General features: G+C 60.4%; 56 protein-coding genes (1 of these 56 only partly in view). 27 read left to right on the top strand and 29 right to left on the bottom strand.

The genetic code is table 11. The features are described from left to right. Window positions 1–54: 54 nt before the first annotated feature. Entirely contained in the window at window positions 55–261 is a 207-nt protein-coding gene (locus tag OZ911_RS28680) for a co-regulatory protein PtrA N-terminal domain-containing protein (protein WP_012316926.1), read from the bottom strand. Window positions 262–426: 165 nt separating this feature from the next. Between OZ911_RS28680 and OZ911_RS28675 the strand changes: the two genes are divergently transcribed. From OZ911_RS28675 to OZ911_RS28635, 9 genes are all read left to right on the top strand, one after another. Further along, on the top strand, window positions 427–1,104 hold the full coding sequence (locus OZ911_RS28675; protein ID WP_012316925.1) for a heavy metal response regulator transcription factor: 678 nt from the start codon (window positions 427–429) through the stop codon (window positions 1,102–1,104). Beyond that, a complete protein-coding gene (locus OZ911_RS28670; RefSeq protein ID WP_023048570.1) occupies window positions 1,104–2,504 on the top strand; it encodes a heavy metal sensor histidine kinase in 1,401 nt (466 codons plus the stop codon). The genes OZ911_RS28675 and OZ911_RS28670 overlap by 1 nt, the downstream gene beginning before the upstream one ends. Before the next feature lie 36 nt (window positions 2,505–2,540). Continuing rightward, entirely contained in the window at window positions 2,541–2,888 is a 348-nt protein-coding gene (locus OZ911_RS28665; protein WP_023048569.1) for a hypothetical protein, read from the top strand. 86 nt (window positions 2,889–2,974) lie between these two features. Continuing rightward, on the top strand, window positions 2,975–4,225 hold the full coding sequence (locus tag OZ911_RS28660; protein ID WP_023048568.1) for a TolC family protein: 1,251 nt from the start codon (window positions 2,975–2,977) through the stop codon (window positions 4,223–4,225). After that, the gene (locus tag OZ911_RS28655) at window positions 4,222–5,682 is read left to right on the top strand and encodes an efflux RND transporter periplasmic adaptor subunit (RefSeq protein WP_023048567.1); all 1,461 of its coding nucleotides are present in this window, start codon (window positions 4,222–4,224) and stop codon (window positions 5,680–5,682) included. Before OZ911_RS28660 ends, OZ911_RS28655 begins: the two co-directional genes overlap by 4 nt. Then, a complete protein-coding gene (locus tag OZ911_RS28650; protein WP_023048566.1) occupies window positions 5,679–8,837 on the top strand; it encodes an efflux RND transporter permease subunit in 3,159 nt (1,052 codons plus the stop codon). Before OZ911_RS28655 ends, OZ911_RS28650 begins: the two co-directional genes overlap by 4 nt. After that, entirely contained in the window at window positions 8,834–9,187 is a 354-nt protein-coding gene (locus OZ911_RS28645) for a copper-binding protein (RefSeq protein WP_023048565.1), read from the top strand. Before OZ911_RS28650 ends, OZ911_RS28645 begins: the two co-directional genes overlap by 4 nt. Window positions 9,188–9,347: 160 nt before the next feature. Beyond that, window positions 9,348–9,674 (top strand): four-helix bundle copper-binding protein, encoded by a 327-nt coding sequence (locus OZ911_RS28640; protein WP_371263243.1) that lies wholly within the window; start codon window positions 9,348–9,350, stop codon window positions 9,672–9,674. Window positions 9,675–10,331: 657 nt separating this feature from the next. Then, the gene (locus tag OZ911_RS28635) at window positions 10,332–11,015 is read left to right on the top strand and encodes a hypothetical protein (protein ID WP_172439589.1); all 684 of its coding nucleotides are present in this window, start codon (window positions 10,332–10,334) and stop codon (window positions 11,013–11,015) included. A gap of 166 nt (window positions 11,016–11,181) precedes the next feature. On the opposite strand, the gene OZ911_RS28630 is transcribed toward OZ911_RS28635, so the two are convergent. From OZ911_RS28630 to OZ911_RS28600, 7 genes are read right to left on the bottom strand one after another with little or no spacing between them, the layout of a single operon-like run. Then, window positions 11,182–11,724 (bottom strand): arsinothricin resistance N-acetyltransferase ArsN1 family B, encoded by a 543-nt coding sequence (locus OZ911_RS28630; protein ID WP_023048562.1) that lies wholly within the window; start codon window positions 11,722–11,724, stop codon window positions 11,182–11,184. Continuing rightward, window positions 11,717–12,799 carry an ArsO family NAD(P)H-dependent flavin-containing monooxygenase gene (locus tag OZ911_RS28625; protein WP_023048561.1) on the bottom strand — a complete coding sequence of 361 codons (1,083 nt, stop codon included), beginning with the start codon at window positions 12,797–12,799 and terminating at the stop codon, window positions 11,717–11,719. The genes OZ911_RS28630 and OZ911_RS28625 overlap by 8 nt, the downstream gene beginning before the upstream one ends. A 25-nt stretch (window positions 12,800–12,824) precedes the next feature. Beyond that, the gene (locus OZ911_RS28620) at window positions 12,825–13,328 is read right to left on the bottom strand and encodes a cyclin-dependent kinase inhibitor 3 family protein (protein ID WP_080992800.1); all 504 of its coding nucleotides are present in this window, start codon (window positions 13,326–13,328) and stop codon (window positions 12,825–12,827) included. A gap of 4 nt (window positions 13,329–13,332) precedes the next feature. Continuing rightward, entirely contained in the window at window positions 13,333–14,046 is a 714-nt protein-coding gene (gene arsH / locus OZ911_RS28615) for an arsenical resistance protein ArsH (protein WP_023048559.1), read from the bottom strand. Between the two features lie 23 nt (window positions 14,047–14,069). Then, window positions 14,070–14,540 (bottom strand): arsenate reductase ArsC, encoded by a 471-nt coding sequence (locus OZ911_RS28610; protein WP_023048558.1) that lies wholly within the window; start codon window positions 14,538–14,540, stop codon window positions 14,070–14,072. A gap of 14 nt (window positions 14,541–14,554) precedes the next feature. Continuing rightward, complete coding sequence (locus tag OZ911_RS28605; protein ID WP_049695270.1) at window positions 14,555–15,838, bottom strand: arsenic transporter; 1,284 nt, start codon at window positions 15,836–15,838, stop codon at window positions 14,555–14,557. Between the two features lie 29 nt (window positions 15,839–15,867). Continuing rightward, complete coding sequence (locus OZ911_RS28600) at window positions 15,868–16,224, bottom strand: metalloregulator ArsR/SmtB family transcription factor (protein ID WP_049695271.1); 357 nt, start codon at window positions 16,222–16,224, stop codon at window positions 15,868–15,870. Between the two features lie 177 nt (window positions 16,225–16,401). Here OZ911_RS28600 and arsN2 point away from each other — a divergent pair, with 177 nt between their 5' ends. Next, a complete protein-coding gene (gene arsN2, locus OZ911_RS28595; RefSeq protein WP_023048556.1) occupies window positions 16,402–16,851 on the top strand; it encodes an arsenic resistance N-acetyltransferase ArsN2 in 450 nt (149 codons plus the stop codon). 617 nt (window positions 16,852–17,468) lie between these two features. Here the strand turns inward: arsN2 and lpdA are convergent. Beyond that, window positions 17,469–18,869, bottom strand: coding sequence for a dihydrolipoyl dehydrogenase (gene lpdA / locus OZ911_RS28590; protein WP_016489887.1), 1,401 nt, complete (start codon window positions 18,867–18,869; stop codon window positions 17,469–17,471). Window positions 18,870–19,077: 208 nt separating this feature from the next. Here lpdA and cfaB point away from each other — a divergent pair, with 208 nt between their 5' ends. Continuing rightward, window positions 19,078–20,262: a C17 cyclopropane fatty acid synthase CfaB gene (gene cfaB, locus OZ911_RS28585; RefSeq protein WP_023048555.1), complete on the top strand. Its 1,185-nt coding sequence runs from the start codon at window positions 19,078–19,080 to the stop codon at window positions 20,260–20,262. Window positions 20,263–20,343: 81 nt separating this feature from the next. On the opposite strand, the gene cls is transcribed toward cfaB, so the two are convergent. Then, a complete protein-coding gene (gene cls, locus OZ911_RS28580) occupies window positions 20,344–21,783 on the bottom strand; it encodes a cardiolipin synthase (RefSeq protein ID WP_016489885.1) in 1,440 nt (479 codons plus the stop codon). A gap of 131 nt (window positions 21,784–21,914) precedes the next feature. On the opposite strand from cls, the gene OZ911_RS28575 reads away from it, so the two are divergent. Continuing rightward, a complete protein-coding gene (locus tag OZ911_RS28575) occupies window positions 21,915–22,442 on the top strand; it encodes a DUF3617 domain-containing protein (protein WP_016489884.1) in 528 nt (175 codons plus the stop codon). On the opposite strand, the gene folE2 is transcribed toward OZ911_RS28575, so the two are convergent. Continuing rightward, window positions 22,426–23,331, bottom strand: coding sequence for a GTP cyclohydrolase FolE2 (folE2, locus tag OZ911_RS28570; RefSeq protein ID WP_023048554.1), 906 nt, complete (start codon window positions 23,329–23,331; stop codon window positions 22,426–22,428). The genes OZ911_RS28575 and folE2 overlap by 17 nt on opposite strands. Window positions 23,332–23,356: 25 nt before the next feature. Further along, window positions 23,357–23,737: a hypothetical protein gene (locus tag OZ911_RS28565; protein WP_023048553.1), complete on the bottom strand. Its 381-nt coding sequence runs from the start codon at window positions 23,735–23,737 to the stop codon at window positions 23,357–23,359. A gap of 115 nt (window positions 23,738–23,852) precedes the next feature. Between OZ911_RS28565 and zigA the strand changes: the two genes are divergently transcribed. The 3 genes from zigA to OZ911_RS28550 are packed head-to-tail and all read left to right on the top strand — an operon-like array spanning window position 23,853 to window position 26,695. Continuing rightward, window positions 23,853–25,061 (top strand): zinc metallochaperone GTPase ZigA, encoded by a 1,209-nt coding sequence (zigA, locus tag OZ911_RS28560; RefSeq protein WP_023048552.1) that lies wholly within the window; start codon window positions 23,853–23,855, stop codon window positions 25,059–25,061. Beyond that, window positions 25,058–25,684 (top strand): DUF1826 domain-containing protein, encoded by a 627-nt coding sequence (locus OZ911_RS28555; RefSeq protein WP_016489880.1) that lies wholly within the window; start codon window positions 25,058–25,060, stop codon window positions 25,682–25,684. Before zigA ends, OZ911_RS28555 begins: the two co-directional genes overlap by 4 nt. 39 nt (window positions 25,685–25,723) lie before the next feature. Further along, window positions 25,724–26,695, top strand: coding sequence for a CobW family GTP-binding protein (locus OZ911_RS28550; RefSeq protein ID WP_016489879.1), 972 nt, complete (start codon window positions 25,724–25,726; stop codon window positions 26,693–26,695). On the opposite strand, the gene OZ911_RS28545 is transcribed toward OZ911_RS28550, so the two are convergent. Next, on the bottom strand, window positions 26,696–27,088 hold the full coding sequence (locus OZ911_RS28545; protein WP_016489878.1) for a DUF3301 domain-containing protein: 393 nt from the start codon (window positions 27,086–27,088) through the stop codon (window positions 26,696–26,698). A gap of 120 nt (window positions 27,089–27,208) precedes the next feature. On the opposite strand from OZ911_RS28545, the gene pdxY reads away from it, so the two are divergent. Beyond that, entirely contained in the window at window positions 27,209–28,081 is an 873-nt protein-coding gene (gene pdxY, locus OZ911_RS28540) for a pyridoxal kinase PdxY (RefSeq protein WP_016489877.1), read from the top strand. On the opposite strand, the gene OZ911_RS28535 is transcribed toward pdxY, so the two are convergent. Next, on the bottom strand, window positions 28,078–28,563 hold the full coding sequence (locus tag OZ911_RS28535; RefSeq protein ID WP_003253263.1) for an acyl-CoA thioesterase: 486 nt from the start codon (window positions 28,561–28,563) through the stop codon (window positions 28,078–28,080). The two genes, pdxY and OZ911_RS28535, sit on opposite strands and share 4 nt — an antisense overlap. A 343-nt stretch (window positions 28,564–28,906) precedes the next feature. Between OZ911_RS28535 and OZ911_RS28530 the strand changes: the two genes are divergently transcribed. Next, a complete protein-coding gene (locus OZ911_RS28530; RefSeq protein WP_016489875.1) occupies window positions 28,907–30,667 on the top strand; it encodes a cation:proton antiporter in 1,761 nt (586 codons plus the stop codon). Between the two features lie 220 nt (window positions 30,668–30,887). Here the strand turns inward: OZ911_RS28530 and OZ911_RS28525 are convergent, their stop codons facing one another. The 5 genes from OZ911_RS28525 to zwf all read right to left on the bottom strand — a co-directional run bounded on the left by OZ911_RS28525 (window position 30,888) and on the right by zwf (window position 36,577). Next, on the bottom strand, window positions 30,888–31,295 hold the full coding sequence (locus tag OZ911_RS28525) for an SMI1/KNR4 family protein (RefSeq protein ID WP_016489874.1): 408 nt from the start codon (window positions 31,293–31,295) through the stop codon (window positions 30,888–30,890). Between the two features lie 114 nt (window positions 31,296–31,409). Next, complete coding sequence (locus tag OZ911_RS28520; RefSeq protein ID WP_016489873.1) at window positions 31,410–32,258, bottom strand: Tim44 domain-containing protein; 849 nt, start codon at window positions 32,256–32,258, stop codon at window positions 31,410–31,412. 132 nt (window positions 32,259–32,390) lie between these two features. Beyond that, window positions 32,391–34,577 (bottom strand): DNA helicase II, encoded by a 2,187-nt coding sequence (gene uvrD, locus OZ911_RS28515; protein WP_019470257.1) that lies wholly within the window; start codon window positions 34,575–34,577, stop codon window positions 32,391–32,393. A gap of 166 nt (window positions 34,578–34,743) precedes the next feature. Beyond that, on the bottom strand, window positions 34,744–35,046 hold the full coding sequence (locus OZ911_RS28510; RefSeq protein ID WP_016489871.1) for a hypothetical protein: 303 nt from the start codon (window positions 35,044–35,046) through the stop codon (window positions 34,744–34,746). An 88-nt stretch (window positions 35,047–35,134) separates the two neighbouring features. After that, the gene (zwf, locus tag OZ911_RS28505; RefSeq protein WP_016489870.1) at window positions 35,135–36,577 is read right to left on the bottom strand and encodes a glucose-6-phosphate dehydrogenase; all 1,443 of its coding nucleotides are present in this window, start codon (window positions 36,575–36,577) and stop codon (window positions 35,135–35,137) included. 103 nt (window positions 36,578–36,680) lie between these two features. Between zwf and hexR the strand changes: the two genes are divergently transcribed. Then, window positions 36,681–37,547 (top strand): transcriptional regulator HexR, encoded by an 867-nt coding sequence (gene hexR, locus OZ911_RS28500; protein WP_016489869.1) that lies wholly within the window; start codon window positions 36,681–36,683, stop codon window positions 37,545–37,547. Between the two features lie 210 nt (window positions 37,548–37,757). After that, window positions 37,758–37,976 carry a PA3496 family putative envelope integrity protein gene (locus OZ911_RS28495; protein WP_080641095.1) on the top strand — a complete coding sequence of 73 codons (219 nt, stop codon included), beginning with the start codon at window positions 37,758–37,760 and terminating at the stop codon, window positions 37,974–37,976. On the opposite strand, the gene OZ911_RS28490 is transcribed toward OZ911_RS28495, so the two are convergent. Continuing rightward, complete coding sequence (locus tag OZ911_RS28490) at window positions 37,918–38,880, bottom strand: LysR family transcriptional regulator (RefSeq protein WP_016489868.1); 963 nt, start codon at window positions 38,878–38,880, stop codon at window positions 37,918–37,920. The two genes, OZ911_RS28495 and OZ911_RS28490, sit on opposite strands and share 59 nt — an antisense overlap. Window positions 38,881–39,070: 190 nt before the next feature. Between OZ911_RS28490 and OZ911_RS28485 the strand changes: the two genes are divergently transcribed. Together OZ911_RS28485 and oadA are read left to right on the top strand one after the other, a co-directional pair. Beyond that, window positions 39,071–40,486 (top strand): acetyl-CoA carboxylase biotin carboxylase subunit, encoded by a 1,416-nt coding sequence (locus OZ911_RS28485; RefSeq protein WP_016489867.1) that lies wholly within the window; start codon window positions 39,071–39,073, stop codon window positions 40,484–40,486. Between the two features lie 11 nt (window positions 40,487–40,497). Further along, entirely contained in the window at window positions 40,498–42,306 is a 1,809-nt protein-coding gene (gene oadA / locus OZ911_RS28480; protein WP_016489866.1) for a sodium-extruding oxaloacetate decarboxylase subunit alpha, read from the top strand. Between the two features lie 186 nt (window positions 42,307–42,492). On the opposite strand, the gene OZ911_RS28475 is transcribed toward oadA, so the two are convergent. Genes OZ911_RS28475 through OZ911_RS28465 form a run of 3 tightly spaced genes read right to left on the bottom strand, consistent with a single transcriptional unit; the run spans window position 42,493 to window position 44,260 of the window. Continuing rightward, window positions 42,493–43,164: a GNAT family N-acetyltransferase gene (locus tag OZ911_RS28475; RefSeq protein WP_016489865.1), complete on the bottom strand. Its 672-nt coding sequence runs from the start codon at window positions 43,162–43,164 to the stop codon at window positions 42,493–42,495. A 7-nt stretch (window positions 43,165–43,171) separates the two neighbouring features. Continuing rightward, window positions 43,172–43,618 (bottom strand): GNAT family N-acetyltransferase, encoded by a 447-nt coding sequence (locus tag OZ911_RS28470; protein WP_016489864.1) that lies wholly within the window; start codon window positions 43,616–43,618, stop codon window positions 43,172–43,174. A gap of 12 nt (window positions 43,619–43,630) precedes the next feature. Beyond that, window positions 43,631–44,260 carry an FMN-binding negative transcriptional regulator gene (locus tag OZ911_RS28465; RefSeq protein ID WP_023047759.1) on the bottom strand — a complete coding sequence of 210 codons (630 nt, stop codon included), beginning with the start codon at window positions 44,258–44,260 and terminating at the stop codon, window positions 43,631–43,633. 90 nt (window positions 44,261–44,350) lie between these two features. Here OZ911_RS28465 and pdxR point away from each other — a divergent pair, with 90 nt between their 5' ends. After that, window positions 44,351–45,880, top strand: coding sequence for a MocR-like pyridoxine biosynthesis transcription factor PdxR (gene pdxR, locus OZ911_RS28460; RefSeq protein ID WP_070086518.1), 1,530 nt, complete (start codon window positions 44,351–44,353; stop codon window positions 45,878–45,880). A gap of 31 nt (window positions 45,881–45,911) precedes the next feature. Here the strand turns inward: pdxR and OZ911_RS28455 are convergent, their stop codons facing one another. From OZ911_RS28455 to aspA, 4 genes are all read right to left on the bottom strand, one after another. Then, window positions 45,912–47,015, bottom strand: coding sequence for a polyamine ABC transporter substrate-binding protein (locus OZ911_RS28455; protein ID WP_016489861.1), 1,104 nt, complete (start codon window positions 47,013–47,015; stop codon window positions 45,912–45,914). Continuing rightward, entirely contained in the window at window positions 47,015–48,058 is a 1,044-nt protein-coding gene (locus OZ911_RS28450) for a histone deacetylase family protein (protein ID WP_023047761.1), read from the bottom strand. The genes OZ911_RS28455 and OZ911_RS28450 overlap by 1 nt, the downstream gene beginning before the upstream one ends. A 163-nt stretch (window positions 48,059–48,221) precedes the next feature. After that, complete coding sequence (locus tag OZ911_RS28445; RefSeq protein ID WP_016489859.1) at window positions 48,222–49,214, bottom strand: AraC family transcriptional regulator; 993 nt, start codon at window positions 49,212–49,214, stop codon at window positions 48,222–48,224. 171 nt (window positions 49,215–49,385) lie between these two features. Continuing rightward, the gene (aspA, locus tag OZ911_RS28440) at window positions 49,386–50,810 is read right to left on the bottom strand and encodes an aspartate ammonia-lyase (protein ID WP_024717848.1); all 1,425 of its coding nucleotides are present in this window, start codon (window positions 50,808–50,810) and stop codon (window positions 49,386–49,388) included. A 182-nt stretch (window positions 50,811–50,992) separates the two neighbouring features. Here aspA and OZ911_RS28435 point away from each other — a divergent pair, with 182 nt between their 5' ends. The 5 genes from OZ911_RS28435 (at window position 50,993) to OZ911_RS28415 (ending at window position 54,617) form a co-directional block, all read left to right on the top strand. Further along, a complete protein-coding gene (locus tag OZ911_RS28435) occupies window positions 50,993–51,925 on the top strand; it encodes a LysR substrate-binding domain-containing protein (RefSeq protein WP_161775561.1) in 933 nt (310 codons plus the stop codon). Between the two features lie 171 nt (window positions 51,926–52,096). Beyond that, entirely contained in the window at window positions 52,097–52,588 is a 492-nt protein-coding gene (gene purE / locus OZ911_RS28430; RefSeq protein WP_016489856.1) for a 5-(carboxyamino)imidazole ribonucleotide mutase, read from the top strand. A 10-nt stretch (window positions 52,589–52,598) separates the two neighbouring features. Further along, window positions 52,599–53,681, top strand: a complete 1,083-nt coding sequence (locus OZ911_RS28425; protein WP_023047762.1) for a 5-(carboxyamino)imidazole ribonucleotide synthase — start codon at window positions 52,599–52,601, stop codon at window positions 53,679–53,681. Window positions 53,682–53,789: 108 nt separating this feature from the next. Further along, on the top strand, window positions 53,790–54,035 hold the full coding sequence (locus tag OZ911_RS28420) for a GlsB/YeaQ/YmgE family stress response membrane protein (protein ID WP_010955824.1): 246 nt from the start codon (window positions 53,790–53,792) through the stop codon (window positions 54,033–54,035). Window positions 54,036–54,083: 48 nt separating this feature from the next. After that, window positions 54,084–54,617, top strand: a complete 534-nt coding sequence (locus OZ911_RS28415; protein WP_161775560.1) for a DUF3299 domain-containing protein — start codon at window positions 54,084–54,086, stop codon at window positions 54,615–54,617. Window positions 54,618–54,678: 61 nt separating this feature from the next. Here the strand turns inward: OZ911_RS28415 and OZ911_RS28410 are convergent, their stop codons facing one another. After that, window positions 54,679–55,575, bottom strand: a complete 897-nt coding sequence (locus tag OZ911_RS28410; RefSeq protein WP_023047763.1) for a D-hexose-6-phosphate mutarotase — start codon at window positions 55,573–55,575, stop codon at window positions 54,679–54,681. A 71-nt stretch (window positions 55,576–55,646) separates the two neighbouring features. After that, a protein-coding gene (locus OZ911_RS28405; protein WP_016489852.1) for an acyl-CoA thioesterase crosses the window boundary here: on the bottom strand, window positions 55,647–55,798 show its 3' portion. It continues 247 nt past the right edge of the window; only the last 152 of its 399 coding nucleotides appear in the window; its start codon lies off the right edge, out of view — the gene reads right to left on this strand; its stop codon occupies window positions 55,647–55,649.

Below are 55,798 nucleotides of genomic sequence, written 5' to 3'. Positions count from 1 at the left end.
TCTGAAACTGCCATAGTTCAGATTCCGGAGTGATTACATTTCTGTAAGCTCGGATCAGCAGCTCTCGTGGCCGACATGCTTGCTGGACTGTGCGGCGACCGGCGGCTGCTCTTTCTCCTGCTGCGCAACCTGATAGGCCTGCATGGAGTTTTGGCGAGCCGCTTCCATCCGCGCAAAGGTCCGGTCCGCGCCGCCCTCTGCCAGGGCGATGCCTGCCATGCCGAAGGTAACGACCACCACAATTGCTTTGACCATGTTCATCTGGAGATCCTCAGTGGGTTCTGCGCCTCATGGCGTCAGGTACAGGGTCAAATTAGCCTCGCGGTGCTGTCAGAAAACTGATCGCGACATTACTTTTCCGTCAGCTTCTGGTTGGGCGTCTTTTTTCCTGCAAACTGGAGATGCACTCCGCGTGGATGAGAGCAGATGAAATTACTCGTAGCCGAAGATGAGCCGAAAACCGGTGTCTACCTCCAGCAAGGCCTAACAGAGGCTGGCTTCACTGTAGACCGGGTGATGACAGGCACTGACGCCCTGCAACAGGCGCAGAGCGAAGCGTATGACTTGCTGATCTTGGACGTAATGATGCCGGGGCTCGATGGCTGGGAGGTCCTGCGCAAGATCCGGGCAGCGGGGAAAGACGTGCCGGTCCTCTTTCTCACGGCCCGTGATGGCGTAGATGATCGCGTTAAAGGCTTGGAGCTGGGTGCTGATGACTACCTTGTGAAGCCCTTTGCGTTCTCTGAGCTGTTGGCTCGGGTCCGCACACTGCTGCGCAGAGGCAACGGTGGTTCTGCTCAAACCACCATGAAGATGGCGGACCTTGAGGTTGACCTGCTCAAGCGCCGGGCTACGCGAAACGGCAAGCGGATCGACCTTACTGCCAAGGAGTTTGCCCTTTTGGAGCTGCTCATGCGCCGACGCGGGGAGGTGCTCCCCAAGTCGCTGATCGCTTCTCAGGTCTGGGACATGAACTTCGACAGTGACACCAACGTGATCGAGGTCGCGATTCGCCGACTGCGGGCCAAGATTGATGACGACTTCGCGCCAAAGCTCATCCATACCGCCCGAGGCATGGGCTACATGATGGATGTGGCAGAGTGATGCGCCCGCAATCATCGCTCGTCAAGCGACTGACCCTGATGTTCATGTTCGCGGTGACTGCTGTCTTGGTCGTTGCCGGCGTGGCTTTCTACGGGCTCAGCCAGCACCATTTCCGGATGCTGGATGAGCAGGCGCTCTCCGAAAAGCTGGAGTCAACGCGTCATATTCTGTCCATTTCAGCAGCGCGAGGCGAGCTCGGCGATCAGGAGCAGCAGCTGCGGGCATTGCTCGGCGCACATCAGGATCTTTCGGCGAAAATCACCAAGGCTGACGGAACGACCCTTTTTTCAGACTCCAAAGCCTCCCAAATTCCTCAGCGGTTCGAGCAGGCGCGCCAGGGTGCGGTCTGGGAGTGGCAGGATGAATCGCAGAACTTCCGCGGTATCACCGCCCAGATGACCATCGCGGGCGAAACGGAACCGGTGACGGCCGTGCTGATGCTCGATGTCACCACTCACGCGCATTTCTTTGTCACCCTGCAATGGTGGTTCGGCATCGGCTTGGTGATCAGCGCGATTGTGAGCGCAGGCTTGGGCTGGGTCGTTGCCAAGAGTGGGCTTCGGCCTGTCGGGCAAATCACCAAAGTGGCCACCGGGATGTCGGCAAGATCGCTCCGCGAGCGCATTCCGCTGGAGCCCGTACCGCTAGAGCTTCAGGAGCTCATCCTGTCTTTCAACGGGATGCTGGGACGGTTGGAGGATGCATTCGTTCGGTTGTCCAACTTCTCTGCCGATATCGCTCATGAGTTGAGAACGCCGGTCAGCAACCTACTTACCCATACCGAAGTGGTGCTCACCAAGAAGCGTGACCTGGATGCCTATGAGGAAAACCTCTATTCGAACCTTGAAGACCTCAAGCGCATGTCGCGCATGATCGACGACATGCTTTTCCTCGCGAAGGCGGATAACGGTCTGATCGTGCCTGAGCAGATTGATGTGGAGCTCTCCGAACTCGTATCCAAGCTGTTCGAGTACTACCAGTTTCTGGCTGAGGATCAAGGCATCCAGCTGACCCTCCAAGGTCGTGGCAAGGTTCGTGGCGATCTCTTGATGATTGACCGAGCGCTTTCCAACCTTTTATCGAACGCGTTGCGCTACACCCCGGAAGGCAACGAGATATCAGTGCAGATCGAGCAAACACGTGAAAACGTGACGTTGTCCATACGTAACAGCGGAGTAACCATCGATCCTCAGCACATTGGCAAGATCTTCGACCGGTTCTATCGGGCTGATCCAGCCAGACGCGAAGGCGGACCAAGCAATGCAGGCCTGGGCCTGTCGATAACACGCTCCATCATCGAGGCTCACAGCGGACGAATTTGGTGTACTTCAGCGGAGGGATTCACAACTTTTTACATCAGCCTTCCAGCCTCCAAGCGGTTGTTTGGTGAAGCCTCTTAATGCTGAATTCATCCCGGTAACCTATATTCGCCCATCATGAAACGCTTCATTCGACTGCTCACCATCCTGATGCTTATCGTGGCGCTTCCGCTTAACGGGATGGCGGGCATCGATTCGGCGACTGAACCTTGCCCAATGCAGACCATGGGCATGGAAATGATGGCGGGCATGGACCATGACTGCTGCCAGGACCAAGAGCCGGGCAAGACTGGTGACCATGCCAAATCCTGCAAGGTAGGCCAGGAGTGCAGAACTGCCAGCACAGTGCAGCTCAGCTTCCTGACGCCTGGACTGACCTATGCCAAGCCACGACCTGCCGATACCTACGCTGTAGGCATAGCAACAGGTTCTCCCCCCGATCCATGGCGTCCTCCCCGCGTCTGACTCCCTCTTAATTTCACACCATCGTTCTGCCTAGCAGCGGGCCGATGGCACGCGCCTGGGCGCTGATCTTTCGAGGAATCATTCTCATGACTCCCCAACGTTTTCAGGGACGAACTCCCACTGCCGTCCTTTTCATACTGCTGCCGGCTGTCTCAGCACAGGCGACAACGCTGCCGCTGGATGAAGCGCTGCAACTGGCTGAACGCAACGCTCCCTCTCTACAAGCCCGCCAAGAGCAGGCATCAGCTGCGCGCAACTTGGTCATTCCAGCGGGCGAACTACCCGATCCGCGCCTGAATCTTGGAGTACAAAACCTGCCGATTGAAGGCGCTGATCGCTGGAGCTTGAACAGAGACTTCATGACCATGCAGGTGGTTGGCCTGTCCCAGGACGTACCGAACCGGGACAAACGTAAAGCTCGCGTAGAGACAGCTCAGGCCACGGTCGAGCGAGCCGATGCTGAGGCGGTCTTCGAGCGCCTGAAGATTCGAGCGGCAACCGCGCAGGCTTGGGTTAATGCGTACACCGTGCAGCGAAAACTTGAACAGTTCGACGCTTTCTACAAAGAAAACCAGCTGCTGGCTTCTACGGTGCGGGCGCGCCTGGCCGGTGGCGCAGGCTCGACGACCGATACGCTGGCTCCGAAACAGGAATTGGCGCAGCTGGACGAGCAGAAGGATGTTTTATTGAGTCAGGCAGCTCAAGCGCGATCCGCGCTGAAGCGCTGGATTGGGCAGGACGCCGAAGTAGGGGCGCCGACGTTCCCACTCTGGCCTGTAGACGCAGCTGAATACCTGCACTCCGTACATGCCCACCCGGAGCTCAATACCTACAACGCCATGACACGCGAGGCGCAAGCCCAGGTACACCAGGCCCAGGCAGAAAAGAAGTCGGATTGGTCTTGGGGGGTGGATTATCAGCGTCGTGGCCCGGACTTCAGCAACATGGTCAGCTTGCAAGTCAGCTTCCAGCTGCCGTTGTTCACCGGCTCCCGGCAAGACCCGATGATTGCGGCACGACGCGCGCAAGTTCGTCAGTTGGAGGATGAGCAGGATGCAGCCCTGCGCGAGCATCAAGCCCAGCTTGAAACAGACCTTGCCGAGTACCAACGTTTGCAGCGGGCGGTGCGGCGCAGTCGCGAGACGCTTCTACCTCTGGCCGAGGACCGGGTACGCCTCGCTCTGGCGGACTACCGCGCCGGTAAGTCGCCGTTGAGTGAAGTGCTGTCGGCACGTCGGCAACGCGTGGAAGCGCTGTTACAGGATGTGGATCTGCAAGGACAGTTGGCTGCAACAGCAGCGCGTCTGCATTTCGTATATGGAGAGGTGCGGGCATGAGGAATAGGTCGATTGGGTTGGTTGTGGCTGCTGCCCTTGCTATTGGAGCAGGCGCGGGCTTCTGGCTAGGTGGACGGGGCACGGTTACCCCATCGCAGCCAGTAGGTGAGCAAAAAGCGCTGTATTGGTACGACCCGATGTATCCCCAGCAGCATTTCCCGGCACCCGGAAAGTCGCCGTTCATGGACATGCCGCTCGTGCCCAAGTATTCAGGCGAGACGGATGACAAGGGGCAGCCTGCGGTTCAGGTCTCGGCTGGGCTCCAGCAAAATCTCGGGATGCGATTGGCAACGGTGATGGCTGGCAGGCTTGAACGATCCCTGAGCGTGAGCGGCGTTCTGGCGTTCGACGAACGCGACTTCAGCGTGTTGCAGGCCCGTACTGGCGGTTACGTCGAACGCGTATATGGCCGGGCGGCGGGGGATATAGTTGCTAAAGGGGCTCCCCTAGCCGATGTGCTGACCCCGGAGTGGGCTGGTTTGCAGGAGGAATATCTGGCGTTGCGGCATTCCGGCGACGCTCAACTGACAGCGGCGGCACGACAGCGGCTCCTGCTCTCCGGCATGCCGGTCTACCTGATCAACCGGGTCGCGAGCACTGGAAAGGTACAGCTCTCGGTCACACTTTCCGCGCCCACTGCCGGTGTCATCCAGGTTCTCGATCTGCGACCCGGCATGACGCTGACGCCGGGGACTACCTTGGCAAGGATCAACGGAGTGGCCAACGTCTGGCTGGAAGCCGCTGTGCCAGAAGCCCAGGCTCAAGGCCTGCGCGAAGGCCAGCCTGTGCAAGCGCAATTGCCAGCTTTCCCAGGCGATCCGGTACCGGGCAAGTTGACCGCGCTGTTGGCTGATGCCGATTTGCAAAGCCGCACGTTGCGCCTGCGTATCGAGTTGCCCAACCCGGATGGACGGCTTCGTCCTGGGATGACCGCTCAAGTGGCTCTCAATCCCGGCGTGTCTGCCGAGCAGAGCCTCTTGGTGCCTGCCGAGGCGGTCATACGTACCGGCAAGCGGGATCTGGTGATGCTGGCTGAAGAAGGTGGTCGCTTCCGACCGGTGGAAGTCGTGTTGGGTCAGGAGAGCAAGGGGCAAGTTGCGGTGTTGCAGGGCCTTCAGGCAGGTCAGCGCATCGTAGCGTCGGGGCAATTCCTACTGGACTCCGAAGCTAATTTGAAAGGCATCGAAGCGGCGACGGCGCAAGACGCTCAGCCAAAAGCGGGGCCCGCCTTACATGAAGCGAACGGCCGTATCGTGCAGATAGACGGAGCCCAGCTCACCGTTGACCATGGTCCCTTCCTCACCCTGGGTATGCCTGGGATGACCATGACCTTCCCGGTGGCTGATCAGTCGCTCCTTGATGGCCTCAAGGTCGGTGCACAGATTCGCTTTGGGATACGCGAACGCGACGAGGGCATGGTGGTTGAGCAGATCAAAGTGTTGGAGGGCCAACCATGATTGCCAAACTGATCCGCTGGTCGGTAGGCAACCGGGTACTGGTGCTGCTCGCTACGCTGTTTCTGGTGGCATGGGGCTTCGTCTCGGTGCGCAGTCTGCCAATCGACGCCTTGCCCGACCTGTCGGATGTACAGGTGATCATCCGCACGTCCTACCCAGGTCAGGCTCCTCAGATCGTTGAGAATCAGGTGACCTATCCGCTGACCACCACAATGCTCTCGGTTCCGGAGGCCAAAACGGTACGCGGCTTCTCCGCCTTCGGTGACAGCTTCGTCTACGTGCTGTTCGAGGACGGCACCGATCTGTATTGGGCGCGCTCTCGGGTTCTTGAGTACCTGAGCCAGGCACAATCGCGATTACCTGCGGCAGCCAAGCCGGTACTCGGACCGGACGCCACCGGAGTCGGGTGGATTTTTCAGTATGCGCTGGTCGATCGCAACGGTGGCCATGACCTGTCGCAACTGCGCAGCCTGCAGGACTGGTTCCTGCGCTATGAGCTCAAGACCCTGCCGGATGTCGCTGAGGTGGCCACCATCGGCGGTATGGTCAAGCAATACCAAGTCCTCCTCGATCCGCTTCGCATGGCCAGCCTCGGTATCACCCAAGCTGAGGTGATAGAGGCTATAGGTAAGGCCAACCAGGAGACCGGCGGTGGTGTGCTGGAGCAAGGCGAAGCAGAATTCATGGTTCGTGCGGCCGGCTACCTAGGATCGCTGGACGATTTCAGAGCGATCCCTCTGCGACTGGCTACCAAGGGCGTGCCGGTGAACTTAGGCGATGTCGCTACGGTGCAGATAGGTCCGGAAGCCCGCAGAGGCATAGGTGAACTGGACGGCCTCGGTGAAGCCGTAGGTGGAGTGGTTATCCTGCGCAGCGGCAAGAATGCTCGTGAGGCCATCGCGCACGTCAAGGCCAAGCTCGAAACCCTGAAGAAAGGCCTGCCTGCCGGGGTGGAGCTTGTCACCGTCTACGACCGCAGCCAGCTGATCGACCGTGCTGTGGAGAACCTCAGTCACAAACTGGTCGAGGAGTTTGTGGTAGTGGCGTTGGTATGCGCAGCGTTTCTCTGGCACCTGCGCTCGTCGCTGGTGGCCATCGTGTCGCTGCCCGTGGGAATCCTGATTGCGCTGATCGTCATGCGTCATCAGGGCATCAACGCCAACATCATGTCCCTTGGCGGAATCGCTATTGCCATCGGTGCAATGGTGGACGCTGCCGTGGTCATGATCGAGAACGCCCACAAACGTGTAGAGGCCTGGCATGCCCAGCATCCTGGTCAACCTTTGCGGGGCGAAGCGCATTGGAACGTAATGACGGAGGCGGCCGTCGAGGTTGGACCAGCGCTGTTCTTCAGCCTCATGATCATCACGCTCTCGTTCATCCCGGTGTTCACGCTGCAAGCCCAGGAGGGCCGCCTCTTTGCCCCCCTGGCCTTTACCAAGACCTACGCGATGGCAGCGGCGGCTGCGCTATCGGTGACCCTGATACCGGTGCTGATGGGGTACTGGATCAGAGGGCCACTGCCTGCGGAACAGCGCAACCCGCTCAACCGGGGCCTCATCCGGCTGTACCGTCCGGCATTGGAGGTCGTCCTGCGCCGGCCCTTGCTTACCCTCGCTGGAGCATTGCTCATCCTGCTCAGCAGTCTGTGGCCCTTGAACCATCTGGGTGGCGAGTTTCTTCCCCCACTTGATGAAGGTGATCTGCTCTACATGCCTTCAGCCTTGCCTGGACTCTCCGCGCAGAAAGCTTCAGAGCTGTTGCAGCGAACGGATCGCTTGATTCGTACAGTCCCCGAGGTAGCCAGCGTCTTTGGTAAGGCCGGCCGCGCCGAATCGGCCACTGACCCTGCACCGCTGGAGATGTTCGAGACCACCGTGCGGCTCAAGCCCAAGAGTGAATGGCGTCCAGGTATGACCACTGAGAAGCTAATCGAAGAGCTTGACCGTATCGTGCGTGTGCCTGGGCTCACCAATATCTGGATTCCGCCTATCCGCAATCGGATTGACATGCTGGCCACCGGCATCAAGAGTCCGATCGGCGTCAAGGTTGCCGGCAGCGATCTGAACCAGATAGACCGGGCTACCCTTGCTGTAGAGCGGGCAGCGATAAAGGTGCCTGGAGTGACTTCGGCCCTGGCAGAGCGTTTGACTGGCGGTCGCTACATTGATTTGGACATCGACCGCCATGCCGCTGCGCGTTATGGCCTGAACATTACCGACGTACAGGCTATTGTAGCCGGTGCCATAGGTGGCGAAACCATTGGGGAAACGGTTGAAGGGTTAGCTCGCTTTCCCATTAGCGTGCGCTATCCACGTGAATGGCGTGATTCCGTGGAGGCGTTGCGTCAGCTGCCGATCTACACGTCGCAGGGGGGCCAGCTGACGCTTGGCACCGTGGCCCGCATACGTATTGCCGATGGCCCGCCCATGCTCAAGAGCGAAAATGCTCGCCCCTCGGGCTGGGTGTACGTCGATGTGCGCGGCAGAGACCTATCGTCTGTTGTGGCAGACCTGCGGCAGGTGATCGACACCGAGGTAAAGCTAGATCCGGGCATGAGCTTGAGTTACTCCGGGCAGTTCGAATACTTGGAGCGCGCTAACGCACGCCTGGCCTGGGTGGTGCCGGCGACGCTGGCCATCATCTTCGTGCTGCTCTACCTGACTTTTGGGCGCCTCGGTGAGGCGCTACTCATCATGGGCACGCTACCGTTCGCGCTAACCGGAGGCGTTTGGCTGCTGTACTTGCTGGGCTACAACCTGTCGGTGGCCACAGGCGTTGGTTTCATTGCCTTGGCCGGCGTAGCGGCGGAGTTTGGCGTGATTATGCTCATTTACCTGAATAACGCTTGGGCTGAGCGTCAGGCCAGTGGCGAAACCACACGAGCAGCGCTGCTCGGCGCAATCCGTGAGGGTGCGGTGCAGCGCATCAGACCCAAGGCAATGACCGTGGCGGTCATCGTTGCAGGCCTGCTGCCCATCCTCTGGAGCAGCGGTACCGGCAGCGAGGTCATGAGTCGCATCGCGGTGCCCATGGTCGGCGGCATGCTAACCGCTCCGTTGCTCTCCCTGTTTGTAATACCTGCGGCATACTGGCTGATCCGTCGCCGCGAACTTACTGTCACTACCCCCAACCCCTCAGGAGAAAACCAATGAAAAAGCTAATCGTCATCGCAGCCCTGGTCACAGCTTTCGCCGCCAGTGTGCATGCCCAGGACATGGATGGTATGGACATGAAGAACATGCCAGCTTCCGCCGAAGGAGGCCAAGGCACCCAGGCGGCACCCACCGCGCATGCTGAAGGGGCAATAAAGGCGCTGGATCCTCAAAGCGGAAAAATCACATTGGCCCACGGCCCGGTAGCAGAGCTCAAATGGCCGGCGATGACCATGGGTTTCCATGCTGAGCCTGCACAGCTGAAGGGCTTGAACGTAGGAGACAAGGTGAAATTTGGGTTCCGTATGGAAGGAAGCGTCGCGAAGATCGTGAGCATTCATAAGCAGTGATGTTCCAGCCTTAAATGATCGGGCACGCCTTCACACCGAGAGGATTCGGACAAGCTTACAGAAATGTAATCAATCTTCAGGACCCCGTCAGGTCGAACGCTACATACCGTCATGAGACGGTGCACTGGCATCAAATCGACCCGATACCGGAGATATGACCATGAACAGTCGCTTTGAAGAATGCATCTCGGAATGCCTGCGCTGTGCGCTGGCCTGTGAAGGCTGTGCGTCAGCCTGCCTACAAGAACAAGATGTAAAAATGATGGCTGACTGCATCAAGCTGGACAGAGATTGCGCAGATATGTGCAACCTTGCGGCTACCTTGATGGCACGAGAAAGCATGCTGGCCAAAGAGCTTTGTGCCCTATGCGCCAAAATTTGCCGGGCCTGCGGGGAGGAGTGCGGTAAGCATAAGGCAGACCACTGTCAGCAATGCGCCCAGGCCTGCATGACCTGCGCAGAATCCTGCGAAGCAATGGCTGCGTAAGCGAATTTCGCCAAACCTCCGCCTGCTTTCCATGCGCCTGATTAAGGATTTGGGTACGTCGATAATCGTCGTGCTTAGGGAGGCGGGTAGACCGCTGATGGGCATGCGCCCTGGCAGAGCCTAGCTTGGGAAGCTAGCAAACCAAAGGCGCTGCGACCCGATAGCAAAGAAGCCCGCCTCAGCGGCGGGCTATCAGATGTCTCCAAGGGGAGGCTGTAGGCCAACAAGTCTCGGAGCAAGCACTTGTAGGATACGCCTGTTGGCTCACGCCCACCAGCCCGCTTCGGCGGAAGCGAATGGTCCTACGTTCTGACGGCCGGCATTGGGAGCGGCTTGGTGAAGGCCACGTCGATTTGTAGGGCAATCCACCAAGACAAAGCCGGCTGATTATCCCCAAGCGGTATACCCTCAGGAAGAGTCAAAGGCAAAGCTAGGGGTGAATCTAGCGGGTACCCACATTTGAGGGCAAAATCACCAGCTTCGCCTACAGTGCATTGGGTTGAGGGGAAAGGTGTGGGAGCAGAGCTAGATCGGGTAAAGGATCGCAAAAGGAGCAGAGCGTTAATCGAAGACCTCTACCTGGACGCGAACCGAGTTTACGTAATTCACTACTCCTGCGAATCGTTTTATGAAAATGATACGGGGGAGTCGAAACGTGTGACATCCATCGCCACACGGAACCTAAAAACCGGCCAAACCAAATCGTGGTCCATCCATAAAGAAGCAGAGCTCAGCAAACAGCTCTCCAGCATGCAAGCAGAGCTCAATAAATTCGAAAAGTCGATGCTGAAAGGTTTTTTCCAATGGCTTGATAAGCACAAGGATTGTCGGTTCCTGCATTGGAACATGCGAGACGAAAATTTCGGGTTCTTTGCGCTTGAGCATCGCTTTCGGGTGCTCGGGGGCAAACCCGTAGAGCTGCCGGATGACAAGAAGGTTGACCTTGCGCGTGAGCTGGTTGCGTTATATGGAAGAAACTATGCCCCGCATGCCGATAGTAGGGGAAGGAAAGGCAGGATCATGGCATTGGCTGAACTCAATAATGCCAGCGACCAAGACGCACTGCCCGGCGCTGATGAGGCTGCCGCCTTTGTGAACGCTGAGTACATAAAAATGCATCAATCGACCCTAAGGAAGCTCGATATGTTTGCGAACTTCTTCGAGCGTACACATGAAAAGTCCTTGAAGACAAAATCCAAATGGTACGAGCGGAACGGGGTGCATCCTGTTGTGTTAATTGAAATCGTCAAAGACCACCCGATCTACACGACAGTTATCGTACTGAGCGGCCTTGCCATTGCCGCTGTCAATTTCAGCCGTTTCTTGGCCCTTTTCAACTAGCCCCCTGTAGTGCAAGCACCATTTCACCAATCTTTGGGCATCATTATTAGGTTTGGAGGTGTCTACAAAACTGGGACGATTCAGGTTTACTCACATGTGTTGGAGGATTAGTGCTGTCGCAGCCAGCAACGGCGCGGGCTGGGACGCTCTAGCGTGGCATTCGGGTTTAGGATACGAAGCTCATTGGAGCCTCGGGTCGAAGGCCGTCGTCACCGAACTCAAACCGCCAATACCCCACATCATGCCAAGCATCGAGCTTGAATCCGACCTGCGGAAACGTACCGATGTGCTGAAAACCGAGTCGTTCGTGCAGCCCGACACTGCCTTCATTCGGCAAGGCGATACCGGCATACGCCGAGCGATATCCCAGACGCTTCAGAACCGGCAGCAGCACGTCATAGAGCTGCCGAGCAATTCCGCTGCGGCGCTGCCCCTCGGCGACATACACCGTCACATCCACCGCCCACCGGTACGCCGCACGCGCCCGGTGCTGACTGGCGTAGGCATAGCCGACTACCCGTCCTTCTCGCACAGCCACCAGATACGGATAGGTTTGCAGCGTCGTGGAGATACGCTCACACATTTGCTCCACGCTCGGCACTGCCTCTTCGAATGAGATGGCCGTGTTGAGTACGATGGGCGCGTAGATGATCTGGATCTCTTCTGCATCCTCTGGTCTGGCGACACGAATTTCGATTCCGCTATGCATCCGACTGCTCCAAGCTGTTCAGGTGTTCGACTACTTCGTTAACTGTGCTGCGCGCGGTACGGGTGACGCCAATCAACGTCGCCGAGGCCAAGCCGGTCCAGTCGCCATATCCGACCAGCCAGAGGCGCGGCTCGCGAATAGAACGCCCCCCATCAACCTCGACCCTTCCGTAGTCATCCAGCACGTCCAGTGCCTTAAGGTGATCCAGTGCCGGCCGGAATCCAGTACACCAGACCACCACATCGACCTGGGTTTTCTCACCGTTGGGCCAGACGACCCCATCCGACGTAAATGAGGTGAAAGGCCTTACAGCACGAAGGGCCCCGCGCTCGCGAGCCCGGACTACTGAGGGCACCATGACGATATCACCAAGCCCACCGACCTGTGCGTCGATAACACGGCCCTCCTGTTGAGCCTTGAGGCGCTCGGTAGCCCGTTCGAACAGCACCCGGCCATCCACGTCATCAGGCAGAAACGCCGGTTCCTTCGTGGTTACCCACGTTGCGTCGGCGATCTCGGACAGCTCCGCGTAGATTTGCGCCCCCGAGTTGCCACCACCAACGACCAGCACGCGTTTTCCTTGGAAAGCCTCTGGTAACTGGTACTGGGCGGAGTGAATCTGCTGCCCCTGGAACAGCTCTATCCCCGGATAGGCCGGAACATTGGGCTTGCTCCAGGTCCCCGTTGCGCTGATGACGGCACGGGCTTCCCAGTTGCGGTCCTTCGAGCGCACACGAAGACCACGTGCGGTCCGCTCCACCGCCGTGATGCTGACGGGGCGAACGATAGGAAACCCGTAGCGCGCCTCGTACTGCTCCAGGTAGCTGACCACGTGATCCCTATCAGGATTACCTTCGGTGACTGGCGGCATCGGCCAGCCCGCGATGGAGCTCCAAGCGGAGGGCGAGAACAGCGTCAGCGAGTGCCAGCCATGGCGCCACGCCCCGCCCGCAGCCTCTTCAGCGTCAAGCAGCAGGAACGAGAGCTTGGCCCGCTTGAGAAAATAGGCCACCGTCAGCGCGGACTGCCCGCCGCCAATCACGATGACATCGAGTAGCTCGCCTTCGGTGGCCATGGTTTCTCCTGTCTGGCTGGAGCGCTCAGCCTTCGCCGAACTGGTTGATGTAGTTGATGTGCGCAGGCTTCTGAATCGCCCGTGGGCGAAGATCCTGCACCCATGCAATCGCCTCGCGGCGCGGCATTCCGGACTCGATCAGCAGACGGGCAGCGAACAGCCCGGTGCGGCCGGAGCCGCCCTTGCAGTGGATGGCCAGGGCCTTGTTGGATGCGAGCAAAGCGTTCAACTGGTGGCGGATCTCTCCCAGCCCGACCTCGAAGTTTTTATCCGGAGCATGATCATCCTTGATCGGCAGTTGGTACCACTCCAACCCATGCTGCTTGGCCGCGACGCCAAGCTGGGCAACTCCGTTTTCCTGAAGCTCTGCGTCCGACATCAGCGTAACCAGCGCCACGGCACCGGCCTTCTTGAGCGTATCCAGGCTTTCAGCGAGACCGCTGGTCTGGGTGCCCGGACAAGGCGTAAAAATCAGCACACCCGGAGCATGGGGCAACGATTTCAATGAGTAAGGATGCGACATGCTCATGACCTCAGATAGACCGAATATTGACTCGCTTGGATAGTTCTTCCGCCGACTCTTTGCGCTCGGAGTAGCGGTCTACCAAATAATCCTGGCGATCACGCAGCAGGAGCGTGAACTTGGTCAGTTCCTCCATCACGTCGACCAGTCGATCGTAGAAAGAAGACGGCTTCATGCGCCCGGCTTCATCGAACTCCAGGAAGGCTTTCGGCACCGACGACTGGTTCGGGATGGTAAACATACGCATCCAGCGGCCAAGCACGCGCAGTTGGTTCACCACGTTAAAGGACTGCGAGCCTCCACATACCTGCATCACCGCGAGGGTCTTGCCCTGGGTTGGGCGAACCGCGCCCATGGCCAGCGGTACCCAATCGATCTGCGCCTTGAAGACAGCACTCATTGAGCCGTGACGCTCGGGCGAGCACCACACCTGGCCCTCGGACCATTGCATCAGCTCGCGGAGTTCCAGCACCTTCTCGTGAGAGTCCGGAGCGTCATCCGGCAGCGGTAGGCCGGAAGGATCAAAGATTCGGGTTTCGGCGCCGAACTCTTCCAGCAGGCGCGCAGCCTCCTGGACCATCAAGCGGCTGAATGAGCGTTCGCGGGTCGATCCGTACAGCAGCAGGATGCGCGGTTTGTGTGTGGAAGGATCCTTCGGCGCCAGCCGCTCCAGCGACGGCAGATCAATAAGTTCTGGTTGGACATTGGGCAGGTGGTCGTTCATTTCGGTCTCCATTGATCCAGGGCCTACAGCGCGCCGATGCGGGCAAGTTCGGCTTTCAGTTCGTCCTGGCTCAGTTGCGAGAAAGGCAGCGCAATGAAGGCGCGCACGCGCTCATCAATCTTCGCAAGTGTTGTCTGGAAGGCTTCTTCGATTTCTGCCTCACTCCCGGTGACCGCCGAAGGGTCGGCCAGGCCCCAGTGGGCTTTGAGCGATGGACCGAAGAAGATCGGGCAGGCTTCGCCGGCAGCGCGGTCGCACACGGTGACAACGATGTCGGGAGGAGAGCTCTCGAAGGCATCCGAGGCCTTGCTTGAAAGACCTGCGGTGGGGATACCGGCGGCTTCCAGGGTATTCAGTGCCCGCTCATTGACCTTGCCGCTTGGGAAGCTGCCCGAGCTCACAGCTTCCATACCCTCTGGGGCCAGGTGATTGAACAGCGCCTCGGACAGGATGCTGCGGCAGCTGTTGTGGGTGCACATGAACAAGACTTTCATCAGGTATCTCCGGTTCAAAAGCTCAGGCGGATGGCCAATGCGGCCAAGGTGGCAAGCAGGATCGGCAGCGTCAGGACGATGCCGGTGCGGAAGTAGTAACCCCAGGTGATGACGATGTTCTTGCGGGCCAGCACGTGTAGCCACAGCAAGGTGGCCAGGCTGCCGATGGGGGTGATTTTCGGACCGAGGTCACAGCCGATGACGTTGGCGTAGATCATGGCCTCGCGCACGATGCCGGTGGCCTCGGCGGAATGGATCGACAAGGCCCCTACCAACACAGTGGGCATGTTGTTCATGACCGACGACAGGCCAGCGGCGAGCAGCCCCGTCCCGAGGGATGCGCCCCAGATTCCGTAGCCAGCGAAGACATTGAGGATCTGCGTCAGGTAGTCGGTGAGGCCGGCGTTACGCAGGCCATACACCACAAGGTACATGCCAAGCGAGAACACCACGACCTGCCAAGGCGCGTCCTTGAGCACCTTGCGGGTTGAAATCACGTGCCCACGCGCGGCGATCAGGTAGAGGATCAGCGCACAGGCAGCAGCGATGGCGCTGATCGGAACGCCCAGCGGCTCGATGGCGAAGAAGCCAACCAGCAACAGCGCAAGCACCCACCAGCCGGCAACGAACGTCGCCTTGTCGCGGATAGCGGCTTCGGGAGCCTTCAGTTGGTCGAGTTCATAGGTACGCGGCAGGTCCTTGCGGAAGAACCACAGCAGCATTCCCAGGGTGGCGGCGATGCTGACCAGGTTCACCGGCACCATGACCGAGGCGTATTCGCTGAAGCCAATGCCAAAGTAGTCGGCGGAAACGATGTTCACCAGGTTGGACACCACCAGCGGCAAGCTCGCGGTATCGGCGATGAAGCCCGCCGCCATGACGAATGCCAGCGTCGCCGCCGGGGAGAAGCGCAGGGCCAGCAGCATGGCGATGACGATCGGGGTCAGGATCAGTGCCGCACCGTCGTTAGCGAACAGCGCCGAGACGGCGGCGCCCAGCAGGATGATGAAGGCGAACAGCTTGCGGCTGCTGCCATTGCCCCAGCGGGCCACGTGCAATGCCGCCCACTCGAAGAACCCCGCCTCATCCAGCAGCAGGCTGATGATGATGACGGCGATGAAAGTGGCGGTAGCGTTCCAGACGATCTGCCAGACCACGGGAATATCGGACAGGCTCACGACGCCCGCCAGCAGCGCCACGACGGCCCCCAGTGCGGCGCTCCAGCCCACGCCCAGGCCTTTGGGCTGCCAGATGACGAGAACGATCGTCACCAGGAAAATCAAAAATGCGATCAGCATGACTACAACTCAATCAGCGAAGGGAATTCTCAAGCACAAGCAACAGGGCTCTGCGGCCGCTCGCCCATTTCGGCAAGGCGCAATGCATCGGGGCTCAACCATTCCTGGTTGGCATCGACCACTCCCTTCAGCATCGCGTCCACCCACTGCGGCAGTTCGGGGTGCAGTCGGTAGTACACCCATTGACCCTTGCGGCGATCCATCAGGATTCCAGCCTCGCGCAACTGGGCAAGATGCCGGGAGATCTTCGGCTGGCTCAGCTCCAGCGCGTGGGTAAGTTCGCAGACACAGAGTTCGCCTTCACGGGCGATCAGCAGGGTCATCCGGGCCCGGGTGTCATCAGCCAGGCATTTGAAAACGATGGGGGGAGTCAGTGTTTCCCGCATGTGACCTCCTGGGGAATGCGTGTACGGCCAATATCTGGAAATCCGAATATATGCCAATTCGAATATACGGTAAAGCAGATATTTACACTCGCCTCGCCTTACGGGACGTCATAAAACTGGAAAAAGCCCTCGCTTTGGGCCCTATACTGGCCGTCGATACCATCCCCAGAGTCCCCAATGAACCAGTCTGATATCTCTGTCCGATTGCTTGGTACCGATCAAATCCAAGGCCTGGCTGCGCATCTGACTGCAGCGGGCTTGCCGACCCAAGACCTTTTGCAGCCCGACCGAATGTTCTATTCCTTTCATCGGGGAGAAACGGAGCTGGGATACGGGGGCATTGAAGGAACTGGTCGGACTCGTCTGATTCGCTCACTGGTTGTCGTACCGGCCCAGCGAAAGTCAGGGATCGGTACCCTGCTGCTCAGAGCACTTGAGCGAATAGCGGAAGCTGACGGAGCCCAGAGCCTTCATCTGCTGACCACAACAGCACCCGACTTCTTCGAGGCTCGGGGATATGAGCACAGAGACCGATCTCAAGCCCCAAAGGCAATTTCCAGTTCGGAGGAGTTCAAGAGCCTTTGTCCGACCTCTGCGGTCTATATGGTGAAGGATCTGGCGACATGAACTCGGTGTCACCTCAGGGAACTCGCCTCCACGAATTTCACTGAGTCCTGCGGCGCCCTGAAGATGGCGAGCCCTGGGCCCGGCATGATTGAGCGACTTCATGAGTGAGGATACAGGCGTATCCTTGGACGGTTTTAAACCTGCCTGGTAGCGGAAAACAGTCAGTCTGGTTGGCGCGTCTGCGCTCGGAAAAGCAGCAACCCCTCCAAGATGTATCTCAGAGAAATCCATGCCCAACCCAACGATTTGTAGGGGGCTCCCAGCCAGGAGCGCTCGCACCGGTTACCACGCCCCAAAAAGATACCATCATAATTTTTTTGGGGTTTTAGCACGGGGTCCTTCCTGTGATTTTTTCTGGCTGAACCTTTGCTGTGACAACCTTTATTAAACGAAAAAGCCCGAGAAATTTTGAAAAATTATGCTTTGTGACAACCTTTATTTTTGCTTCCCTAGAAGCAGCCTCCTCGCTAGGCCGCGAAATGCAAGAGACTTTGTGACAAAGTTTATTAATCGGCAACAAAAAAGCCCTCCATATGGAGGGCTTTTTGCTTAATGATGATCAGGCAATAGCGCCCCAGGACATATGATTCGAATGCCTTGGGGAGCGAGGGGTACTGTCAGATCTGCATCGCCATGCCGTCCACATTCATCGCTGCCTGGCGCAAGGCCTCGGAGCGGGTCGGGTGGGGGTGGCAGGTCAGGGCGATGTCTTCTGCCGAGGCCGAGAATTCCATGGCCACACAGAACTCACCGATCATCTCGCTGACGCTTGGGCCCACCAGGTGCACACCTAGCACTTCATCGGTTTGGGCATCGGCGATGACTTTGGCGAAGCCTTCGGTCTCGTGGTTGATCTTGGCGCGGCTGTTGGCGGTGAAGGGGAACTTGCCGACTTTATAAGCACGCCCTTCGGCTTTGAGCTGCTCTTCGGTCTTGCCCACGGTGGCCAACTCCGGGCGGGTGTAGATCACGCCAGGGATGAGGTTGTAGTTGACCTCGTGGGGCTTGCCGGCAATACGCTCGATGCAGGCTACGGCTTCGTCTTCGGCCTTGTGCGCCAGCATCGGGCCGGAAGTGACGTCACCAATCACCCACACACCGGGCACAGAAGTGCGGTGGTGTTCGTTACCGAGCATGCCGCGCTTGTCGGTTTCCAGGCCCACGCTCTCAAGGTTCAGCCCCTTGGTATAAGGGCGGCGGCCGATAGCCACCAGCACGTAATCGGCCTGCAGCGATTCTGCGGTGCCGCCGGCAGCAGGCTCCAGCGTCAGGCTCACACCCTCGGCACTTGCAGTGGCTTGAGTCACTTTGCTGCCCAGCTTGAACACCATGCCTTGCTTGGCGAGTGCCTTTTGCAGGGTCTTGGCGGTTTCCGTGTCGGTACCTGGGCAGATGCGATCAAGGTATTCGATGACGGTGACTTGGCTGCCCAGGCGGCGCCAGACGGAACCCAACTCAAGGCCGATCACGCCGGCACCGATGACGACCAGATGCTTGGGCACTTGCGGCAGCGACAGTGCGCCGGTCGAGTCGATGATGCGCTGGTTATCGATGGTCACCCCCGGCAGAGGGGTGGGCTCCGAGCCGGTGGCGATGACCACATCCTTGGCTTGCAGCGCAGTTTCGCTGCCGTCTTCAGCCTTTACTACAACCTTGCCGACGCCGTCCAGGCGGCCCCAACCTTTGATCCAGTCGACCTTGTTCTTGCGGAACAGGTATTCGATACCTTTGGTCAGGCCGGTCACGCTCTCGTCCTTCTGTTTCATCATCTGGGCGAGGTTAAGGGTGGGCTTTACTTCGATACCGAGGTGGGCGAACTCTTCACCGCTGGCGGCCTCGTACAGCTCGGACGCATGCAACAGTGCCTTGGAGGGCATGCAGCCCACGTTCAAACAAGTGCCGCCCAAGGTCGAGCGGCCTTCCACGCAGGCAACACTCAGGCCAAGCTGGCCAGCGCGGATGGCTGCGTTGTAGCCGCCAGGGCCACCGCCGATGATCACCACGTCATAGGATTTCATGGGTTCAACTCCAGGATGTAGAAGCGCGAGAGGGGCACAAGGTTAAGCTGAGATGCGAGAATTGTATACAATCTGCTGTATGGATAAGATCAGTTGGTTCTAGACCTTGGTCTCGTTTAGAGGAAACCTCCCACCAATGAACTACTCTGATCCGACGACGTTCGAAATATCAGGCGTTGTAGCCAGAAACGGATAGGGAGGGTTGTTCATGCTCGCGCAACTTCCACCTGCACTGCAGAGCCTGCATCTGCCGCTGCGGCTGAAATTGTGGGACGGTAACCAGTTCGATCTGGGGCCTAGCCCGCAGGTCACCATCCTGGTCAAAGAGCCACAGTTGATCAGCCAGTTGACGCACCCGAGCCTGGAGCAGTTGGGCACAGCGTTCGTCGAAGGCAAGCTGGAGCTGGAAGGCGACATCGGTGAAGCCATCCGGGTATGTGATGAGCTGAGCGAGGCGCTGTTGCCTGATTTTGAAGAGGCTTCGCCGGCGCGGCTTGCTCACGACAAAATCACTGACGCTGAAGCCATTTCCTATCACTACGATGTTTCCAACGCGTTCTATCGGCTGTGGCTGGATCAGGACATGGCCTATTCGTGCGCCTACTTTCGCGAGCCTGATAACACGCTCGATCAGGCACAGCAGGACAAGTTCGACCACCTGTGTCGCAAGTTGCGCCTCAATGCCGGCGACTACCTGCTGGACGTGGGCTGTGGTTGGGGTGGCCTTGCGCGCTTCGCTGCACGGGAATATGACGCCAAGGTATTCGGCATCACCTTGAGCAAGGAGCAGCTCAAGCTTGGCAGGCAGCGGGTCAAGGCCGAAGGGTTGGCCGACAAGGTCGACCTGCAGATTCTCGACTACCGTGACCTGCCTCAAGACGGTCGCTTCGACAAGGTTGTCAGCGTTGGTATGTTCGAGCATGTCGGGCATGCCAACCTGGCGCTGTATTGCCAGAAACTGTTCGGCGCCGTGAGGGAAGGGGGGCTGGTGATGAACCACGGGATCACCGCCAAGCATGTCGATGGCCGCCCGGTCGGACGTGGCGCAGGTGAGTTCATCGACCGCTACGTGTTCCCCCATGGCGAGCTGCCTCACCTGTCGATGATCAGCGCCAGCCTCTGCGAAGCGGGACTGGAGGTGGTAGACGTGGAAAGCCTGCGCCTGCACTACGCCAAGACCCTGCATCACTGGAGCGAAAACCTGGAGAATCAGCTGCACAAGGCGGCGGCGCTGGTGCCGGAAAAAACCCTGCGCATCTGGCGCCTGTACCTTGCAGGTTGTGCCTATGCCTTTGAGAAGGGCTGGATCAACCTGCACCAGATCTTGGCAGTGAAGCCATACGCCGACGGGCACCATGACCTGCCCTGGACGCGCGAAGATCTGTATCGCTAAGCATGTAGATGCGGATTTTGTGGGAGCGGCCTTGTGTCGCGAGAGGGCCGCAAGGCCGCTCCCACACTCATACTGCTTAGCTTAAAGGATTGGCGAAATCAGCCGTGCAATCCGCATCCCCAACTGCTGCAGTCGATGAGTGTCCAGGCTGTCCTCCGCAGTGATTTCCCGCGACTGTTCAAAGTCATTGATCAGCATCTTCTCCACCTGGTCGGCGAAGCTGCGGTCGACGGTGAGCAGGGTGATCTCGAAATTCAGACGGAACGAGCGGTTGTCCAGGTTGGCACTGCCGATCGCGCTGACATCATCGTCCACCAGCACCACCTTTTGATGCAGGAAGCCCGGCTGATAGCGGAACATGCGCACACCCGCGCGCACCGCTTCGAAGGCGAACAGGCTTGAGGCGGCATAGACCACACGATGGTCCGGTCGTGACGGGATCAGCACGCGTACATCGACCCCACGCAGCACCGCCAGGCGCAAGGCGGCGAACACCGCCTCGTCCGGGATGAAGTAGGGGCTGGTAATCCACACCCGGCGGGTAGCGGAGTGGATTGCTTCGAGGAAGAACAGCGAGCAGGTTTCCTGCGGGTCGGCCGGGCCGCTGGCCAAGGCCTGGCACAGCACGCCGTTGTCCGGGTAGGTATCCGGCAGGATCAGCGGCGGTAGCTGGCGCGTGGCCCAGTACCAGTCTTCGGCGAACGACTCCTGCAGGCAGGCCAGCACCGGCCCGCCGATTTGCACATGGGTGTCGCGCCAAGGGGAAAGCTTCGGGTGCTCACCGAGGTATTCATCGCCCACGTTGTGCCCGCCGATGAATCCAATCAGGCCATCCACTACCACGATCTTGCGGTGGTTGCGGAAGTTTACCTGAAAGCGGTTGAACCAACCGCGGCGGGTGGCGAAGGCATGAATCTGCACACCGCCGTCGCGCAGCTGCTGGCTGTAGCGGGCTGGCAAGGCATGGCTGCCGACGCGGTCATAGAGCACGAATACCTGCACCCCTTCGGCGGCCTTACGGAGCAGCAGTTGTTGCAGTGCCTTGCCGAGGTTGTCGTCATGGATGATGAAGAACTGCACCAGCACCACATCGCGGGCTTTGTCGATGGCGGCGAAGATGGCATCGAAGGTGGCCTTTCCATCGATCAGCAACTTCACCTGGTTGTTCGCCAGGCAGGGCATGCGGCCCAGCTTGGGCATGGCGCGCAGGGCTGTGTAGCTTTCTGATTCCCGGGCGGTGAGGGCTTCTTCCACCCAAGGCCGCCAGTTGAGATTGGCCATGGCCACGTGCATTTCCTGGTTGGCCTGGCGCCTGGCCTTGATGTAGGCATAGAACGAGCGGGCGCCGAAGATCAGGTAGGGGATCAAGGTAAGGTACGGGATGAAAAACAAGGGCATGGCCCAGGCGATGGCGCCTTGGGCGGTACGCACGGTAAAGATCGCGTGCAGCGCGGCGACGATACCCAGTAAGTGAATCAGTCCGAGTAGGTAACCAAAAAAGTAGGGGCTGTGGTAATCCATATGCATCCTGCTTGCCGAGTACACTTGAGGTAACAGAACACGTTCCCGGTCCGCCTTGCAACCTGAAGGTGGATTTGGCGTCCAAGTTTCAGCCCGGCCCGCTTGGCCGGTTTTTTCAGGAGCGATCGTCCATGAAGATTCGTCTGCCACTGTTGGCGTTGGCCCTGGCCATGAGCAGCCCACTGGTGCATGCCCAGATGCTGCAACCAGGTTTGTGGGAGCTGACCACCAGCAATATGCAGGTCGATGGCAAACCGTTACCCGACATGCAGTTCATGCTCGGTCAGTTGAAAAATCTGCCGCCAGAGCAACGCGCGATGATGGAGGGGGTATTGGCGAAACAGGGGGTAACTGTCGGTGGCAATGGTGTGCGTTCGTGCCTGACGCCAGAGCAGGTGGCCACCAACGATATCCCACTGCAGGATCCGAAATCGGGCTGCACTCAAAAGATTACCGACCGTACCGGTAATGTGTGGAAGTTCCAGTTCAGCTGCCCCAAGGCACAAGGTACTGGCCAGGCTACCTTCCTCAGCGACCGGGAGTTCACTACTCAGGTCAGTGGTACCTTCAACGCTTCGGGTGTGCAGCAGCAAGGCAGCATGAACACCCGTGCGGTGTGGCTAGGTAATGACTGTGGCACGGTCAAACCGCGCAGCTGACGTCCCATTGCCATTGGCTGGTAGCGACGGCGTCGTGGGCATGCAGGCTTTCTGCATGTTCCACGCGCAGCTTGAAGGCCGTGCTCCATTCCATTTGCCGCAGTGAGTGGTGCAGGCGTCGTGCGGCGTCTTCGCAGAACATCAGGTTCTGCCCGTTGGCCAAGGCGAAGGCTTGTTCGTCTGCACGTTTCACAGCAGTCTGCACAGCGGTCCCCAAGCTTCCCTCTACGCAGTTAATCAATTCGGTGATGGGTAGATCCTGCTGAGTGCCGCGCAGCCGTACCTGAATTTGCGCGGTACTGCGTTGGCTATGGGGCGTCGCCACAATGCCTTTGGCGCTACCCAGCCACTGCAATATGGCGGATTTTTCGACCTGCTGCTCGCTGAAATCGTCCAGGAACTGCTGCTGAATCAGTTGCCGTGCAAGTGCAGCCGAGCACGGGCAGGTGGAGGAGTACGGAACGGAAACAGATAGTTCCACGTGGAACATTTCATTTTCTATCCTTGCATCGACTGTTACCGCATAGCTTTTCCAGCCTGCCAATGGGCTGATCAAAGCCGGCCGTTTCAGCATGTGCTCGAAGCGCAGGCGCAGGTAGGCTGCCGAAGAAAGGCCCTCATGGCTGCTCAGGAAATCAGCCAGTAGCCGCCTGATTGCCAGCGGAGTGAGGGGCTGGTGCTCCAATGTCTCAAGGGCAAGGTAAAGCCGCGACATATGGATACCGCGTGAACTGCCGTCAATCAGGCTTACGCCTGCATCGATTTTGGCGGCTGCGGTGCGCCCTTCGAATTGCACAGGCAAGGCGATGCCGCACATGCCCACCCAGTCCAAAGGCAAGGTGTACTCCAGGGCTTGTGCTGCGATGTCGGGGAGCTTGAGCTGGGTCATCTGGCTTTCCAAACAAAAAGAGGCATCAGTGGCAAGCGCCGATCAGGCTGCAATGCAGCTTGAAGCGCTGCCCACTGGAGCTGGATACGCGGTTCAGAGTGGTCCAGCCAACGCGACGGCTGTAACCCACCCAGGCTTCGCCATCGCTGGCCAGGCCGGTAAAAAAGGTCAACGTGCCATAGCGGCTGTTGGTTTGTGCCCATAGGCGCCGGCTGGTGAAGTCGTAGCCGCGCAGGTAGAACATATTTCCTTCGTTGCGCACGCTGTAATAGCTGCCTTTGCCGTCCTGGCAGGCAAGCAGTGTCGCGCTGCGTGTACACATCGCCATCGGGCTGTTCTTTGGCATGGCGAACAGCGAAGTAGGCATGGCGAGCAACAGCAACACCATGGCGCGCAGCAGATTCATTTTTCATCCCCGGTGAATACTCGTCTGTCGAGAACGGCTTGGCGAAATTGTATTGTTACTTTATAACATTGTGCAATGCATCGTTTCGAATGCGCTCGCCTGAAGAGGTTTCGCCATGTCCAATCGTCTCCCTGTCACCGTGCTGTCTGGCTTCCTTGGCGCCGGCAAGAGCACTTTGCTCAACCATGTGCTGCGTAACCGCGACCACCTGCGGGTCGCGGTCATCGTCAACGACATGAGTGAAATCAACATCGACGCCAGCGAGGTGCAGCGCAACGTCAGCCTCAACCGCGCTGAAGAGAAACTGGTCGAGATGAGCAACGGCTGCATCTGCTGCACACTGCGTGAAGACCTGCTCGAAGAGGTTGCGCGGCTGGCCGAAGAAGGCCGCTTCGATTATTTGCTCATCGAGTCCACGGGTATCTCGGAGCCGCTGCCGGTTGCCGAGACGTTCACGTTTCGCGACGAGCAGGGCCGCAGCCTTTCCGACATGGCGCGGTTGGATACCATGGTCACTGTGGTCGATGGCCTGAATTTTTTACGCGATTACCAGGCAGCAGACAGCCTGGCCAGCCGTGGTGAAACCTTGGGCGAAGAGGACGAGCGGTCGATCAGTGATCTGCTGATCGAGCAGGTGGAGTTCGCCGATGTGTTGTTGCTGAGCAAGATCGACCTGATCAGCCAGCACGAGCGCGAAGAACTCATGGCCATTTTGCGCAGCCTCAACGCCCGGGCGCAGATCGTGCCCATGGTCATGGGCCAGGTGCCGCTGGCGCGCATTCTGGACACTGGCCTATTCGACTTCGACCAGGCTGCTCAAGCGCCTGGCTGGTTGCAAGAATTGCGCGGCGAGCATGTGCCGGAGACTGAAGAGTACGGCATCGCGGCCACGACCTGGCAGGGGCGGCGGCCACTTCATCCACAGCGCTTTTTTGATTTTATCCACAAGCCCTGGAGCAATGGTCGGCTGCTGCGTTCGAAGGGTTTTTTCTGGTTGGCCAGCAAGTACCAGGAAGCCGGTAGCTGGTCCCAGGCAGGTGGCATGATGCGCCATGGTCTGGCGGGCCGTTGGTGGCGTTTCGTGCCGCGCGAGCAGTGGCCCCAGGATGTGGATAACACTGCCGATATCTTGAAACACTGGCACGCCGAAACCGGTGACTGCCGGCAGGAATTAGTGTTCATTGGTCAGAATATCGACTTCAAAAAGTTATCCACAGAGCTTCAGGCCTGCTTGTTGACGGATGAAGAAATGGAGTTGGGGCCTATGGGCTGGTTGCGTCTGGCTGATCCATTTGGCCCTTGGCACGAGGAGGCAGCAGCATGAACCAGGCGCTCAAGCCTGTGGATATCTTCCAGGTGTTTGGCGAAACGCCGCTGGTGTTGACCGACGTGCTGCAGGACGGCGTGAACCTGGCGGTCTGGCGCCGGCGCTTGCCGCCACAGCTGGAGGATTTTGCCGAGCTGGTAGTCAGCCTTGGGCAACCCCTGTCAGATCAGTGGGTAATGGATGTGGACGAGCAGCAGATGCCGGTTATGTCGGATTTGCTACGCGAAGCGGCGGACCTGCAGGGTTACGAAGCGTTCGTGGCCGATGTAGCCTGGCTGGTGGCGGCATATACCTGCCTGGTTGGCGCGCGGCGGGTCGGTTTGCGCCTGCGGGTGCTGACCGGGCCCATGTGCCCGCGCTTTCATGTGGATAACGTGCCGTTGCGATTGCTCACCACCTATGCGGGCCCGGGTAGCGAGTGGTTGCGAGAGCAGGAGAGCCCACGCGGGGAGTTACACACAGCTCAAGTGCCTGTGAATAACATTCAGAAACTGCACGTCGGTGAAGTGGCTGTACTCAAGGGCGAGAAGTGGCAGGGCAACGAAGGTGCAGGGCTGGTGCACCGCTCGCCCTCGGGCCAGCAAGGGCGCCTGCTGCTCAGCCTTGACTGGCTAGCCTGACGGCGCATAGTGAGCCTTCACCCCGCCTGAAGCCATCCCATGCTGCAGAACATTCCCACCCATGTCATTGCCGGCCCCCTGGGCGCCGGCAAGACCACCCTGATCCGCCATCTGCTGGCCCAGCGCCCGCGCAACGAACGCTGGGCGGTCTTGATCAACGAATTCGGCCTGGTTGGCCTGGATGCGGCGTTGCTCAGCCGTGACGAAGATGGCATCGCCATCGGCGAGGTTGCAGGTGGCTGCCTGTGTTGTGTCAACGGCATGCCGTTTCAGGTGGGCCTGGGCCGGTTGTTGCGCAAATCCCGGCCTGACCGGCTGTTTATCGAGCCGTCTGGCCTGGGTCACCCGTTGCAGCTGCTTGCTCAGCTGAAACAGGCTCCGTGGGCTGGAGTGCTGACAATTCAGCCATTGTTGATGGTTGTCGATGCGCAATCCATGGCGCGAAACGAGCCGCTTCCGGACGCCCAACAGCAGGCTTTCAACGCCTCTGAATACGTGCTTTTCAACAAGTCGGAGGCTGTGGATGAAAAATCTAAGTTGTTGATAACTAATAAATTTAACGACAAGAATGTGATGTGGTCGGTACAGGGCCAGGTGCCGCTATCAAGCCTTCCTGGCGCCCTGGTAGAGATTGTCGACAGCCCATTTCAGGAAAACCAGATTGTCGACAATCTTGGGGGAGCCCCAACAATATTGTGGACAGACCCCAGCCAGCCGATCTGTCTTGCGCAGGAGGGGGAGGGAGGTTGGAGCATTGGCTGGCGCTGGCATCCCGCACAGCAGTTTTATCCACAGCGCCTACTGGCGTTCTTGCGGACCTTGCCATGGCGGCGTGCCAAAGGGGTTATCCACAGCGTGGAAGGTTGGCAATCATTTAATGGGCTCAAGGGTGACATGCCGATATGGCAGCCCAGTGAATGGCGCAGGGATAGCCGTATCGAGCTGATTTTTGATCAGCCGCAATCGCAACCCACGCTGCAAGCGGGGTTGAGCGAATGCCGCGTCAGCTGATCAGTTGCGCCAGCGATTGTGTTCCTGACGCCACTGCTGCATCTCGATGACATTGTCGGTGCGTGGTGGTGTCTTGATTTCAAACGGGTAGGGCGCCAGCTCGATCTGCACGCTGTGCGCGCCGAACTGGGTCACAGTACCCGGGTGGCGTTGCTCGCCGGTGACGGTGAACTCAAAGGCATAGATGCGTGCCAGGCGCTTGCGGCCATTGGCGTCACGGACAAAGGCGATGCGCTTGAGTGCGACGGCATCGTCGAGCAGCTCGAGGTCGAGCTTGGCACAGTGCTGTTTGACCCGTTCCAGGGCTTTTTCGCGCAACCCATGGTTGTGCCACAACCAGCCGCCTGCCGTGGCCAACAGCATCAGGACGAAGACGTTCTCCAGGGTCAACATTTGCATATGCTCCAAACAGGTAGATCCAGCTTAACTGCGTCCCTGGCCTGTCGTACAGGTGGCAATCGAGTTCATACTGCGCTGCGCACAATCCTTGAAACAGCTTTGGAAACCTCCCGCATGAAACGTACCCCGCACCTGCTCGCCATTCAGTCCCATGTGGTGTTCGGCCACGCCGGCAACAGCGCCGCGGTGTTTCCCATGCAGCGTATCGGGGTCAATGTCTGGCCGCTCAATACCGTGCAGTTCTCCAATCACACACAGTATGGCCAGTGGGCGGGTGAAGTGCTTGCCCCGGCGCAAATTCCTGCGTTGGTGGAAGGTATTTCCAATATTGGCGAGCTGGGTCACTGCGATGCTGTACTTTCCGGCTACCTGGGCAGTGCCGAGCAGGGGCGGGCGATCCTGGCTGGCGTCGAGCGGATCAAGGCGGTGAACCCAAAGGCTCTGTATCTGTGTGACCCGGTCATGGGGCACCCGGAGAAGGGCTGCATCGTGCCGCCGGAGGTGAGCGAGTTCCTGCTCGACGAGGCGGCGGCCCGGGCCGACATCCTGTGTCCCAACCAGCTGGAACTGGACAGCTTCTGTGGGCGCCGCGCACAGTCGCTGGAGGATTGCGTGAACATGGCGCGCAGCCTGCTGCAGCGTGGCCCGCAGGTGGTACTGGTCAAGCACCTGGTTTACCCCGGGCGGGCCGAAGACCAGTTCGAAATGCTGCTGGTGACTGCCGAGCACAGCTGGCACCTGCGCCGCCCGCTGCTGGCGTTCCCGCGGCAGCCGGTGGGGGTGGGTGACCTGACCTCAGGCCTGTTCCTGGCGCGTGTGCTGCTCGGCGACAGCTGGGTGCAAGCCTTCGAATTCACCGCTGCAGCCGTGCATGAGGTGCTGCTGGAAACCCAGGCCTGCGCCAGCTACGAACTACAACTGGTGCGGGCCCAGGACCGCATCGCCCATCCGCGGGTGCGCTTTGAGGCGCAGCCGCTGGCGCTTTAGATCGCGTCGGTTTTCAGGTCCTGGTAGCGCTTCTCCAGCTCTTGGCGGATCTGCCGACGCTGCTGGCCTTGCAGGAAGCGGCGCTTTTCTTCGCTGCTGTGCGGCTGGCGCGGCGGCACCGGCACCGGGCGGCGGTTGTCGTCGACCGCGACCATGGTGAAGAAGCAGCTGTTGGAGTGGCGCACCGAGCGCTCGCGGATGTTCTCGGTCACCACTTTGATGCCGACTTCCATCGATGTATTGCCGGTGTAGTTGACCGACGCCAGGAAGGTCACCAGTTCACCCACGTGCACGGGCTCGCGGAAGATCACCTGGTCGACCGACAGGGTCACCACATAGCTGCCGGCATAGCGGCTGGCGCACGCATAGGCCACTTCGTCGAGGTACTTGAGCAGGGTGCCGCCATGTACGTTGCCAGAAAAGTTGGCCATGTCCGGGGTCATCAGGACGGTCATGCTCAGCTGGGCGTTTCCAGGTTCCATAGTGTGCTCACGGTGAGGTTGCGCTGAATCGGGCGAATGGGGGGCGTTATCTGCTGACACTTCTGTTCCCCTCTTTTGAATTTGCCTTGTTGGTACGGGACGTTGGCTGACGCGCCATCGTCACGCTGATCATGCCATCAGCGGCGCTTTTCCAGCCGATCTGTTTCTGCATATTGCACCGGCTTTTTGCGGCGGGGTGCGATGTTAACCTGAGTACGCCCATGCAACATGGGCATTCCTGCATTCAATACAGTATGTACTTGCTGCTCGCTCAGGTTTGCCTTGGCAGAGGAGCGGTCTGCCCAGGCATTCAAAAAAAAGACGAGAAAAGGAGTATCACGCCATGCATGCCATCAGCTTTATCCAGGACCTGGCAGTCATCATGCTGGTCGCTGGCGTGGTCACCATTCTCTTTCACCGCCTCAAACAGCCCGTCGTACTGGGCTATATCGTCGCCGGCTTCATCATCGGCCCGCACACCCCGCCATTCGGCCTGATCCATGACGAAGAAACCATCAAGACCCTTGCTGAACTGGGAGTGATCTTCCTGATGTTCTGCCTGGGGCTCGAATTCAGTCTGCGCAAGCTTTTCAAGGTTGGTGCCACGGCGTTCATCGCGGCCTTCTTGGAAATCGTGCTGATGATCTGGATCGGCTTCGAGATTGGCCGCTGGTTCGGCTGGAACACCATGGATTCGCTATTCCTCGGCGCGATCCTGGCCATTTCCTCGACCACCATCATCGTCAAGGCACTGAATGACCTGAAGATGAAGAACGAGCGCTTTGCCCAGTTGATCTTCGGCGTGCTCATCGTGGAGGACATCCTTGGTATCGGTATTATTGCCCTGCTGTCAGGCATCGCTGTCAGCGGCACGGTCAGCTCGGGCGAAGTGTTCTCCACAGTGGGCAAGCTGTCGCTGTTCATGATCGTTGCCTTGGTTATCGGGATTCTGCTGGTGCCGCGGCTGCTGGCCTATGTGGCCAAATTTGAAAGCAACGAAATGCTGCTGATTACCGTGCTTGGCCTGTGCTTCGGCTTCTGCCTGTTGGTGGTAAAGCTGGAATACAGCATGGTGCTGGGCGCCTTCCTGATTGGCGCGATCATGGCCGAATCACGTCAGTTGCTGAAGATCGAACGCCTGATCGAGCCGGTACGCGACCTGTTCAGTGCCATCTTCTTTGTCGCCATCGGCCTTATGATCGACCCACAAGTGCTCGTCGATTACGCCTGGCCGATCGTGGTCATCACCCTGGCGGTGGTATTGGGCAAAATGCTCTCCTGCGGCATGGGGGCGTTCATTGCCGGTAATGACGGGCGCACATCGCTGCGGGTGGGCATGGGGCTTTCGCAGATTGGCGAGTTTTCCTTCATCATCGCCGCGCTGGGCATGACGCTGCAGGTGACCAGCGACTTCCTTTACCCGGTGGCGGTCGCGGTATCGGCAATTACCACGCTGCTGACGCCCTATCTGATCCGTGCGGCCGACCCGCTGTCGCAGAAACTTGGCAATGTGGTGCCCAGCCGCCTGGCGCGGGTGCTTTCGTTGTATGGCGAGTGGTTGCGCAATATACAGCCGCAGGGCGAGAGCGCCATGCTGGCGGCGATGATCCGGCGCATCCTGTTGCAGGTGGGGGTGAACCTGGCGCTGGTGATCGCCATTTTCTTCAGTGGTGGTTACTTTGCAGAGCGCATCGGCAACTGGCTCAGTGAGTGGGTCAGCGATGCCAGCCAGCAGAAGGCGGTTATCTGGGGCGCGGCGTTGTTGCTGTCGCTGCCCTTCCTGATCGCTGCCTATCGCAAGCTCAAGGCACTGTCGATGCTGCTGGCAGAAATGGGCGTGAAGCCGGAAATGGCCGGGCGCCATACCCAGCGAGTGCGCCGGGTGATCGCCGAGGTTATCCCGCTGTTGTCGCTGCTGGTGATTTTCCTGCTGCTGTCGGCATTGTCGGCGAGCATTCTGCCCACCAACGAGTTGCTGTTGGTCATTGCCGTGGTGGCGGCGGTGGTGGTGGCCTTGCTGTGGCGCTGGTTCATCCGCGTGCACACGCGCATGCAGATCGCCTTGCTGGAGACGCTGGAAAACAGTCGCGAGAATACGCACTGAAGGGCGCAATGCTCCCTGAGCAAGATTTCATCGTCGTTCGCGGGGACTGAGCGGTAGCAATGTCGCCAGGCGCAGAAAGCCTGGCGATTCTAGCCACATTGATGGCACCGGGCCGTAAACTTCCTGTGCCTGTACCGGCCTCTACCCGGGCTTGCCCGCTCCCACAGGTACCCCACAGGAGCTGGAGGCGATGGTGTTCCTGTGGGGGCAGAGATTGAAATCAGCTCTCCAGCCAGACATCCCGCGCCCAGTGCCACACTGATTCCCAACTGTCTTCACCGGCAATTTCCTCTTCGGCGTCCCACAGCACCACGGTGCCGTCTTCTTCGACGCAGTAGTAGTTGTCGCCGTCCTGGCACAGCGGAATCAGGTCACGCGGCACGCCGGCGTCCCAGGCGTTGGCGGCAACGTCAGGCAGGTAGGTGTGCGATTGTGGGTCGGTGACGGTTACCGGCTCCAGCGAGCCATACACCACGTCGCTGACGGTCAGTAGAAACTCTTTGAACACGAACGGTATGTTGATGAACAGCTCTTCTTCGATTTCGACCAGCTGGTCCTCGTCGGGAAGCTCAAGGGGCACCGGCACTGGCTGATTGGCTTCACGGAGTTGTTCGATCACTTCTTCCACGGTTCACTTCCTCTGACCTAGATGACAACGCTGCGCGTTATACCCTAGTAGGCCACTCTGGCAAAAGCAAAAACCCCGGGACAGGCCCGGGGTTTTTTATGTAGCACGCAGCGGTTAGCCGTTTTGACGGATACCGGCCACCAGCCAAGGCTGGTTCTCGCCTGGGGCGCGAACCATGTGCCAGCTTTCGCTGAACACTTCGCCCTGGTCGAAGCGCGAGGTTTTCGACACGCCGCGGAAGGTCAAGGTGGCGTCCGTGCGGTCGGCGCGGTCGTCGATACCGTCCAGCTGTACTTCGAGGTTGTCGATGTAGGTGGCCTGGAAGCCGTCACCCAGCTCAGCACGCTCACGCTTGAGGAACTCGAGCATTTGCGGGGTAACGAACTCGCTGATCTTGTCCATTTCGTTGGCATCCCAGTGCTGCTGCAGCGACTGGAAGTGGTTACGGGCGGCAGCCAGGAAGCTTTGCTCGTTGAACCAGGCCGGGGCGTTGATCACCGGAGCGGCGGCAGGTGCGGCCGAACCACCAAAGACCGATGGCTGTGCTGGCTGGTTGTGGGCTTCACGCTGCATCGGCGCATGGCCTGGCATAGCCATTTGCGGCTGCTGCTGGCGGCGGCGCGCTGCAATGAAGCGGAACACCAGGAAGGCGATGAGCGCCACGATCAGGAAGTCCATGATCTGGAAACCTTCGAAACCGTCGCCCATGAACATGGACGCCAGCAGTCCACCGGCGGCCAGGCCGGCCAGTGGGCCCAACCAGCGCGAAGCACCGCTGGCGGCAGCCGGGGCACGGCCAGGTGCGGTCGGTGCGGCTGCAGGCGTGGTTGGCGTGGCTTGGCGGGTCTGGTGGATAGGCGCGGAGCCCGAGCTCTTGCCGCCGCCGAAACGTTTGGCGTTGGCGTCCAGGCTCAGCGTCAGGCCGACGCAGAGCGCCAGTGCGATGCTAAGAAAACGTTGCATAAGTGGGATATCCCCTGTTGTGGATTGCACGCGCGTCATGTTGCACAGGTTCCCGTGCACATGACCAGTGACATAGTGTTTCGAGCTTTTGCCTGAATGTTACAAGGCCGCCCGGCAGAGCGGCCCAGTACATCAGATGGCTTCGAGCTTCGCATACCCCAGCATCAGCCACTTGCTGCCTTCGGCAAAATTCACTTGTACCCGTGCCTGGGCGCCCGAACCCTCGAAGTTGAGGATCACGCCTTCGCCAAACACCGCATGTTGCACGCGCTGGCCGAGGTTGAACGCCGTCTGTGGAATATTGGCATTGGCAAACAGGTTACTGTTGGTGGCCGTCTTGGCCCCACTGAACGGGCGACTGACGCTGTTGGACAGACGCACCTCCTGAATAAGGCCTGCGGGAATTTCACGTACGAAACGCGACACCTTATTGTAGGTTTCGCTGCCATACAGGCGACGTGTTTCGGCGTAGGTCATGACCAGCTGGCGCATAGCCCGTGTAATTCCCACATAGGCCAGGCGGCGCTCCTCTTCCAGACGGCCGGGTTCTTCCAGGCTCATCTTGTGCGGGAACAGGCCTTCTTCCATGCCCACCAGGAACACATACGGGAACTCCAGGCCTTTGGCGCTGTGCAAGGTCATCAGCTGGACGCTGTCTTCATGCTCATCGGCCTGGGTATCGCCGGCTTCCAGCGAGGCATGGCCGAGGAAGGCCGAAAGCGGCGAGAGATCGGCGTCTTCGTCGGTGGACTCGAAGTTGCGCGCCGCGCTGACCAGTTCCTCGAGGTTTTCTACCCGTGCCTGGCCCTTTTCACCCTTTTCTTCCTGGTGATAGGTGATCAGCCCGGACTGTTCGATGGTGGTCTGGGTCATGGTATGCAGCGGCATGTCCGTGACCTTCGTGGCCAACCCCTCGATCAGCTCGATGAAGGCACCCAGAGCGCTGGCGGCGCGGCCTTTCAGCGCCTTGGCAGCCAGCAGCTGGCACATGGCTTCCCACATCGACACCTGGCTGTGGCGGGCATGCTCGCGGATGGCTTCGACGGTTTTCTCGCCAATGCCGCGTGGCGGCACGTTGATCACCCGCTCCAGGGCCGCATCGTTGCCACGCCCTTCGATCAGCCGCAGGTAAGCCATGGCGTTCTTGATTTCGGCGCGCTCGAAGAAGCGCTGGCCACCATAGATACGGTACGGGATACGCTCGCGCAGCAGGGCCTCTTCCAGCACCCGCGATTGGGCGTTGGAACGGTAGAGAATGGCGATTTCGTTACGCGCATTGCCCTGCTTGACCAGGCTTTCGATGGTTTCCACCACGTAGCGCGCTTCGTCGTGCTCGTTGTAGGCCGCGTACAGCGTCAGCGGTTCGCCTTCACCCATGTCAGTCCACAGTTCCTTGCCCAGGCGCCCGCTGTTGTTGACGATCAGGGCGTTGGCAGCCTTGAGGATGCCGCCGGTGGAGCGGTAGTTCTGCTCCAGGCGGATCATTTCGGCGTCGGGGAAGTCGGCGGTGTACTGGTGAATGTTCTCGATTTTGGCGCCGCGCCAGCCGTAGATCGACTGGTCGTCGTCGCCCACCGCCATCAGGCTGGCACCACCGCGCGCCAGCAGGCGCAGCCAGGCGTACTGCACGGCGTTGGTGTCCTGGAACTCGTCTACCAGTACATGCTGGAAGCGCCGCTGGTAGTGCTCAAGCAGGCCCGGGTGGTCGCGCCACAGGTCCAGTGCACGCAGCAATAGTTCGGAGAAGTCGATGACCCCCGCGCGCTCACAGGCCTGTTCGTAGGCGGTATACACCTCGCGCATGGTCGCCAGGAACAGGTCGCCCCCCGCCTGTATATGCTGCGGGCGCAGGCCTTCATCCTTCTGCCCGTTGATGAACCACTGGGCCTGGCGTGCCGGCCACTTCTGCTCGTCCAGCCCCAGTTCGCGCATGACCCGCTTGATCAGGCGCTGCTGGTCATCGCTGTCGAGGATCTGGAAGTTCTGCACCAGCCGTGCTTCCTGCCAGTGGGCCCGCAGCAGGCGATGGGCCAGCCCGTGGAAGGTACCGACCCACATGCCTGCCGGGTTGATCCCCAGCAGTTGCTCGATCCGATGGCGCATTTCTGCCGCAGCCTTGTTGGTGAACGTCACCGACAGGATTGAGTGCGGCGATGCTTGTTCCACCTGGATCAGCCAGGCGATGCGATGCACCAGCACGCGGGTTTTACCGGAGCCGGCGCCAGCAAGCACCAGTTGACGCCCGAGCTTGGCCGCGACGGCCTGGCGTTGAGCATCGTTGAGGGAGTTCAGCAGGAGGGAGAGGTCATCTGTGTGCATCGGGCCATTCTAGGGCGGGGCAAGTGCCGGGTAAATGGTACTGTATAAATAATCACCCTCTTACGCTGCCGTTCATCAGTGCAGCCCGTTTGCAGCAGTGGGCCGGCCGAACCTGATCACGTCCTCGTTCTGCCGGCCAGGTGCTTAAGATGCTGCTCAGGGTGTCTCAGTCGATGGTCACGATTTTCAGCCTGCCCTCGCAGCCCTGGATTTCCAGGTCGGTCCAGGGGCTGATGCCCGCTTGCTCGTAGGCAACCGGCTTGGTCGTCATCACGGCCATGGAGGGGGAGTCAGGCTCAATCAGATCAAGACGAAGCACTTCCCAACCGCCGCGGTGGCGGGGGGATGGGGTGCTCAGTACCGGTTCGATTCCTGGATTGGCGACCGTTACGGTGCCGAACACGCGAAACGCCTCCTTGCCGGGGCGCTTGTCGTTGATTGCTACGAAGTTGTCGATGTCGATTGTCATGATTTGAGCCTCTGATGAAAGATGGGGTGCCTCGCGGGGCACGCACCACTTTCATCTCGCGCAGGCCAGACTGAAATCGGGAACGGCTTCAGCTATGCCAGGCTCTTCCGCGGTGGGCCAGCAGGCTGTTGGCCTGCTCCGGACCGTTGTTGCCAGCCGGATAGTGGCGTGGCGCCTGGAAGTGTTCTTCCCAGCCCTTGAGGATCGGGTCGATCCAGGCCCAGGCTGCTTCCACTTCGTCACGCCGCATGAACAGCGTGGAATCGCCCTCCAGGATATCCAGCAGCAGGCGTTCGTAAGCGTCCCAGCGGCGGGTCTGGCCGAACACCTGCGCCAGGTTGAGGTTCAGGTCCACCGGCTCCAGCCGCATACCTTTGCCTGGGCTCTTGGTCATCATGCGCAGGCTGATGCGCTCATCTGGTTGCAACTGGATCAACAGTTGGTTGACCTGACCACCGCTGAACAGCTCGTGGGGTACAGGCTTGAACTGAATGACGATCTGCGACGAACGCCGTGCCATGCGTTTGCCCGTGCGCAGGTAGAAGGGCACACCTGCCCAGCGCCAGTTGTCGATGTGCGCTTCGATGGCCACGAAGGTTTCTGTATCACTGTCGTTGTCGACGTCCTTTTCGAAGTAATAGGCAGGCACCTCCTGGCCGCCGATGTGTCCGGCACCGTACTGACCGCGCACGGTCTTGTCCTGCACGTCCTGGCCGGTGATCGGTTTGAGGGCCCGCAGTATCTTCACTTTTTCGTCGCGCACCGCTTCAGCCTCGAACTGCGCAGGCGGCTCCATGGCCACCAGGCACAACAGCTGCAGCAGGTGGTTCTGCAGCATGTCGCGGGTTGCCCCGGCACGGTCGTAATAGGCGCCGCGGTTCTCTACCCCGAGGGTCTCGCAAACGCTGATCTGGACGTGGTCGACCTGATTGTTGCGCCACACCGGCTCCAGCAGGGCATTGGCGAAGCGCAGGGCCATCAGGTTCTGCACGGTTTCCTTGCCCAGGTAGTGGTCGATGCGAAAGACCTGGTTTTCGTCGAACACTGCGCCAATCGCTTGGTTGATGGCGGTGGCCGAGGCCAGCGAGTGGCCAATCGGTTTTTCCAGCACGATACGCGCTTCGGGGTCGGCCAGGCCGGCGTTGCGCAGGTGGTTGGCAATTGGCACGAACAGGTTGGGAGCGGTGGCCAGGTAGAAGATGCGCGTCAGCCCGCCGGGCTCGCCCAGGTAGCGTGCCAGGCGGCCGAAGTCGGCACTTTGCGAAGCATCCATGGCGAAATAGTCCAACCGGGCGGAAAACCGCTGCCAGACCTCTTCGTCGAAGTCGCTGCGGGCAATTTGTGCCCGGCAGTGGCGTTCGGCGAGCTTGAGGTAGTCGTTACGTGGCAGGTTGCGCCGCGCCAGCGCGATGATGCGCACAGCATTGTTCAGGCGGGCCTCGCGGAACAGGTGGTAGAGCGCGGGAAGCAACTTGTGCAGCGCCAGATCGCCGGTGCCACCGAACACCAGAATGTCGCAAGGAATAGTCAAACCGCCACTCTCCACGTTCGTTTAACTGGGCGGGTTGGCGTCCATGTAGTATAACTACAAGAAAGCTACAACCCGGCCAGCCGATCATAACCGAGTCCAGCCCGTGAATCTGTTGCAACACATTGCCCAATCGCGCCACTTGCTGCGCAAATCGGAACTCAAAGTGGCCGACCACGTGCTGCTCGACCCGGCTGCGGTCATGCACAGCTCCATGGCCGACCTGGCGCACAGCGTGGGTATCAGTGAACCGACCATCGTGCGTTTCTGCCGGGCAATCGGTTGCTCGGGGTTCCAGGACCTGAAATTGAAGCTGGCGCAGAGCCTGGCCGCCGGGGCCAGTTTTGGCCAGTTCGCGATCCATGAAGATGACTCGGTTGCCGACTACAGCCTGAAGATTTTCGACACCACCCTGCACACGCTGATGGAAGTGCGCGAGCACCTCGACCCGCATGCGCTGCAACAGGCCGTGAGCGCCATGGCCCAGGCGCAACGCGTGGAGTTCTATGGCTTTGGCGCATCCGGCGCGGTAGCGGCGGATGCCCAGCACAAGTTCTTCCGCCTGCTGCTCAGTGCGGCCGCGTATTCCGACCCGCACATGCAGGCGATGTCCGCGGTTACCTTGAGGCCTGGGGATGTGGCGGTGTGCATTTCCCAGTCGGGCCGTTCCAAGGACCTGCTGATTACCGCCAATCTGGTGCGTGAGAGCGGTGCCAACCTTATTACCTTGTGCCCAAGCCAGACGCCGTTGGCCGAGCTGTCGACCGTGAACCTGGCAATCGACGTGCATGAGGACACCGAAATCTACACCCCGCTGACCTCGCGTATCGCCCACCTGGTGGTGATCGATGTGCTGGCCATGGGCGTGGCCATGGCGCGCGGCCCGAGCCTGGTCAACCACCTGAAGAGCGTAAAGCGCAGCTTGCGCAGCCTGCGTTTGTCGCCGAAGTCGATCAAGGCTACAGACGACTGAATCCAACCTGTAGCGGCCTCTTCGCCGGCTTGCCCGCTCCCACAGCAATTGCACCGATTAAAAAGGTGCACAGTACCTGTGGGAGCGGGCGAGCCCGCGAAGAGGCCGCTACAGGCAGTAAAAATTCACGATTCTGTCACCATCCCACAGCCAAACCGTAAACCTTCAAGGCCAGTCTGAAAGTCCCGCATCCTATCTGGGAGACAGGCAATGGCACGTGACCACGACGGTATCTACCAACCCAACGCCAAGGCTCGCAAGCAGCAGGAAAAGGATCAGCGCCGCATGGAATACCGCCGCGCGATCGAGACCTATTGCGACCAACGTCAACTGCTGCGCGAGCTGGTGGACTACCCCGAGTTGCAAGCACTTACAGTGTGGCAGTCTTCAGTGGCAACTTCCCCGAAAAACGCTCAACAAGCGCACTGATCAACGCACGTTCGCTGCGGATGAACGCCAGAAACGCCAAGGCCACCGGCGACTGCCGCTTGGCCTTGGCCTGCACCACGCACCAACTGCGGTACAGCGGCAGCTCTTCTACCGGTAACTCTTTCAGTGCGCCTGTGGCCAGTTCCAGATTGACCGCATGGCGAGTCAGTAGGGCAATCCCCAGGCCGGCGATCACACACTCGCACTGGGCATCGGCCGAGGCCACTTCCAGGGTCTGGGTGAAATGCACGCGCTTGTCCTTGAAGTACTCCTCGCAGGCCTTGCGTGTGCCTGAACCCTGCTCGCGTACCAGCAAGGTATGAGGCTCCAGGTCTTGCAGGCGCAATTGCTCCAGCTTGCACAGCGGATGCTCAGGCGGCGCCACTGCGATGATCGGGTTGTTGAGGAACGGCAGAAATTCCAAGCCCATGTCCTGCGGCACCATCGACATGATGATCAGGTCGTCGCGGTTGTCCGAAAGGCGGCGGATGGCTTGGGCGCGATTGACCACCGTCAGGGTCAGATTGACCTCCGGGTGACGTTGCTTGAAGGCGGCGAACAGGTGTGGCACGAAGTACTTGGCGCTGGACTCGATCGCCAGTTTCAGCTGCCCTTGCAGTGAGCCCTGCATGTCCGACAGCTGCATGTCCAGGCTCTCGAGGCGGCCGAATATATCGCGGCTGGCACGTTGCAGGGCCTCGGCCGCTTCGGTCAGGTACAGCTTCTTGCCCACGTACTCGAACAACGGCTGCCCAATCAGCTCTTCGAGCTGACGAATCTGTAGACTAACGGCGGGTTGCGTCAGGGACATTTCTTCCGCTGCACGGCTGTACGAGCGCAAATCACACACCTCATTGAAGATCTGCAATTGACGCAAAGTCATACGCATCAAGGACTTACGCATTTATAACCCGCCCTTCGGCAATACCTTGTTACCGCACTATAAGCTTTTGCTAATACTGCATCTAACAAATATTGATTTTTGTTTATCGACCTACAGCGCTAGGGTGAATACGCGACTGGCCAGCAACGCCTGGTCACGCGCCGACCGGTAGAACCGGCTCGACTGTTCCTACGGCTTTGGGAAGACTCCAGTGATAAAAAAAATCCTGATCGCCAACCGAGGTGAAATCGCAGTTCGGATCGTGCGTGCCTGCGCCGAGATGGGCATACGCTCGGTAGCGATCTATTCCGACGCCGACCGGCATGCCTTGCACGTCAAGCGCGCCGACGAAGCACACAGCATTGGCGCCGAGCCGCTGGCCGGGTACCTGAACCCGCGCAAGCTGGTGAACCTGGCTGTGGAAACCGGCTGTGATGCCCTGCACCCGGGCTATGGTTTCCTATCGGAAAACGCTGAACTGGCAGAGATCTGCGCTGAACGCGGGATCAAGTTCATCGGCCCGGCCGCCGACGTCATTCGCCGCATGGGCGACAAGACCGAAGCGCGCCGCACCATGATCGCCGCTGGTGTGCCGGTAACCCCGGGCACCGAAGGCAACGTTGCCGATATTCATGAAGCCCTGAGCGAAGGTGAGCGCATCGGTTACCCGGTGATGCTCAAGGCTACCTCCGGTGGTGGCGGCCGCGGTATTCGCCGTTGCAACAGCCGCGAAGAGCTGGAGCAGAACTTCCCGCGAGTGATTTCCGAAGCCACCAAAGCCTTTGGTTCGGCCGAAGTGTTCCTGGAAAAGTGCATCGTCAACCCCAAGCACATCGAGGCACAGATCCTCGGTGACAGCTTCGGCAACGTGGTGCACCTGTTCGAGCGTGACTGCTCTATCCAGCGCCGTAACCAGAAGCTCATCGAAATTGCCCCAAGCCCACAGCTCACGCCCGAGCAGCGCGCCTACATCGGCGACCTGGCGGTGCGTGCGGCCAAGGCGGTGAACTACGAGAACGCCGGTACCGTGGAGTTCCTGCTCGCCGATGGCGAGGTGTACTTCATGGAAATGAACACCCGGGTGCAGGTGGAACACACCATCACCGAGGAAATCACCGGTATCGACATTGTCCGTGAGCAGATTCGCATCGCCTCGGGCTTGCCGCTGTCGGTCAAGCAAGAAGACATCCAGCACCGCGGTTACGCGCTGCAGTTCCGCATCAACGCCGAAGACCCGAAGAACAACTTCCTGCCCAGCTTCGGCAAGATCACTCGTTACTACGCCCCCGGTGGCCCGGGCGTGCGTACCGATACAGCGATCTACACCGGCTACACCATTCCGCCGTTCTACGACTCCATGTGCCTGAAACTGGTGGTGTGGGCGTTGACCTGGGAAGAGGCCATGGACCGCGGCCTGCGAGCCTTGGACGACATGCGTGTGCAAGGGGTGAAGACCACTGCCGCCTATTACCAGGAAATTCTGCGCAACCCGGAATTCCGTAGCGGGCAGTTCAATACCAGCTTCGTCGAAAGCCACCCTGAACTGACCAACTACTCGATCAAGCGCAAACCCGAAGAGCTGGCCTTGGCCATCGCCGCCGCCATCGCCGCCCACGCAGGCCTGTGAGGAAACCTATAATGTCCAAGAAAATTCACGTAACCGACACGATCCTGCGCGACGCCCACCAGTCCCTGCTGGCCACCCGCATGCGTACCGAAGACATGCTGCCGATCTGTGACAAGCTCGACAAAGTCGGCTACTGGTCGCTGGAAGTCTGGGGTGGCGCCACCTTCGACGCGTGCGTGCGCTTCCTCAAGGAAGACCCGTGGGAGCGCCTGCGCAAGTTGCGCGCAGCCCTGCCCAACACCCGCCTGCAAATGCTGCTGCGCGGCCAGAACCTGCTGGGTTACCGCCACTACAGCGACGACGTGGTCAAAGCCTTCGTCGCCAAGGCAGCGGTCAATGGCATTGATGTGTTCCGTATCTTCGACGCCATGAACGACGTGCGTAACCTGCGCGTGGCCATCGAAGCGGTCAAGGCTGCCGGCAAGCATGCCCAGGGCACCATCGCCTATACCACCAGCCCGGTGCACACCATCGAGGCCTTCGTGAACCAGGCCAAGCAGATGGAAGCCATGGGTTGCGACTCGGTGGCGATCAAGGACATGGCCGGCCTGCTGACCCCGTTCGCCACGGGTGAACTGGTCAAGGCGCTGAAGGCTGAGCAGTCGCTGCCGGTGTTCATCCACTCCCACGATACCGCCGGCCTGGCCGCCATGTGCCAGCTCAAGGCTGTGGAAAACGGCGCCGATCATATCGACACCGCCATCTCCAGCTTCGCCTGGGGCACCAGCCACCCGGGTACCGAGTCGATGGTTGCTGCGCTCAAGGGCAGCGAATTCGACACCGGCCTGGACCTGGAGCTGCTGCAGGAAATCGGCTTGTACTTCTACGCCGTGCGCAAGAAGTACCACCAGTTCGAAAGCGAATTCACCGCCGTGGACACCCGCGTGCAGGTCAACCAGGTGCCCGGTGGCATGATTTCCAACCTGGCCAACCAGCTCAAGGAACAGGGCGCGCTCAACCGCATGAACGAAGTGCTGGCCGAAATTCCGCGTGTGCGTGAAGACCTCGGCTTCCCGCCGCTGGTGACGCCGACCTCGCAGATCGTCGGCACCCAGGCGTTCTTCAACGTGCTGGCTGGCGAGCGCTACAAGACCATCACCAACGAGGTGAAGCTGTACCTGCAAGGCGGTTACGGCAAGGCCCCGGGTGTGGTCAACGAGCAGCTGCGCCGCCAGGCGATCGGCAGCGAGGAAGTGATCGATGTGCGCCCGGCCGACCTGCTGAAGCCAGAGATGACCAAGCTGCGTAACGACATCGGCGCCTTGGCCCGCTGTGAAGAAGACGTGCTTACCTTCGCCATGTTCCCGGATATTGGCCGCAAGTTCCTCGAAGAACGCGAAGCCGGCACCCTCACTCCGGAAGCCCTGTTGCCAATTCCAGAAGCTGGCGCCGTTTCTGCTCCAGGCGGTGAAGGGGTACCGACCGAGTTCGTCATCGACGTGCACGGCGAAACCTACCGCGTCGACATCACCGGGGTGGGTGTTAAGGCCGAAGGCAAGCGCCACTTCTACCTGTCTATCGACGGCATGCCGGAAGAAGTGGTGTTCGAGCCACTCAACGAGTTCGTCGGTGGCGGCGGTAGCAAGCGCAAGCAAGCCACCGATCCAGGTCACGTCACCACCACTATGCCGGGCAACATCGTTGATGTACTGGTCAAGGAAGGGGACGTGGTCAAGGCTGGCCAGGCCGTGCTGATCACCGAAGCCATGAAGATGGAAACCGAAGTGCAGGCGGCCATTGCTGGGAAGGTCGTGGCCATCCACGTGGCCAAGGGCGATCGCGTGACGCCGGGTGAGATCCTGATCGAGATCGAGGGCTGAGATAAGCCCTCATCTACAAGCGGTTAACCTCTGGGGAGCGGATGCTCCCCTTTTTTTGTGCTGTATTTGCCGGCCTCATCGCGGGACAAGCCCGCTCCCGCAGGTACTGCACTGCCCTCAAGTGCAGTGGTAAACCTGTGGGAGCGGGCTTGTCCCGCGAAGAGGCCAGTGAGACCCATACAGCTATCAGCCGTTGCGGCATGCCTCAAGTGTATTCACCTGCCCCTCGGGCCGCTGGTTTTCCTGGCCCAACCACCGCTCGAAGCCGGCAGCCACCGCTGGCCATTCATCATCGGTAATCGAATACCACGCCGTATCGCGGTTATGGTCCTTCACCACCAGGTGCTTGCGGAATACGCCTTCGTAGACGAAGCCAAACCGCTCCGCTGCGCGCTTGGAGCGGGCATTGGCGTTGTTGCACTTCCACTCCAGCCGACGGTTGCCCAGTTCGAAGCCCAGCTTGCCCAGCAGGTACACCGCCTCGGTGCCCTTGGGGGTGCGCTGCATGGCGGCGCCGAAGGCGATGTGGCCGATTTCAATGCGCCCGTGGTCGGGCACGATCGACATCAGGCTGAGAATACCCTGGGCCTGGCCGCTCGCGCGGTCGATTACGGTGTAGAACAGCGGGTCGCGCCCTGCGGCGTTGCCCTGCAGCCAACGGTCGAATTCGGCCCGCTCGGTGAACGGGCCATAGGGCAGGTAGTCCCACAGCACTGGGTCGGACGTTGGGCCTTGCAGCACTTGCCAGAGGTCGTCGCCATGGCGCGCCGGGTCGAGCTTTTCCAGGCGGATGAAGCGGCCTTCAATTGGCTCGGCCTGGGGCGTTGCGGCGGGTTTCCAGTTCAATGCGTCTGTCATGTTCGGCCTACAAGCCTTTGCGGAATTGGATGAAGCCCGACCGCTCGGCAACCTGCTGATACAGGCTGATGGCGGTGGCATTGGTTTCGTGGGTCAGCCAGTGCACCTTGATGCAGTTGTCGGCCTTGGCTGTGGTGTAGACGTGCTCGATCAGCTGGCGACCAATGCCCAGGCCGCGCTGCGAGCTGTCCACGTACAGGTCCTGCAGGTAACAAGAGTTTTCGATGCTCCAGTTGGAACGATGGTAGATGAAGTTGACCATCCCCACCGCCTTGCCATCGACCCAGGCCAATGCCGCATGGGTTGGCTCGCTCGGGTCGAGCAGGCGCTGCCAGGTGCTGAGGCTGACTTCATCGGCCAACTCGGTTTCATAGAAGTGCAGGTAGGCCTGCCACAGGGCGAGCCAGGCGGCATGGTCTTGGGCGCCGACAGGGCGCAGGGTAACGCTGGGCATGGGGCTATTCCTTCAGGGTTGGCGCATGTGCGCTGCGAGTTGGTTGTCCAGTTGATCGGGGCTGGCGGCCAGCCCGTCACGCACGCCGGCGATATCTTGCGCGGAGCGGTTCTGGCTGAGCTTGCGCGCACCTTGCAGGCGGGCGATGGGCAGGCGGATACCGACGATGGCGCGCAGCATGCCCTCGATGTAGTCGGCAGGGGCGTCGGTGACTTTCCACGGTTCGCTGCGACCGTGTTCGTGGCGATCGGTCAGGCGGCTCACGATGGCGAGCAGGGGCTCGGCTTCATGGATGACTTCGGCCGGGCCATACGCGTGGACGGCCAGGTAGTTCCAGGTCGGCACCACTTTGGGGTTATCGGCTTTGCTCGGGTAGTAGCTGGGGCTTACATAGGCGTCGGCACCGGGGAAGACCAGCAGGGCTTCGCTACCTTGTGCCAGGTCCTGCCATTGGCGGTTGGCCCGTGCCAGGTGGGCATAGACGGTGCCGAACTCGCCCTCGGTGATATCGACCAGTACCGGCAGGTGTGTGGCCAACAGGCCTTGGTCACCTTGGCTGACCAGCACGGCCAGGCGGGTGTCGAGCATGTGCTGGTGGAGGCGGCCGAGTTCGAGTTCCTGATGGGGTTTGCTGTTGTACATGCTCGGTTTCCTTGTGCAGTGGAGCCATCCTAGGCAGGCTATTGGTTCTGGGTAAGAGCCATTAATGCCTGTTTTCATAGGTCCAATGCCATGAATGATAGCCCCCTCGTTTTGCCTTTCGACCCTTCCGGGATCGCCCTGGACCGCCGCCGCGGGCTCAGCCAGCAGCTGTACCAGGCGCTGCGCGCGCGGGTGCTGGACGGGCGCTTGAGCAGCGGCACCCGGCTGCCGGCCACCCGCGAGTTGGCCACCATGCTGGTGTTGTCACGCAACAGCGTGGTGCGGGCTTACGACCAGTTGTACGCCGAGGGTTACATCGAAAGCCGTGTCGGCGATGGCACCTATGTAAGCCGGCTACCAAAACTATCCACACAAGTATCCACAGGGTTATCCCATGGGTTATCAACAGATTTATCCACAATTTCAGAAGAATATACTGAGGATTTATCCAGCCACCGACGTTCAAGCGAAGCTTTGCGGCGTCTGAAAACCCATCACTTGTCGCCACCAAGGAGCGGTCAGCCGCGTGCTTTTCGCGTTGGCATTCCAGCATTCGACCTGTTCCCGTTTGACGTCTGGGCCAAGCTGCAGGCGGGTTTCTGGCGTAACCCGACCCCCGCTCAACTCGGTTATGGCAACCCGGCTGGCGAGCCGATGCTGCGCGAACTGATCGCTGCCTACTTGCGTCGCTCGCGCGGGCTGAATTGCATGGCTGAACAAATTGTGATCACCAGTGGCGCGCAGCAGGCCATTAGTCTTTGTGCACAGTTGCTATTAGAGCCGGGCGACGGCGTAGCTGTGGAAAACCCGGGCTATCGGGCGGCCGGTCACGCCTTTGCAATGGCGGGTGGCCAGTTGTGCGGCGTACCGGTGGATGGGGAGGGGATGGATTGCAGCCGGCTTGGGCAACTGAAGGATTGTCGGATGGCCTATGTGACGCCTGCCCACCAGTACCCGACCGGGGTGACCATGAGCTTGGCGCGCCGCCTGGAATTGCTGGCCTGGGCTGACCGAAACGATGGCTGGATCATCGAGGACGACTACGACGGTGAGTACCGATACAGCGGCGCGCCCTTGGCCCCGTTGGCGGCCCTCGACCGGCACGGGCGCGTGCTGTACGTCGGCACCTTCGGCAAGATTGCCTTCCCGGCGCTGCGCCTGGGCTACCTGGTACTCCCGCCGCAGTTGGCGCAAGCGTTCAGCCAGGGCAAGGCGCTGGCGGTGCGGCATTCAGAGGTCAGCAGCCAATGTGTGATGGCCGAGTTCATGGCCCGCGGGCACTTTCAGCGGCACATCCGGCGCATGCGCAAGGCGGCGCTAAGCCGGCGCAATGTACTCAAGGCAGGCTGGCCTGAGGATATTCCCGGTTTGGGCGCCATGCCGGCAGTGGCGGCCGGGCTGCATGTGAAGGTTGATGTGGATAACTTTGCGCGGGAACAGGAACTGGTGGCCAAGGCGGAAGCGGTGGGAGTGGAGGTTACGCCGCTGAGTAATTTCTGGTTGACGGACAGCGAGGTGCCTGTGGATAAGCGAGCGGGGCTGGTGCTGGGGTTTGCGGCGGTGCCGGAGGGAGAGATTGCCGAGGCACTGATGAAACTGCGAAAGGCCTGGAGAAGGTGAATGGGGCCGCTGTGCGGCCCGCGGCGCTATATCAGGTGCCGGACTTGATCCGCGTCCAGGCCCTGGTCCTGGCCCGTTCGGCATCCCGCGCAAGTGGCTTGAGGGTATACAGCTTGGCCATCGCCTCCGCAGTCGGGTACAGGTTGGGGTTGTTGCGAATCGCCGGGCTTACCTTGTCGGTCGCATCCTTGTTCGGGTTGGGGTACCCGACAAAGTCGCTGATCGGCGCAATCACCTCCGGCCGCAGCAGGTAGTTGATGAACGTATGGGCGTCTTCCGGGTTGGCCGCGTTTTTCGGAATCGCCAGCATGTCGAACCAGATCGGCGCGCCTTCCTTGGGCAGGCGCATGTCCACCACCACGTCGTTCTTCGCCTCGCGGGCGCGGTTTGCGGCCTGCGAGAAGCTGCCGCTGTAGCCCACTGCCACGCAGATGTCGCCATTGGCGATGTCTGCCATGTACTTCGAGGAATGGAAGTAGGTGATGTAGGGGCGAATCTTCAGCATCAGCGCCTCAGCCTTCTTGTAGTCGGCCGGTTTGTCACTGTTCGGTGGCAAGCCCAGGTACTGCAGGGCCAGTGGCAGAATCTCCGAAGGCGAGTCGAGCAGGGCCACGCCGCACTGCTTGAGCTTGGCGATGTTCTCTTCCTTGAAGATCAGGTCCCAGCTGTCGACCGGCGCGTTGTCGCCGAGTGCAGCCTTGACCTTGGCCGGGTTGAAGCCGATCAGCACGGTGCCGTACATGTACGGCACGGCAAACTTGTTACCCGGGTCGTTGGCCTCGATCAGTTTCATCAGCGCCGGGTCCAGGTGTTGCCAGTTCGGCAGCTTGCTGCGGTCTAGCGGCTGGAATACCCCGGCCTCGATCTGCTTGGCGAGAAACACATTGGAAGGCACCACCACGTCATAGCCGGAGTTGCCGGTGAGCAGCTTGGCCTCCAGTGCTTCGTTGGTGTCGAAGATGTCGTAGATCAGTTTGACGCCGCTGTCCTTCTGGAAGTCGGTCAAGGTCTGCGGGGTGATGTAATCGAACCAGTTATACACACGCAGGGTGCGCTGCTCGGCTTGGGCGTGCAGGGCACCGGTGAACAGGGTGGCAGCGATGAACGGGGCGAGCAGACGCTTGAGTCGGACCATTACCGGGCTCCTGGCTGGGCGCGCTGGAAGCCTTCCAGCACATTGACCGCGTTGATACCGATTTCTTCCACAGCGTAGCCGCCTTCCATCACGAACAGGGTCGGCTTGCCGAGCTGGCCGATGCGCTTGCCCATTTCCAGGTAGTCCGGGCTGTCGAGCTTGAACTGCGAGATGGGGTCGTCCTTGAAGGTGTCCACACCCAAGGAGATGACCAGCACGTCGGCGTCATAGCTGGCGATGCGCTGGCAGGCGTCTTCCAGCGCGGCGCTCCAGGCGGCCCAGTCGCTGCCGGCCGGCAAAGGGTAATTGACGTTGCAGCCCTCGCCGGCACCTTCGCCGGTTTCGTCGGCATAGCCGAGGAAGAACGGGAATTCGTCCTGCGGGTCGCCGTGGATCGAGGCGAAGAACACGTCGTCGCGGCTGTAGAAGATGTCTTGGGTGCCGTTGCCATGATGGTAGTCAACGTCGAGGATGGCGACTTTGCGCCTGCCCTGGTCGAGGAACGCCTGGGCAGCGATGGCGGCGTTGTTCAGGTAGCAGTAGCCGCCCATCACTTCACCGGCGGCGTGGTGCCCTGGCGGGCGGCACAGTGCGAAGGCCGAATGGGCGCCTTGCTGGATCGCTGCCTGGGCGGTAAGGGCGACCTGGGCGGCGCTGTAGGCCGCTTGCCAGGTGCCGGCGGTGATCGGCGCACCGGCATCGAAGCTGTAGTAGCCCAGTTCACCGTGCAGGCCGGTGGGCTTTACCTGGCGCAGCGTGCGTGCAGGCCAGGTGAAAGGCAGCAGGTCGCCTTCCTGGCCCAATGCTGCCCAGCGTGCCCAGGCGCCTTCGAAGAAGTCCAGGTAATCGGCGCTGTGGACGCGCAGCAATGGCGCCCGGCCGAAGTCGGTCGGGCCCTGGATATCGCCGAGGTCGCGCTTTTTCACCTGGTCGAGTACATGGTCGGCACGCGAAGGCATTTCGAAACAGGGCATCAGCTTGCCGTCGATCAGCTCGCAGCGGCCATGGTGCAGGCGGTGGTCATCGGAATAGATCGTCAGCATTGTTGTTCTCCGGTGGGTACTGGCGTGGGTCCATTGTCATGGGCGGGTCAGTAGCGGAGAACGACGCAAGTGGCCAAAAGGGGATCGATCTGGCCAAGCTCTCTGGTCGTGCTTTCCTGTGCCGGCCTCTTCGCGGGCAAGCCCGCGAAGAGGCCGGTACAGGTCAACCGCGGAAGTGGCTGGGCGCCACACCACTCCAGCGCTGGAAGGCATGGCGGAAACTGGCCGTCTCGCTGAACCCCAAGGTCTCGGCAATACGGTAGATGGGCATCTGCTCATCGGCCAGCAACTGCTTGGCCCGCTCGAACCTGAGCTCGTCCAGCAGCTGTTGATAACTGCTGCCCAGCGCCTGTAGGTGCCGGCGCAAGGTGCGCGACGAGCAGTTCATTTGCCGTGCCAGGCCTTCCAGCCCAGGCGCGGCATCCAGTTGCTGCGTAAGCAGCTGACGAATCCGTCCCAGCCAGGCCTGGCGGCCGGTGAACTCAAGGTTCAGGCGCCGGCAGCGCTCGCTCATGGCTTTGTGGGTAATCGGGTCGGCCAGCGGCAGCGGCGTATCCAGCCAGCGTCGTTCGAAGGCAAAGGCATTGTCTTCGGCGGCAAAACCGACCGGGCACTGGAATGCATCGGCATAGCGCGCGTGGTAGCCGGGCCGAGTGTGCTCGAAACGGGCCCCCAGCAACGGCAACGGGCGGCCAAGCAGGTCATCGCAGATGACTTTCAGCGACACCAGGCAGAACTCGGCGTTGAAAGCGCTCAGTGCCGGGCTGTCGTGGTAGTCGCTGGCGCTGAACCAGACCCGCTGGCCATCGTCGAGCAAGCGCAGCTTGAAGACTGTTCCCAGCAGTGCCGGATACTGCAGCGCCAGGCGCAAGGCGTCACCCAAAGTGGCACTGGAGAGCAGGGCGTAACCCAGCATGCCGTAGCACGACACATGCATGCGCCGGCCCAGTTCCAGGCCGATGTCCTCGCGCCGGGCCACGGCGTTGGCGCACACCTGCAATTCCTGCTGGGTGGTGATGCGCGCATCCGCGTGCCCCAGGTCTGCCGGGCCAATGCCGCTGCCGGCCAGCAGCGCCGAAGCCTCGCAACCTTCTGCCTGAAAGACGTTGAGGATCAGCGAAACGGCGTTGAGGGTAGTCAGATGGCTGTGCAGCATGCTGGGTAATCCCGTGGGGCTGGGACGCATTATGGAGCAAGTTGTGTGCCGATATCCGGGCGTTCGGGCAAATCCATCAGACAAAAAAAGGCCCGAAGCATTGGCTCGGGCCTTGAAAGGTTGAGAGGTGTCTAGTCCCTTAACCTGGTGAGACTGTTTGCAGCGGTCGGGTTACGCCTTCAGCGGAACCAGACGTGGAGCGATCATGTTTTCCGGACGCAGGATGTCGTTCAGCATCTCTTCGTCCAGCAGCTTCTCTTCGCGCACCAGTTCCAGCACGCCGCGGCCGGTTTCCAGGGCAACGCGGGCGATACGGGTGGCGTTTTCGTAGCCGATGTAGGGGTTCAGGGCGGTGACCAGGCCGATCGAGTGCTCAACCAGTTCACGGCAGCGCTGTTCGTTGGCAGTGATGCCGACGATGCAGTGCTCGCGCAGCATGTCCATGGCGCGTTGCAGCAGGCGGATCGAGTCGAAGATCTTGTAGGCGATCAGCGGTTCCATCACGTTCAGCTGCAGTTGGCCACCTTCGGCGGCGACGGTCAGGGCCAGGTCGTTGCCCATGATGGCGAAGGCGACTTGGTTGACGGCTTCCGGGATAACCGGGTTGACCTTGCCTGGCATGATCGAGCTGCCTGGCTGACGCGCTGGCAGGTTGATTTCGTTGATGCCGGTGCGAGGGCCGCTGGACAGCAGGCGCAGGTCGTTGCAGATCTTCGACAGCTTGACGGCAGTACGCTTGAGCATGCCGGAGAACAGCACGAAGGCGCCCATGTCGGAGGTGGCTTCGATCAGGTCGGCAGCCGGTACCAGCGGCTGACCGCTGATGATTGCCAGGCGTTGCACCGCGAGCATCTGGTAGCCCGGGTCGGCGTTGATGCCGGTACCGATGGCAGTACCACCCAGGTTGATTTCGGTCAGCAGCTCAGGCGCCAGCGAACGCAGACGGTTGAGGTCTTCGGTCATGGTGGTGGCGAAGGCGCGGAATTCCTGGCCCAGGGTCATCGGCACGGCGTCCTGCAGCTGGGTACGGCCCATCTTCAGTACGTGGTCGAACTCTTTACCTTTGGCTGCGAAGGCCTGGATCAGGCTGTCGAGGCTGGCCAGCAGGGCATCGTGACCCAGCAGCAGGCCCAGACGGATAGCGGTCGGGTAGGCGTCGTTGGTCGACTGCGCCATGTTCACATCGTTGTTCGGGTGCAGGTACTGGTACTCACCCTTCTGGTGACCCATGGCCTCCAGCGCGATGTTGGCGATGACTTCGTTGGCGTTCATGTTGGTAGAAGTACCAGCACCGCCTTGAATCATGTCCACCACGAACTGTTCGTGGTAGTCGCCCTTGATCAGTCGTGCGCAGGCTGCGCTGATCGCAGCGTGCTTGGCATCGCTCAGGTGCCCCAGCTCACGGTTCGCGTCAGCAGCTGCCTGCTTGACCATCGCCAGGCCGACTACCAGTTTCGGGTAGTGCGACAGTGGAACGCCGGAGAGGTGGAAGTTGTTGGCAGCGCGCAGTGTCTGGATGCCGTAGTAGGCATCAGCAGGAACTTCAAGGGTACCCAACAGATCTTTTTCGACGCGGAACGATGCAGCGGAGGACATGATGTATATCATCTCGATGTTGACCCGGCACATGCCGGAATGGCGCCAATCCTAGGCCTTAAGGTGATTTTGCGGCCAATGCTGTTGCACGCTAACCTATGCACAAACGGCATAGTGTTTCATGTGACGCCAATTGACATTCGAGCGTGTTCCATTTTGGTGCACGCCGGGAGATGTGCTTCGTGAACCTTGAAAGCAAATGGCTGGAAGATTTCAGCGCACTCGCCGCTACCCGCAGTTTTTCACAGGCGGCAGAGCGGCGTTTTGTCACCCAACCGGCCTTCAGCCGGCGCATTCGCAGCCTGGAAGCGGCATTGGGCCTGCAACTGGTGAACCGTTCCCGCACGCCCATCGAACTGACTGAAGCCGGCCAGCTGTTTCTGGTCACGGCACGCACGGTTGTCGACCAGTTGAGCGAAATTCTGCGCCATTTGCATCATCTTGAGGGCGGGCAGGGCGAGGTGGTGCAGGTGGCTGCGGCACACTCCCTGGCGTCGGGTTTTTTCCCCCGTTGGGTTGCTCAGTTGCGCAACGACGGTTTGAACATCGCCACTCGCCTGGTTGCGACTAACGTCGGAGATGCCGTGCATGCATTACGCGAAGGTGGCTGCGACCTGATGCTGGCTTTCTATGACCCGGACGCGGCCCTGCAGATGGATGCCGAGATCTTCCCCTCACTGCACATGGGCACCACCGAAATGTTGCCGGTGTGTGCCGTGGATGCCGAGGGCAAGCCGTTGTTCGACCTGGAAGGTGAGGGCAGTGTGCCGTTGCTGGCCTATACCGCTGGCGCATTTCTGGGCCGCTCGGTCAATTTGCTGCTGCGCCAGCGCAACCTGCGCTATACCACCGTCTATGAAACCGCCATGGCCGACAGCCTCAAGAGCATGGCGCTGGAGGGTATGGGTATCGCCTGGGTACCGCGCCTGTCGATGCGTGGCGAGCTGGAGCGCGGCGAACTGGCCGTCTGCGGCGGCAGCCAGTGGCATGTGCCACTGGAAATACGCCTGTACCGCTGCGCCCTGGTGCGCAAGGCCAACGTCAGGCTGTTGTGGCGCAAGCTCGAGGGTGCGGCGGCGGTTGACCCAAAAGTCAGCCAAAGCCCCGAAAAATAAGGCCCGACAGTTGGTCGCCGGGGTGCCTTAAACGCACCACCTTACGGTATACTGCGCGGCCTTTCGACCGGATGCGTCCGGTCCTGATCAGCAAACAAGCCACGCCGGTCGTCCCGCGTGGCTTGTTGTTTTTTGACGCGCCCGCGGGCGCACAAGCGAAGAGGCTCGACGATGAGTGCACTGGTTGGCGTGATCATGGGCTCCAAGTCCGATTGGTCCACCCTTAGCCACACCGCCGATATGCTGGAAAAACTCGGCATTCCTTACGAAGTGAAGGTGGTTTCTGCCCACCGCACCCCGGATCTGCTGTTCCAGTATGCCGAGGAGGCCGAAGGCCGCGGCATCGAGGTGATCATCGCCGGTGCCGGTGGCGCAGCCCACCTGCCAGGCATGTGCGCCGCCAAGACCCACCTGCCAGTGCTGGGTGTGCCGGTGCAGTCGTCGATGCTGTCGGGCGTCGACTCGCTGCTGTCGATCGTGCAGATGCCAGCCGGCGTGCCGGTTGCCACGCTGGCCATCGGCCGCGCCGGTGCGATCAACGCTGCGCTGCTGTCGGCCAGCATCCTGGGCGCCAAGTACCCGCAGTACCACGCGGCACTGAAGCAGTTCCGCACGGAACAGACCGACACTGTGCTGGACAACCCAGACCCGCGCCAGGCTTGAGGCTCAACCCATGAAGATCGGTGTAATCGGTGGCGGCCAGCTGGGCCGCATGCTGGCCCTGGCGGGTACCCCGCTGGGCATGAACTTCGCCTTCCTCGACCCGGCACCGGACGCCTGTGCCGCGCCGTTGGGCGAGCATCTACGTGCCGACTATGGCGACCAGGACCACCTGCGCCAGCTGGCCGACGAAGTCGACCTGGTCACCTTCGAGTTCGAAAGCGTACCGGCCGAGACCGTGGCTTTCCTCTCGCAGTTCGTGCCGGTCTACCCCAGTGCCGAAGCGCTGCGCATCGCCCGTGACCGCTTGTTCGAAAAGAGCATGTTCCGCGACCTGGGTATTCCTACCCCGGCCTTCGCCGACATCCTTTCCCAGGCAGACCTGGACGCCGCAGTGGCCAGCATCGGCCTGCCTGCCGTGCTTAAAACCCGCACCCTGGGCTACGACGGCAAGGGTCAGAAGGTGCTGCGCACGCCAGAAGACGTGGCAGGCACCTTCGTCGAGCTGGGTAGCGTGCCGTGCCTGCTGGAAGGCTTCGTGCCGTTCACTGGCGAAGTGTCGCTGGTGGCCGTGCGTGCCCGTGATGGCGAAACCCGCTTCTACCCGCTGGTGCACAACACCCACGAAAGCGGCATCCTGCGCCTGTCGGTGGCCAGCCAGGCGCACCCGCTGCAGGCATTGGCCGAAGACTACGTTGGTCGTGTGCTGCAGAAGCTGGACTACGTTGGCGTCATGGCCTTCGAGTTCTTCGAAGTTGACGGTGGCCTGAAGGCCAACGAAATCGCCCCGCGCGTGCACAACTCCGGGCACTGGACCATCGAAGGCGCCGAGTGCAGCCAGTTCGAGAACCACCTGCGCGCCGTCGCTGGCCTGCCGCTGGGCTCGACGGCCAAGGTGGGCGAGAGCGCAATGCTCAACTTCATCGGTGAAGTGCCGGCCGTGGACAAGGTCGTCGCCATCGGCGACTGCCACCTGCACCACTACGGCAAGGCCTTCAAGGTCGGCCGCAAGGTGGGCCACGCCACGTTGCGCTGCCCTGACATGGCCACCCTTGAGCGCAAGATTGCCGAAGTAGAGGCTCTGATCAGCAACTGATCGGGCTACAAATCGAACTTCTGCAAGCGGCTTGCCCTCTGAACATGGCAACAAGCCAAAGCCCGTCTAGGCTTTGGCTTGCTCCATATTCACTGCAGAGGGATTGCCATGGGCATCATTGGAACCATTTTTATCGGCCTCATCGTCGGCCTGCTGGCCCGCTTCATCAAGCCGGGCGACGACAGCATGGGCTGGATCATGACCATCCTGCTGGGTATTGCCGGCTCCTTGCTGGCGACCTATGGCGGCCAGGCACTGGGCATCTACCAGGCCGGTCAGGCGGCGGGCTTCTTTGGCGCGCTGGTCGGTGCCGTGGTCCTTCTGGTGATCTACGGATTCATCAAGAAACGCTGAATACTGGTTAGAATGCCCGGCAATTCATTCGAGTTGCCGAGCATTGCCATGCGAGCCTTTTTTCTCGTCCCCCTGTTGTTGGCCAGTACCCTGGCCCATGCCGAACTGCCTGAAACCGACTGGCTGGAGCTTATGCCCAAGTCGGACCAGAAAGCGCTCGAGCAAATGCCCGAAATCGATCACAACTCGCCGGAAGCCATGGGCACCTTTACCGACAAGGGTGGGCTCAAGCAGAGCAAGGGCCTGCCAGCGGTGATGTATTCGACCAAGACCGTGGCTGCCATGAACGGCAAGGACATTCGCCTGGGTGGCTACCCGGTGCCGCTGGAAAGCGATGCCAAGGGCAACAGCACGCTGTTCTTCCTGGTGCCGTACCCGGGCGCGTGCATCCATGTGCCGCCACCGCCGCCGAACCAGCTGGTGCTGGTGCGCTACCCGAAAGGGTTGAAGATCGATGACATCTACACACCGCTGTGGGTCAGCGGCAAGCTGAAGGTGGAAAAGGTCAGCAATGACCTGGCCGATGCGGCCTATGCGCTGGATGCGGGGAAGGTGAGGGTGGTGGAAGACGCAGACCTCTGATACCTGGCCCGGCCTCTTCGCGGGCAAGCCCGCGAAGAGGCCGGCAAAAACATTGCAGGCCTCAGATCATTTCACAACCGATCTGTACACCCAGCGAATGACTCGCCCCAGGCTTCAATTCCACCAGATCATTCCACACATTCGCTGTCTCGATGCACAGCATCCGCTGCCAGCCATCATCAGCCATGTCCGCCAGCTCCTTGGCCCGCTCGGTCCAGGGGTTCCAGATCACCGCCGAGCGCGAGCCACTGCTGGTCAAGGTAATCCGCCGGTTCCAGTGCGGGTCGACAATGCTCAGGGTCTGCGGGGTAGCGAGGTAGATCCGGTCAGTCTCCCCGGCAAACGCCAGTGCGCCCTGCTGCTCCCGCTGTTCCCAGTCGGCAAGGGTTTCGATATAGCCCAGGCCCTCGACGCCTTCGACCCGCGCCTGGCGCACATCGCTGACCGCGAAGTAGCTGTGCAAGGCCTGGCTGATGGTAACGGGGGTATTGCCCATATTGCGGCTGGTCAGGTTCAGCTTTAGCGCCTCATCCAGCTCCACCACCAGCTTCAGCTCGACCTCATGAGGCCAGCCGGGTAGATCGCCCTGCGCTTCAGGCAATTGGAATTCAATGCGCAGGCCGTTGCCCGCTTTCTCGATACCCAGCAGCTGCCAGTCACGCGAGCGCGCCAGCCCGTGAGCAGGCGCCTGCTCGCCGTGGTACATGGCCTGAACGGCCTGGGGGTTGCGCTGCAGGTTGCCGAACCACGGCCAGCACACCGGCACACCGGCGCGTACCGACTTGCCGTGGCGGAAGATGGCCTGGTCGCTCAGCCACAGCAGCGGCGGCTCGCCGACCCGCTGGTAGCTGAGGATCTGTGCGCCCTGCTGGGCGATCAGGAGTTCGGCGCGATCGCTGCTGATACGCCAGCAATTGAGTTCGCCATGTTGCTCGGTTACGACCTGAAAGGTAGCCATTGCGTTCATCTCATTGATAGCCAGTGGGCCTTGGACCCGGGCACATGCAATGAGTTTACCGCCCGCGTGGCTCAGCGACGAGGCACGGAACGGGTGCGGCCACTGCCGTCGATGGCGACGAAGACGAATGCCGCTTCGGTAACCTTGCGCCATTCACTGGACAGCGGGTCGTCGCTCCACACTTCGACCATCATCTGAATCGAGCTGCGGCCGATTTCCAGGG

The sequence above is a fragment of the Pseudomonas fortuita genome (genome assembly GCF_026898135.2).
Lineage (GTDB): Bacteria > Pseudomonadota > Gammaproteobacteria > Pseudomonadales > Pseudomonadaceae > Aquipseudomonas > Aquipseudomonas fortuita.
The sequence above is the reverse complement of the archived record's forward strand: the minus strand, read 5'-3'. Positions and strand labels throughout refer to the sequence as shown.

Bases quoted from the DNA above. Each gene is read 5' to 3' on its own strand.
- oadA (WP_016489866.1), top strand. From the start codon at position 40,498: ATGTCCAAGAAAATTCACGTAACCGACACGATCCTGCGCGACGCCCAC.
- OZ911_RS28665 (WP_023048569.1), top strand. From the start codon at position 2,541: ATGAAACGCTTCATTCGACTGCTCACCATCCTGATGCTTATCGTGGCG.
- OZ911_RS28455 (WP_016489861.1), bottom strand. From the start codon at position 47,015: ATGGTCCGACTCAAGCGTCTGCTCGCCCCGTTCATCGCTGCCACCCTG.
- OZ911_RS28530 (WP_016489875.1), top strand. From the start codon at position 28,907: ATGCATGCCATCAGCTTTATCCAGGACCTGGCAGTCATCATGCTGGTC.
- purE (WP_016489856.1), top strand. From the start codon at position 52,097: ATGAGTGCACTGGTTGGCGTGATCATGGGCTCCAAGTCCGATTGGTCC.
- OZ911_RS28535 (WP_003253263.1), bottom strand. From the start codon at position 28,563: ATGGAACCTGGAAACGCCCAGCTGAGCATGACCGTCCTGATGACCCCG.
- OZ911_RS28675 (WP_012316925.1), top strand. From the start codon at position 427: ATGAAATTACTCGTAGCCGAAGATGAGCCGAAAACCGGTGTCTACCTC.
- OZ911_RS28680 (WP_012316926.1), bottom strand. From the start codon at position 261: ATGAACATGGTCAAAGCAATTGTGGTGGTCGTTACCTTCGGCATGGCA.
- OZ911_RS28605 (WP_049695270.1), bottom strand. From the start codon at position 15,838: ATGCTGATCGCATTTTTGATTTTCCTGGTGACGATCGTTCTCGTCATC.
- OZ911_RS28410 (WP_023047763.1), bottom strand. From the start codon at position 55,575: ATGGCTACCTTTCAGGTCGTAACCGAGCAACATGGCGAACTCAATTGC.
- lpdA (WP_016489887.1), bottom strand. From the start codon at position 18,869: ATGAAATCCTATGACGTGGTGATCATCGGCGGTGGCCCTGGCGGCTAC.
- cfaB (WP_023048555.1), top strand. From the start codon at position 19,078: ATGCTCGCGCAACTTCCACCTGCACTGCAGAGCCTGCATCTGCCGCTG.
- OZ911_RS28645 (WP_023048565.1), top strand. From the start codon at position 8,834: ATGAAAAAGCTAATCGTCATCGCAGCCCTGGTCACAGCTTTCGCCGCC.
- OZ911_RS28465 (WP_023047759.1), bottom strand. From the start codon at position 44,260: ATGTACAACAGCAAACCCCATCAGGAACTCGAACTCGGCCGCCTCCAC.
- OZ911_RS28490 (WP_016489868.1), bottom strand. From the start codon at position 38,880: ATGCGTAAGTCCTTGATGCGTATGACTTTGCGTCAATTGCAGATCTTC.
- arsN2 (WP_023048556.1), top strand. From the start codon at position 16,402: ATGAACCAGTCTGATATCTCTGTCCGATTGCTTGGTACCGATCAAATC.
- pdxR (WP_070086518.1), top strand. From the start codon at position 44,351: ATGAATGATAGCCCCCTCGTTTTGCCTTTCGACCCTTCCGGGATCGCC.
- pdxY (WP_016489877.1), top strand. From the start codon at position 27,209: ATGAAACGTACCCCGCACCTGCTCGCCATTCAGTCCCATGTGGTGTTC.
- OZ911_RS28545 (WP_016489878.1), bottom strand. From the start codon at position 27,088: ATGTTGACCCTGGAGAACGTCTTCGTCCTGATGCTGTTGGCCACGGCA.
- OZ911_RS28610 (WP_023048558.1), bottom strand. From the start codon at position 14,540: ATGAAAGTCTTGTTCATGTGCACCCACAACAGCTGCCGCAGCATCCTG.
- OZ911_RS28555 (WP_016489880.1), top strand. From the start codon at position 25,058: ATGAACCAGGCGCTCAAGCCTGTGGATATCTTCCAGGTGTTTGGCGAA.
- OZ911_RS28420 (WP_010955824.1), top strand. From the start codon at position 53,790: ATGGGCATCATTGGAACCATTTTTATCGGCCTCATCGTCGGCCTGCTG.
- arsH (WP_023048559.1), bottom strand. From the start codon at position 14,046: ATGAACGACCACCTGCCCAATGTCCAACCAGAACTTATTGATCTGCCG.
- OZ911_RS28415 (WP_161775560.1), top strand. From the start codon at position 54,084: ATGCGAGCCTTTTTTCTCGTCCCCCTGTTGTTGGCCAGTACCCTGGCC.
- OZ911_RS28625 (WP_023048561.1), bottom strand. From the start codon at position 12,799: ATGGCCACCGAAGGCGAGCTACTCGATGTCATCGTGATTGGCGGCGGG.
- OZ911_RS28495 (WP_080641095.1), top strand. From the start codon at position 37,758: ATGGCACGTGACCACGACGGTATCTACCAACCCAACGCCAAGGCTCGC.
- OZ911_RS28575 (WP_016489884.1), top strand. From the start codon at position 21,915: ATGAAGATTCGTCTGCCACTGTTGGCGTTGGCCCTGGCCATGAGCAGC.
- OZ911_RS28670 (WP_023048570.1), top strand. From the start codon at position 1,104: ATGCGCCCGCAATCATCGCTCGTCAAGCGACTGACCCTGATGTTCATG.
- OZ911_RS28630 (WP_023048562.1), bottom strand. From the start codon at position 11,724: ATGCATAGCGGAATCGAAATTCGTGTCGCCAGACCAGAGGATGCAGAA.
- OZ911_RS28450 (WP_023047761.1), bottom strand. From the start codon at position 48,058: ATGCTGACGATCTATTCCGATGACCACCGCCTGCACCATGGCCGCTGC.
- zigA (WP_023048552.1), top strand. From the start codon at position 23,853: ATGTCCAATCGTCTCCCTGTCACCGTGCTGTCTGGCTTCCTTGGCGCC.
- OZ911_RS28600 (WP_049695271.1), bottom strand. From the start codon at position 16,224: ATGCGGGAAACACTGACTCCCCCCATCGTTTTCAAATGCCTGGCTGAT.
- OZ911_RS28640 (WP_371263243.1), top strand. From the start codon at position 9,348: ATGAACAGTCGCTTTGAAGAATGCATCTCGGAATGCCTGCGCTGTGCG.
- OZ911_RS28520 (WP_016489873.1), bottom strand. From the start codon at position 32,258: ATGCAACGTTTTCTTAGCATCGCACTGGCGCTCTGCGTCGGCCTGACG.
- OZ911_RS28550 (WP_016489879.1), top strand. From the start codon at position 25,724: ATGCTGCAGAACATTCCCACCCATGTCATTGCCGGCCCCCTGGGCGCC.
- cls (WP_016489885.1), bottom strand. From the start codon at position 21,783: ATGGATTACCACAGCCCCTACTTTTTTGGTTACCTACTCGGACTGATT.
- aspA (WP_024717848.1), bottom strand. From the start codon at position 50,810: ATGTCCTCCGCTGCATCGTTCCGCGTCGAAAAAGATCTGTTGGGTACC.
- OZ911_RS28445 (WP_016489859.1), bottom strand. From the start codon at position 49,214: ATGCTGCACAGCCATCTGACTACCCTCAACGCCGTTTCGCTGATCCTC.
- uvrD (WP_019470257.1), bottom strand. From the start codon at position 34,577: ATGCACACAGATGACCTCTCCCTCCTGCTGAACTCCCTCAACGATGCT.
- OZ911_RS28425 (WP_023047762.1), top strand. From the start codon at position 52,599: ATGAAGATCGGTGTAATCGGTGGCGGCCAGCTGGGCCGCATGCTGGCC.
- OZ911_RS28510 (WP_016489871.1), bottom strand. From the start codon at position 35,046: ATGACAATCGACATCGACAACTTCGTAGCAATCAACGACAAGCGCCCC.
- OZ911_RS28565 (WP_023048553.1), bottom strand. From the start codon at position 23,737: ATGAATCTGCTGCGCGCCATGGTGTTGCTGTTGCTCGCCATGCCTACT.
- OZ911_RS28470 (WP_016489864.1), bottom strand. From the start codon at position 43,618: ATGCCCAGCGTTACCCTGCGCCCTGTCGGCGCCCAAGACCATGCCGCC.
- OZ911_RS28475 (WP_016489865.1), bottom strand. From the start codon at position 43,164: ATGACAGACGCATTGAACTGGAAACCCGCCGCAACGCCCCAGGCCGAG.
- OZ911_RS28650 (WP_023048566.1), top strand. From the start codon at position 5,679: ATGATTGCCAAACTGATCCGCTGGTCGGTAGGCAACCGGGTACTGGTG.
- OZ911_RS28660 (WP_023048568.1), top strand. From the start codon at position 2,975: ATGACTCCCCAACGTTTTCAGGGACGAACTCCCACTGCCGTCCTTTTC.
- OZ911_RS28655 (WP_023048567.1), top strand. From the start codon at position 4,222: ATGAGGAATAGGTCGATTGGGTTGGTTGTGGCTGCTGCCCTTGCTATT.
- OZ911_RS28620 (WP_080992800.1), bottom strand. From the start codon at position 13,328: ATGAGCATGTCGCATCCTTACTCATTGAAATCGTTGCCCCATGCTCCG.
- folE2 (WP_023048554.1), bottom strand. From the start codon at position 23,331: ATGACCCAGCTCAAGCTCCCCGACATCGCAGCACAAGCCCTGGAGTAC.